Annotated in this window: 47 protein-coding genes, 1 tRNA gene and 6 pseudogenes (2 of these 54 only partly in view); 28 read left to right on the forward strand and 26 right to left on the reverse strand. The window is 68.6% G+C overall.

Annotated features, from left to right (window positions below; translation table 11 throughout):
• On the reverse strand, positions 1–959 hold the 5' portion of the coding sequence (locus RUTHE_RS09040; RefSeq protein WP_021098076.1) for a hydantoinase B/oxoprolinase family protein. The gene continues 670 nt to the left of window position 1, outside the view; the window shows 959 of its 1,629 coding nt (coding positions 1–959); its start codon is at positions 957–959; its stop codon lies off the left edge, out of view.
• A 160-nt stretch (positions 960–1,119) separates the two neighbouring features.
• Positions 1,120–3,190: pseudogene (locus RUTHE_RS09045) on the reverse strand (hydantoinase/oxoprolinase family protein).
• 107 nt (positions 3,191–3,297) lie between these two features.
• Between RUTHE_RS09045 and RUTHE_RS15455 the strand changes: the two are divergent.
• Positions 3,298–3,690, forward strand: coding sequence for a hypothetical protein (locus RUTHE_RS15455; RefSeq protein WP_021098078.1), 393 nt, complete (start codon positions 3,298–3,300; stop codon positions 3,688–3,690).
• A gap of 51 nt (positions 3,691–3,741) precedes the next feature.
• Entirely contained in the window at positions 3,742–5,163 is a 1,422-nt protein-coding gene (locus tag RUTHE_RS09055) for a PepSY-associated TM helix domain-containing protein (RefSeq protein WP_021098079.1), read from the forward strand.
• A 41-nt stretch (positions 5,164–5,204) separates the two neighbouring features.
• Here RUTHE_RS09055 and RUTHE_RS09060 read toward each other — a convergent pair whose 3' ends face one another.
• From RUTHE_RS09060 to RUTHE_RS09080, 5 genes and pseudogenes are all read right to left on the reverse strand, one after another.
• Positions 5,205–6,842 (reverse strand): alpha-amylase family glycosyl hydrolase, encoded by a 1,638-nt coding sequence (locus tag RUTHE_RS09060; RefSeq protein WP_021098080.1) that lies wholly within the window; start codon positions 6,840–6,842, stop codon positions 5,205–5,207.
• A gap of 62 nt (positions 6,843–6,904) precedes the next feature.
• On the reverse strand, positions 6,905–7,312 hold the full coding sequence (locus RUTHE_RS09065) for a hypothetical protein (RefSeq protein ID WP_021098081.1): 408 nt from the start codon (positions 7,310–7,312) through the stop codon (positions 6,905–6,907).
• Positions 7,313–7,320: 8 nt separating this feature from the next.
• The gene (gene hemP / locus RUTHE_RS09070) at positions 7,321–7,515 is read right to left on the reverse strand and encodes a hemin uptake protein HemP (RefSeq protein ID WP_021098082.1); all 195 of its coding nucleotides are present in this window, start codon (positions 7,513–7,515) and stop codon (positions 7,321–7,323) included.
• 100 nt (positions 7,516–7,615) lie between these two features.
• Positions 7,616–8,305 carry a GntR family transcriptional regulator gene (locus RUTHE_RS09075; RefSeq protein WP_051150430.1) on the reverse strand — a complete coding sequence of 230 codons (690 nt, stop codon included), beginning with the start codon at positions 8,303–8,305 and terminating at the stop codon, positions 7,616–7,618.
• Between the two features lie 32 nt (positions 8,306–8,337).
• Positions 8,338–9,043, reverse strand: a pseudogene (locus RUTHE_RS09080) (M48 family metallopeptidase).
• Positions 9,044–9,114: 71 nt separating this feature from the next.
• Between RUTHE_RS09080 and RUTHE_RS09085 the strand changes: the two are divergent.
• From RUTHE_RS09085 to copM, 9 genes are all read left to right on the forward strand, one after another.
• A complete protein-coding gene (locus tag RUTHE_RS09085) occupies positions 9,115–9,432 on the forward strand; it encodes a TIGR02300 family protein (RefSeq protein ID WP_021098086.1) in 318 nt (105 codons plus the stop codon).
• 112 nt (positions 9,433–9,544) lie between these two features.
• A tRNA-Ala gene (locus RUTHE_RS09090) sits at positions 9,545–9,620 on the forward strand.
• 142 nt (positions 9,621–9,762) lie between these two features.
• Positions 9,763–10,314: a LacI family DNA-binding transcriptional regulator gene (locus RUTHE_RS17040; RefSeq protein WP_021098087.1), complete on the forward strand. Its 552-nt coding sequence runs from the start codon at positions 9,763–9,765 to the stop codon at positions 10,312–10,314.
• Positions 10,290–10,766, forward strand: a complete 477-nt coding sequence (locus RUTHE_RS17045) for a substrate-binding domain-containing protein (protein ID WP_211217735.1) — start codon at positions 10,290–10,292, stop codon at positions 10,764–10,766. Before RUTHE_RS17040 ends, RUTHE_RS17045 begins: the two co-directional genes overlap by 25 nt.
• A gap of 73 nt (positions 10,767–10,839) precedes the next feature.
• Complete coding sequence (locus RUTHE_RS09100) at positions 10,840–11,631, forward strand: 3-methyl-2-oxobutanoate hydroxymethyltransferase (RefSeq protein WP_021098089.1); 792 nt, start codon at positions 10,840–10,842, stop codon at positions 11,629–11,631.
• Between the two features lie 24 nt (positions 11,632–11,655).
• Positions 11,656–12,687: a sterol desaturase family protein gene (locus tag RUTHE_RS09105; RefSeq protein WP_021098090.1), complete on the forward strand. Its 1,032-nt coding sequence runs from the start codon at positions 11,656–11,658 to the stop codon at positions 12,685–12,687.
• A 10-nt stretch (positions 12,688–12,697) separates the two neighbouring features.
• Positions 12,698–13,009: a MocE family 2Fe-2S type ferredoxin gene (locus RUTHE_RS09110; RefSeq protein WP_021098091.1), complete on the forward strand. Its 312-nt coding sequence runs from the start codon at positions 12,698–12,700 to the stop codon at positions 13,007–13,009.
• 127 nt (positions 13,010–13,136) lie between these two features.
• The gene (locus RUTHE_RS09115; protein ID WP_021098092.1) at positions 13,137–14,078 is read left to right on the forward strand and encodes a substrate-binding domain-containing protein; all 942 of its coding nucleotides are present in this window, start codon (positions 13,137–13,139) and stop codon (positions 14,076–14,078) included.
• Positions 14,079–14,564: 486 nt separating this feature from the next.
• Positions 14,565–14,939, forward strand: coding sequence for a CopM family metallochaperone (copM, locus tag RUTHE_RS09120; protein WP_021098093.1), 375 nt, complete (start codon positions 14,565–14,567; stop codon positions 14,937–14,939).
• Positions 14,940–14,970: 31 nt separating this feature from the next.
• Here the strand turns inward: copM and RUTHE_RS09125 are convergent, their stop codons facing one another.
• The 6 genes from RUTHE_RS09125 to RUTHE_RS09150 form a co-directional block, all read right to left on the reverse strand.
• Positions 14,971–15,813 (reverse strand): FkbM family methyltransferase, encoded by an 843-nt coding sequence (locus RUTHE_RS09125; RefSeq protein WP_021098094.1) that lies wholly within the window; start codon positions 15,811–15,813, stop codon positions 14,971–14,973.
• Positions 15,813–16,022 (reverse strand): hypothetical protein, encoded by a 210-nt coding sequence (locus RUTHE_RS09130; protein WP_158453425.1) that lies wholly within the window; start codon positions 16,020–16,022, stop codon positions 15,813–15,815. The genes RUTHE_RS09125 and RUTHE_RS09130 overlap by 1 nt, the downstream gene beginning before the upstream one ends.
• Positions 16,023–16,066: 44 nt before the next feature.
• Positions 16,067–17,272 carry an IS256 family transposase gene (locus tag RUTHE_RS09135; RefSeq protein ID WP_013654810.1) on the reverse strand — a complete coding sequence of 402 codons (1,206 nt, stop codon included), beginning with the start codon at positions 17,270–17,272 and terminating at the stop codon, positions 16,067–16,069.
• Positions 17,273–17,369: 97 nt separating this feature from the next.
• Positions 17,370–18,245 carry an alginate O-acetyltransferase AlgX-related protein gene (locus tag RUTHE_RS09140; RefSeq protein WP_040645544.1) on the reverse strand — a complete coding sequence of 292 codons (876 nt, stop codon included), beginning with the start codon at positions 18,243–18,245 and terminating at the stop codon, positions 17,370–17,372.
• Positions 18,246–18,414: 169 nt separating this feature from the next.
• Entirely contained in the window at positions 18,415–21,315 is a 2,901-nt protein-coding gene (locus tag RUTHE_RS09145) for a glycosyltransferase family 4 protein (RefSeq protein WP_021098097.1), read from the reverse strand.
• Positions 21,312–22,175, reverse strand: coding sequence for a hypothetical protein (locus RUTHE_RS09150; RefSeq protein WP_021098098.1), 864 nt, complete (start codon positions 22,173–22,175; stop codon positions 21,312–21,314). The genes RUTHE_RS09145 and RUTHE_RS09150 overlap by 4 nt, the downstream gene beginning before the upstream one ends.
• Before the next feature lie 379 nt (positions 22,176–22,554).
• Between RUTHE_RS09150 and RUTHE_RS09155 the strand changes: the two genes are divergently transcribed.
• From RUTHE_RS09155 to RUTHE_RS09185, 7 genes and pseudogenes are all read left to right on the forward strand, one after another.
• Entirely contained in the window at positions 22,555–23,016 is a 462-nt protein-coding gene (locus RUTHE_RS09155) for a YeeE/YedE family protein (protein ID WP_040645545.1), read from the forward strand.
• A gap of 1 nt (position 23,017) precedes the next feature.
• A complete protein-coding gene (locus RUTHE_RS09160) occupies positions 23,018–23,452 on the forward strand; it encodes a DUF6691 family protein (protein ID WP_021098100.1) in 435 nt (144 codons plus the stop codon).
• Positions 23,453–23,476: 24 nt separating this feature from the next.
• On the forward strand, positions 23,477–24,370 hold the full coding sequence (locus RUTHE_RS09165) for an MBL fold metallo-hydrolase (protein ID WP_021098101.1): 894 nt from the start codon (positions 23,477–23,479) through the stop codon (positions 24,368–24,370).
• Positions 24,371–24,383: 13 nt separating this feature from the next.
• A pseudogene (locus tag RUTHE_RS09170) lies at positions 24,384–26,059 on the forward strand (bifunctional protein tyrosine phosphatase family protein/NAD(P)/FAD-dependent oxidoreductase).
• A gap of 28 nt (positions 26,060–26,087) precedes the next feature.
• Complete coding sequence (locus tag RUTHE_RS09175; protein WP_021098104.1) at positions 26,088–27,854, forward strand: SulP family inorganic anion transporter; 1,767 nt, start codon at positions 26,088–26,090, stop codon at positions 27,852–27,854.
• Positions 27,851–28,201 (forward strand): ArsR/SmtB family transcription factor, encoded by a 351-nt coding sequence (locus tag RUTHE_RS09180; RefSeq protein WP_021098105.1) that lies wholly within the window; start codon positions 27,851–27,853, stop codon positions 28,199–28,201. The genes RUTHE_RS09175 and RUTHE_RS09180 overlap by 4 nt, the downstream gene beginning before the upstream one ends.
• A 51-nt stretch (positions 28,202–28,252) precedes the next feature.
• Positions 28,253–29,371: an endonuclease/exonuclease/phosphatase family protein gene (locus tag RUTHE_RS09185; RefSeq protein WP_021098106.1), complete on the forward strand. Its 1,119-nt coding sequence runs from the start codon at positions 28,253–28,255 to the stop codon at positions 29,369–29,371.
• On the opposite strand, the gene RUTHE_RS09190 is transcribed toward RUTHE_RS09185, so the two are convergent.
• Entirely contained in the window at positions 29,354–30,775 is a 1,422-nt protein-coding gene (locus RUTHE_RS09190) for an XRE family transcriptional regulator (protein ID WP_021098107.1), read from the reverse strand. The genes RUTHE_RS09185 and RUTHE_RS09190 overlap by 18 nt on opposite strands.
• A 150-nt stretch (positions 30,776–30,925) precedes the next feature.
• Here RUTHE_RS09190 and aceA point away from each other — a divergent pair, with 150 nt between their 5' ends.
• Together aceA and RUTHE_RS09200 are read left to right on the forward strand one after the other, a co-directional pair.
• Positions 30,926–32,212 (forward strand): isocitrate lyase, encoded by a 1,287-nt coding sequence (aceA, locus tag RUTHE_RS09195; RefSeq protein WP_021098108.1) that lies wholly within the window; start codon positions 30,926–30,928, stop codon positions 32,210–32,212.
• 23 nt (positions 32,213–32,235) lie between these two features.
• Positions 32,236–32,442, forward strand: a complete 207-nt coding sequence (locus tag RUTHE_RS09200; RefSeq protein WP_021098109.1) for a hypothetical protein — start codon at positions 32,236–32,238, stop codon at positions 32,440–32,442.
• A gap of 429 nt (positions 32,443–32,871) precedes the next feature.
• On the opposite strand, the gene bfr is transcribed toward RUTHE_RS09200, so the two are convergent.
• A complete protein-coding gene (bfr, locus tag RUTHE_RS09205; protein WP_021098110.1) occupies positions 32,872–33,357 on the reverse strand; it encodes a bacterioferritin in 486 nt (161 codons plus the stop codon).
• Positions 33,354–33,626, reverse strand: coding sequence for a (2Fe-2S)-binding protein (locus RUTHE_RS09210; protein ID WP_245542214.1), 273 nt, complete (start codon positions 33,624–33,626; stop codon positions 33,354–33,356). Before RUTHE_RS09210 ends, bfr begins: the two co-directional genes overlap by 4 nt.
• 368 nt (positions 33,627–33,994) lie before the next feature.
• Here RUTHE_RS09210 and RUTHE_RS09215 point away from each other — a divergent pair, with 368 nt between their 5' ends.
• From RUTHE_RS09215 to RUTHE_RS09225, 3 genes are all read left to right on the forward strand, one after another.
• Complete coding sequence (locus RUTHE_RS09215; protein WP_021098112.1) at positions 33,995–35,041, forward strand: Gfo/Idh/MocA family protein; 1,047 nt, start codon at positions 33,995–33,997, stop codon at positions 35,039–35,041.
• Positions 35,042–35,881, forward strand: a complete 840-nt coding sequence (locus RUTHE_RS09220) for a sugar phosphate isomerase/epimerase family protein (protein WP_021098113.1) — start codon at positions 35,042–35,044, stop codon at positions 35,879–35,881. It begins immediately after the preceding gene.
• Between the two features lie 243 nt (positions 35,882–36,124).
• Entirely contained in the window at positions 36,125–36,940 is an 816-nt protein-coding gene (locus tag RUTHE_RS09225; protein ID WP_021098114.1) for a glycoside hydrolase family 25 protein, read from the forward strand.
• Positions 36,941–37,004: 64 nt separating this feature from the next.
• Here the strand turns inward: RUTHE_RS09225 and RUTHE_RS09230 are convergent, their stop codons facing one another.
• From RUTHE_RS09230 to RUTHE_RS09255, 6 genes and pseudogenes are all read right to left on the reverse strand, one after another.
• Positions 37,005–37,223, reverse strand: coding sequence for a formate dehydrogenase subunit delta (locus tag RUTHE_RS09230; RefSeq protein WP_245542215.1), 219 nt, complete (start codon positions 37,221–37,223; stop codon positions 37,005–37,007).
• A gap of 94 nt (positions 37,224–37,317) precedes the next feature.
• A pseudogene (gene fdhD, locus RUTHE_RS09235) lies at positions 37,318–38,102 on the reverse strand (formate dehydrogenase accessory sulfurtransferase FdhD); the annotation flags it as partial.
• 11 nt (positions 38,103–38,113) lie between these two features.
• Positions 38,114–41,019: pseudogene (gene fdhF / locus RUTHE_RS09240) on the reverse strand (formate dehydrogenase subunit alpha).
• Positions 41,020–41,227: 208 nt separating this feature from the next.
• Positions 41,228–42,748 (reverse strand): NADH-ubiquinone oxidoreductase-F iron-sulfur binding region domain-containing protein, encoded by a 1,521-nt coding sequence (locus RUTHE_RS09245; protein ID WP_040645647.1) that lies wholly within the window; start codon positions 42,746–42,748, stop codon positions 41,228–41,230.
• A pseudogene (locus RUTHE_RS09250) lies at positions 42,748–43,216 on the reverse strand (formate dehydrogenase subunit gamma). The gene RUTHE_RS09245 and the pseudogene RUTHE_RS09250 overlap by 1 nt, the downstream one beginning before the upstream one ends.
• Positions 43,217–43,304: 88 nt before the next feature.
• The gene (locus RUTHE_RS09255) at positions 43,305–44,183 is read right to left on the reverse strand and encodes a LysR family transcriptional regulator (RefSeq protein ID WP_040645547.1); all 879 of its coding nucleotides are present in this window, start codon (positions 44,181–44,183) and stop codon (positions 43,305–43,307) included.
• A 258-nt stretch (positions 44,184–44,441) separates the two neighbouring features.
• Here RUTHE_RS09255 and RUTHE_RS09260 point away from each other — a divergent pair, with 258 nt between their 5' ends.
• The 5 genes from RUTHE_RS09260 (at position 44,442) to RUTHE_RS09280 (ending at position 50,073) form a co-directional block, all read left to right on the forward strand.
• The gene (locus RUTHE_RS09260) at positions 44,442–46,070 is read left to right on the forward strand and encodes a peptide ABC transporter substrate-binding protein (protein ID WP_021098124.1); all 1,629 of its coding nucleotides are present in this window, start codon (positions 44,442–44,444) and stop codon (positions 46,068–46,070) included.
• 87 nt (positions 46,071–46,157) lie between these two features.
• Positions 46,158–47,081 carry an oligopeptide ABC transporter permease OppB gene (oppB, locus tag RUTHE_RS09265; protein WP_021098125.1) on the forward strand — a complete coding sequence of 308 codons (924 nt, stop codon included), beginning with the start codon at positions 46,158–46,160 and terminating at the stop codon, positions 47,079–47,081.
• 16 nt (positions 47,082–47,097) lie between these two features.
• Positions 47,098–48,018 carry an ABC transporter permease subunit gene (locus RUTHE_RS09270; protein ID WP_021098126.1) on the forward strand — a complete coding sequence of 307 codons (921 nt, stop codon included), beginning with the start codon at positions 47,098–47,100 and terminating at the stop codon, positions 48,016–48,018.
• Between the two features lies 1 nt (position 48,019).
• On the forward strand, positions 48,020–49,012 hold the full coding sequence (locus tag RUTHE_RS09275) for an oligopeptide/dipeptide ABC transporter ATP-binding protein (RefSeq protein ID WP_021098127.1): 993 nt from the start codon (positions 48,020–48,022) through the stop codon (positions 49,010–49,012).
• Positions 49,009–50,073, forward strand: coding sequence for an ABC transporter ATP-binding protein (locus RUTHE_RS09280; protein WP_021098128.1), 1,065 nt, complete (start codon positions 49,009–49,011; stop codon positions 50,071–50,073). Before RUTHE_RS09275 ends, RUTHE_RS09280 begins: the two co-directional genes overlap by 4 nt.
• 37 nt (positions 50,074–50,110) lie before the next feature.
• Here the strand turns inward: RUTHE_RS09280 and RUTHE_RS09285 are convergent, their stop codons facing one another.
• The 4 genes in view from RUTHE_RS09285 to RUTHE_RS09290 are tightly spaced (each overlapping or abutting the next) and all read right to left on the reverse strand, a layout consistent with a single transcriptional unit that may run on beyond the window.
• Positions 50,111–53,677 (reverse strand): translocation/assembly module TamB domain-containing protein, encoded by a 3,567-nt coding sequence (locus tag RUTHE_RS09285; protein ID WP_021098129.1) that lies wholly within the window; start codon positions 53,675–53,677, stop codon positions 50,111–50,113.
• Entirely contained in the window at positions 53,602–54,015 is a 414-nt protein-coding gene (locus RUTHE_RS15460; protein ID WP_051150431.1) for a hypothetical protein, read from the reverse strand. The genes RUTHE_RS09285 and RUTHE_RS15460 overlap by 76 nt, the downstream gene beginning before the upstream one ends.
• A complete protein-coding gene (locus RUTHE_RS15465; protein WP_021098130.1) occupies positions 53,969–54,448 on the reverse strand; it encodes a hypothetical protein in 480 nt (159 codons plus the stop codon). Before RUTHE_RS15465 ends, RUTHE_RS15460 begins: the two co-directional genes overlap by 47 nt.
• Positions 54,445–56,257, reverse strand: the 3' portion of a protein-coding gene (locus tag RUTHE_RS09290; protein WP_021098131.1) for an autotransporter assembly complex protein TamA. Its footprint extends 2 nt past the window's final position; only the last 1,813 of its 1,815 coding nucleotides appear in the window; only part of the start codon is in view: it crosses the right edge, with 1 base visible at position 56,257; its stop codon occupies positions 54,445–54,447. Before RUTHE_RS09290 ends, RUTHE_RS15465 begins: the two co-directional genes overlap by 4 nt.

Here is a 56,257-nt window from a genome sequence, read left to right on the forward strand (position 1 = left end):
CGCTGGGCGTTCAGGATCGTGTCCGGCGGCGCGGTGATCACGAAAGGCGCCAGCGAGCCGGCATTGTTCGGCACCTCGGGCGCGATGGCGATCTTGAGCGCATAGGCCCCATAGGCCTGAGTATAGATCAGCGGCACATTGATGCCCTTGGGGTCCGGCCCCGAGCTGCCCGCAAAGTCGCAATGCACGCTGCGTTCGCCGATCTCCACGCGACAGGCGAGCCGGATGGGCGTGGCATAGCCGTCCGTGACCATGACATTGGAGGCCGAGGCCCCGCGGGGCAGGGCGGCGATGGCGGCCTCGGTCGCAGCGCGGGAGCTGTCGACGATGAAATCGGCCAGATCCTCGATATCGGCGAGGGCATATTCGTCGAGCATCGCCCGCAGGCGCCGGACTCCGACATCGTTGCAGGCGGCCAGCGCGTAGAGATCCCCCACGACCTGATCGGGTTCGCGCACATTGCGGCGCAGCAGCGCGATCAGCGTGCGGTCCACGCGGCCGCGGTCGGCAAAGCGCATGATGGGAATCTGGAACCCTTCTTCATAGAGCGATTCGCCATCCGCGCCGAAGCCGCGCCCGCCGATGTCCACGATATGCGCCGTGCAGGCGAAGAAGCCGACATGGACCCCGCGATGGAAGACGGGCGTGCAGACGGTGATGTCATGCAGATGGCCCGTGCCCATCCAGGGATCATTGGTGACATAGGTGTCGCCTTCGGCCATCGTCTCCGCCCCGATCTCGCGGATGAAGTGCTTCACCGCCTCTGCCATGGCGTTGACATGCCCCGGCGTGCCGGTGACCGCCTGGGCCAGCATCCGCCCCCGCCGGTCATAGACCCCGGCGGAGAGATCCCCCGCCTCGCGCACGGAGGTGCTGAAGGCCGTGCGCACAAGCGCCTGGGCCTGCTCCTCGACGATCGAGACGAGGCGGTTCCACATGATCTGGCGGGCGACGGTCATGCCGGGCTCCCCTGGTTGCGGATGGGGGCAGGATCGCAGGGCGGGGTTGACGAATCCCTGCCGGACCGCGCGTTGCGCGGCGCTGCAGCGAGAGGGCCAAAACCCTGATCGGGCAGGACAAAAGTGTTAACGCCGGATTCACGAGCGGCGCGAGGGGCAGTCATGCCGGGTCCCTCCGGATGTCGAGCACGCCATCGGCCCGGCCCATGACGGTGAAACCGGCGGGGACGATGACGGTGGTCTCGGCCTCGGTCACGGCGAGGGGGCCGCGGGCAAAGGCCCCGTCCGTCAGCGATTCGCGCGCGATTTCCTGCCCGTCGGTCCAGCGGGCGGCGACGGGATCCCAGAGCCGGCGGGGCTTGCCGCTGATCTCCTCTCGGCGGGGCGGCTCCGGCGTGGGGACAGGGGCGGGCAGCGGGGTTGCGGCATTCACGGCCCAGACGGTGATCTCCACGGGCAGGCCCTCCACGGCGCGGCCGAACAGGGCGGCGTAATCCGCCGTGAAGCGGGCCAGAAGACCTTCGGCAGTGGGCGAACGGGCCAGATCCCCATCGAGCGGGACGGGAATCTCCCATCCCTGACCCTTGTAGCGCATGTAGAGCTTGACATCCGTCACGATGGAGGCCCGGGGATCGCAGGAGCGGACAAAGGCCGAGGCTTCTGTCGTCAGCTCCGCAAGGATCGCCGCCGCGGCCTCCGCATCGAAGGCATCAAGACGCATGTAGACGCTGCGCGTGGCCTCGAAGGCGTAGGGCGCCTTGAGAAAGCCGATGGCCGATCCCACACCCGCCCCCGGCGGCACCAGAAGCCGGTCGATGCCCAGTTTCTCGCACAGGCGGGCCGCATGGAGGGGCGCCGCCCCGCCGAAGGCGATCATCGTGTAGCGGGCCAGATCCTCGCCATTCTCGACGGCATGGACGCGGGCGGCATTCGCCATGTTCTCGTCCACCATCTCGGAGACGCCATAGGCCGCCTGCACGGGATCGAGGCCGAGGCGCTCTCCCACATGGGTCTTCAGGGCCGCGGCGGACCGATCGGGATGCAGAGGGATCGAGCCGCCGGCAAAGTTCGCGGGGTCGAGCCGGCCGAGCAGCAGATCGGCATCCGTCACCGCCGGGCGCGTGCCGCCGCGGCCATAGGCGGCGGGTCCCGGTTCGCTGCCGGCGCTTTCGGGGCCGACCTGGATGCGGCCCAGCCCGTCCACATGCGCCAGGCTGCCGCCGCCCGCCCCGATCTCCACCATGTCGATGACGGGGATCGAGATGGGCATCCCCGAACCCTTCTTGAAGCGCCAGCTGCGGGCCACCTCGAAGACGCGGGCGGTCTTGGGGGCCCCGTCGCGGATCAGACAGATCTTGGCCGTCGTGCCCCCCATGTCGAAGGACAGCACGCGGTCGAGCCCGTGACGGCGCGCCACGTCGGCGGCGAAGATCGCGCCCCCCCGCGGGGCCGGATTCCACGAGACGGACCGGGAAGGTCGCCGCCGTGTCGATCGAGACGATGCCGCCGCCCGAATGCATCAGGAAGATCGGGCAGCGCGCCCCCCTCTCGGCCAGCCTGTCACGCAGGCGGGAGAGATAGCTCTCCATCATCGGGCGGACATAGGCATTGGCGCAGGTGGTGTTGAAGCGTTCGTATTCCCGCATCTGCGGCGAGACCTCGCAGGAGAGCGAGACCGACAGATGCGGCAGACGTTCGGCCAGGACCTCGCGCACGAGATATTCATGATCGGGGCGCAGATAGCTGTGCAGGAACCCCACGGCGACGGACTGGAAGCCCTCCAGACGCGGCACCAGCGCCTCGACCTCGGCCCGGTCGAGCGGGCGCAGCACAGTGCCCCCGGCATCCACCCGCTCCCGCAGGGTGAAGCGGGCATCGCGCGGGATCAGCGGTTCGGGCAGGACGAGATTGAGGTCATACTGCTCGAAGCGGCTTTCGGTCCGCATCTCGATGACGTCGCGGAAGCCTTCCGTGGTGATGAGAGCCGTTCGCGCCCCGCGCCGCTCGATCAGCGCATTGGTGGCCAGTGTCGTGCCATGGATGATCCGGGTGAGGGCCGCAGGCGAAAGGCCCGCCTTGCGGCAGACACGCTCCATCCCCTCGAGGATCGCGTCCTCGGGGGCAGCGTAGGTGGTCAGGACCTTGGTGGAGTGCAGGCGTCCGCCCGCCTCGAGCACCACGTCCGTGAAGGTTCCGCCGATATCGACGCCGAGATTGATGCTGTCCGTCATGGTGAGGCGGACGCTAGCGGGGGGCGTGCAGGAAGGGAAGGGAGCTGCCGCAGGAGCCGCCGCAGAACCGTTGACGCGCGGCCAGGCCGGCGGCACAGGAGGACACAATGGCACGGATCCCGTCTGCATGGTTACGCCTGGTGCTGGCCCTGGCCCTTCTCTGGGCCGGATCGATCGCGCCCGGGGTCATGCCCGGTCGGGGTGCGGATGGATCCCCGGCCTTCGTGCTCTGCACGGAGGACGGGGAGCGGCTGGTCGTTCTCGATGCCGCGGGGCGGCCGGTCCCGGCCGCACCGGATCACGGGCCACAAGACCGCCATGCGCCCGGGATCTGTGCCTTTGCGGCGCTGACGGGACCTGCCCTTCCGGCCGGGGGAGCGCACTGGACCCTGCCGGCGATGCCCCCCGCCATGACGGTCCGGGCCGTTCTGCCGGCACGGCCCGCCTTCTCCGATCCGGCTGGCGATGCCCACCGCCCGCGAGGGCCTCCGACGGTCTGAGCGCTGTTGCGCCCGGATCCTTCATCCTGAACCCAACCAGTCGGAGACATCATGACCTTCCTCGCACCGGGGAATGCGGAGGCGCCTGCGCAGGTCGCCCCCCTTCCCGACACGGGCGCGGCGCGCGCCCTCTATCAGGCTGCCTGGCGGTGGCATTTCTATGCCGGCCTGTTCGTGGCCCCCTTCCTCGTGATGCTGGCGCTGACGGGCCTTCTGATGCTATGGGCCAGTGCCACGACCGATCTGAACGGCGAACGCCTGACCGTGCCGGTCACGGGCGAGCCGGCCCCCGTCTCGGCCCTGATCGCTGCGGCCGAAGGGTCTGTGCCCGGCGGCACAGCCCTGCGTTATGTCGAACCCCGCGGGCCGGGACAGGTGGCGCTGGTGCAGGTAGCGGCCCCGGACGGCAGCGAGATCGCCGTCCTCGTCGATCCCTACCGGGCGGCGGCCATTGACCATTTCGCCTGGGACAGCGGCCTTTATGCCCTGGCTTCCGACATCCATGGCACCCTGCTCATGGGCGACTGGGGCGACCGCCTGATCGAGATCGCCTCGGGCTTCGGCGTCGTGCTGATCGTGACCGGTCTGGTCCTGTGGTGGCCGCGCAGCTGGGGCCGGGGGGCGGTGCTCCTGCCCTCGCTCCGCGCAGGCGGCCGCGCTTTCTGGCTGCGCCTGCATGCCAGCCTCGGCTTCTGGACGCTCGGACTGCTGCTGGTCTTCCTCCTTTCCGGCCTGTCCTGGACCGGCATCTGGGGCGGACGTTTCGTGCAGGCCTGGAACAGCTTTCCGGCCGAGAAATGGGATGCTCCCCTGTCGGAGACGACCCATGCCGCGCTGGACGGCCATGCCGAACATGGCGTGCCCTGGGCGCTGGAGCAGACCGCGCTGCCCGAATCGGGATCGCCGGCCGGTCTGCCGGCGCTGGTGCCGCCCGTCACGATCGATGCCGTTGCCGCCTTTGCCCGCGATCTCGGGCTGCCGGGGCGGTTCCAGATCCATCTGCCGCAAGGCGAGACAGGCGTCTGGACCATCAGCCACGACTCCATGAGCCATGACGGTCCCGACCCGACCGCCGACCGGACCATCCATATCGACCGCTACAGCGGGCACCTTCTCGCGGATGTGCGATTCGCCGACTACTCGCCCTATGCCAAGGCGATGGCGGTGGGCATCGCCTTCCACGAGGGACGCATCGGGGTCTGGAACTTCGTGCTCAACACGGTCTTCTGCCTGGCCGTGATCGGGCTGGCGGTTTCGGGCCTTGTGATGTGGTGGCGGCGGCGGCCGGCGCGGGTCTGGCGGCTGGGCGCACCGCCCATGCCCGAGCGCCTGCCCGGCTGGCGTGTGGCACTGCTGGCCGCGATCCTGCTGGGCCTGGCCTTTCCCCTGACGGGCGCGGCGATGCTGGGTGTCCTGGCGCTCGATGTGCTGGTTCTGCGGCGTCTTGGCACGCTGCGCCAGATGCTGAACTGACGGCGGACGGGGGCGGGTTCCGCCCCCCTCTGCGGGGCTCATCAGGCTCGCGGCTTCGCTATCGCCACGGCGGGCGGGGTATCGGCCTCGAGCCAGGCCCAGCCATGCGCGGGCAGGCGGAGCGTGCCGGCCTCGAGGGTGGCATGATGCGGGCCGGGCATGGCGGCCTCGCCCTCCACCGTCAGGGTCTGCGGCCGTTCCGAGAGGTTGAAGAGCGCCGTCACCGTCGGGCCGCCCGCTCCTTGCGCTGGTGTGCGGACGATGCCGAGGATCGGTTCGGGCAGATCGAGGAAGCGCCAGTCGCCCCCCCGCAGCGCCGGCGTCGCGCGGCGATGGGCAAGGACGGCGCGGTAGGTCTCGAGCACGGAGCCGGGCTTGCCGCGCTGGCGATCCGCCGCATGGGCGAGCTGGGGCGGCTTGACCGGCAGCCAGGGGGTGCCGGTCGTGAAGCCGCCATGGGGCTGATCGTATTCCCACACCATCGGCGTGCGGCAGCCGTCGCGGCCCTTCAGCTCGGGCCAGAAGGCGATGTAGCCCAGATCGCGCAGCTCGTGGAACTCGATGTCGGTCTCGGTCTGGCCCAGCTCCTCGCCCTGATAGATCCCGAGCGTGCCAGGAAAGGAACAGAGCATCGCGATGGACTGGCGCGCCACGGCGGCGGTGTCGCCGCCCGGCGGGGTCCAGCGCGAGACATGGCGCGTGATGTCGTGGTTGGAGAAGGACCAGCAGGGCCAGCTGTCCGGCCCGATGCGGAAGAAATGCTCGATCTGCGAGCGGAAATGCGTGGCGGTGTGCTGCGGCCCCAGGAAGGCAAAGGAATAGGCCATGTGCAGCTTGTCGTTGCCGGCCGTGTATTCGGCCATCACCTCGAGCGGGCGCCAGTGCTCGCCCACCTCGCCGACCATCATGCGGTCGGGATATTCGTCGGTCAGGGCCCGCATCCGGCGCAGCACGGCCAGGTTCTGCGGCCGGGTCTTGGAGAACTGGTGATCCTGCGCCTCATAGGGATTGGCAGGGAATTCCGTCCATTCCGCCGGCGGGTTGTCGCGCAGCTTCCGGTCATGGACGAAGAAGTTCACCGTATCGAGCCGGAACCCGTCCACCCCGCGTTCGAGCCAGAACCGCATGGTGCCGAGGATGGCGTCCACGACCTCCGGATTGTGGAAGTTGAGATCCGGCTGCTCGATCAGGAAGTTGTGCAGGTAATACTGGCGGCGGCGGGCATCGAACTGCCAGGCGGAGCCGCCGAAGACCGACAGCCAGTTGTTGGGCGGCGTGCCGTCGGGCTTCGGATCGGCCCAGACATACCAGTCCGCCTTGGGATTGTCGCGCGAGGCACGGCTTTCGATGAACCAGGGATGCTGGTCCGAGGTGTGCGACAGAACCTGATCGATGATCACCTTGAGACCCAGCCGATGAGCCTCGGCCACCAGCGCGTCGAAATCCTCCATCGTGCCGAAGAGGGGATTGATGGCGGTGTAGTCGGAGACGTCATAGCCCATGTCCTTTTCCGGCGAGGCGAAGAAGGGCGACAGCCAGATCGCGTCCGCGCCCAGATCGGCGACATGGGCCAGACGGCGGGTGATGCCCGGCAGATCGCCCACTCCGTCGCCGTTCGAATCCTGAAAGCTGCGCGGGTAGATCTGATAGATCACCGCATCCCGCCACCATTCGCGCATCGTCATCTCCTTGCTGCATCGCGGCGACTTCTGGCGAGGTTCGCCGCCTTGGCAAGGGGTTGTCAATGAAGACGTGCAGGCGGGACCAGGGCACGGGCCAGCGCGAGGCCGGCCTGTTCGGCCAGCGCCAGCAGGGACAGGGCGGCCTCGGGGCGCACCAGCGCACAGGCAATCCACAAGGCCTCCTCGCGTGCGCCTTCTGCCGCCAGCTCCACGAGGCGGGCAAAGACCGCCTCGTCCGCACCCAGGCAGGGACATCCCGCCCCATGGCGCATCAGCGGGCGGCGGCAGGCCGCCAGACAATGCCGGCAGAGCGCATCGAAGGCGTCCGCCGCCTCTGGCCCGGCCAGATCCCGCGCCAGCGCCGTGGGGCCTTCGTCGCACCAGCGGCGCAGGGCCCGCACCGCCAGACCGGGCAGCGGCGGCAGGGCGTCAAGGCGGCCGACGGGACGGCCGCCGGGGGATGGCATCCCCGCCTTCACTTGGTGAGGATGAGCTTGCCCGCGCGGGTGATGCGCAGGGTGTAGCAGGCCTCGCCCAGGCGGATGCGGGCCAGACCGCCGGGGCCGGTGAGGGCTTCGGCCCGCCAGACGGGCACCGATTCCTCGGAGTGGGACGGGGACGCGGCAGCGGAGAGCGAGGGGGAAGGGACGGTGTGGGCAGCATCGAGCATGGGCGAGCCCTTTCACGGATGGCAGGGGATCCGGGCTTCCCGATCGGGCCGGGTGGCTGGAACGGCTGTATAGTTGAGTGAAACTGTCGGGTCTGTCAAGTCAGCCCTTGAGCATCCGCAGCCCCTGCGTCACGTCGCTGCGCACGGCCAGCCGCAGGCCCGGTTCGTCGCCTGCCCGCAGGGCGGCGATGATCAGCCGGTGATGGCGGGGCGGTTCGCTGCGGCCGAGCCGTGCATAGAGGGCGCGCATCGTGGGCCCGAGCTGGAGCCAGACCGTCTCGGCCAGCTGGAGGATCGCAGGGGACTGCGCGCGCAGATAGAGGGTGCGGTGAAAATCGAGATTGGTGCGGATATAGCCTACCGCATCACCGCGTGCGGCCATCGCCGCGACGGTCTGGTTGATGGTCTCGAGCCGCTCGATGAGGGCCCAGTGGGCGCGGGGCAGGGCCCGGGCGGCCAGCTCCGGCTCGAGCAGGGCGCGCAGGGTTGCGAGTTCCTCGATGCGGTCATTGGTCAGGGCCGGTGCGGACAGCCGCCCCGAGGCCGAAAGGGTGAGCGCGCCCTCGGCGGCGAGGCGGCGCGCCGCCTCGCGCGCGGGGGTCATGGAGACGCCGAAGCCCTGGGCGATGCCGCGGAGGGTGAGCGGCGCGCCGGGGGCGAATTCTCCATGCATGATGCGGGTGCGCAGGGCGCGGTAGACGCGGTCATGGCTGCGGGCCCCGCCCTCGGCCGGGCGGTCGGCAGGACGGGGGCGGGCGGGGGCGGACGATGAGGGAGGCGGCACATCCATGCCCTTCATCTGTGGCCCCCCCGGGCACGGCGTCAACCGAGCCGGAGGCGATGCAGGCCTGCCCCTTCGGCCCTGAGCCAGGCACGGGCAGCGGCATGACCCGGGCAGAGACGGGCCAGGATGGCCCAGAAGGCCGGGGAATGATCCATCCGCGCCAGATGCGCCACCTCATGCGCGGCGACATAGTCGAGCACCTCGGGTGGGGCGAGGACGAGCCGCCAGGAAAACATCAGATCCCCTGCGGCCGAGCAGGACCCCCAGCGCGAGCGGGGATCGCGCAGCACCAAGCTGCGGTAGGGCCGCCCGAGCGTCCGGGGCATGCCGGTCGCAGGCGGCGGCAAGGCGGTCGCGTGCCGCCGCCCGGAGAAAGGCCCCGAGCCGGGCCGGCAGGCGTTCCGGATCGGGCGGGAGCCAGAGCGTGCCTCCCTCGTGCCGCAGGACCGGGCCGGGCCGCAGCAGGAGGGGGCTGCCCTCGAAGGGGATGGTGCTGCCGAAGGCGGGCCAGAGCGGGGCAGGGGCGGCGGCGGCGTGGCGGCGCAACCAGTCCTCGCGCCTGTGCAGGAAGGCCAGCGCTTCGGTCAGCGATGCGCGGGCCGGCAGGGTCAGCGTCGCGCGACCGTCCAGCGCCGAGACGCGGAGCGACAGCCGCCGTGCCCTTGCCGAACGGCGCAGCGCCACGGCCAGGGGCGGATCGCCGGGAAGGTGGTGTTCGGCAGGAAGGGATGCGACCTTTGACACGGCCGGCGCGTTATGGCAGGGGAGCCCATTCCCCCGCAAGCCTCCTGCCGGAACTTCAGAAGGAAAGACAGATGCCCAAGGAAGAATGGGGCAAGAAGCGCGTCTGCCCGACCACGGGCAAGCGGTTCTATGATCTCAACCGCACCCCGATCGTGAGCCCCTATACGGGCCAGATCGTCAATATCGACACCGGCCGCGGCCGCACCCTGGTGGCCGATGCCCAGGATCCGGACATCAAGCGGCTCCATGTCGGGGATGAGGACGATCTGCTGCTCGATGACGATGTGGCCGCCGACGATGCCGATCTCGGCGACGAGGTGCTCGAGGACGACGAGGACGAGGAGGTCTCCTTCGAGGATCTGGGCGACGTGGCCGGCGACGAGGAGTGAGCCGCGGCGGCGTCGCGCAGCGGGGAGTGCAGATCCAGGCAGAAGCCCCCTTGCGCTCCCCCTTCGCCCCCACTAGAGAGCGATCCGCGGGGTCGATCCCAAACCCGCCGATGGGGCCATAGCTCAGTTGGGAGAGCGCTTGCATGGCATGCAAGAGGTCAGGGGTTCGACTCCCCTTGGCTCCACCACTTCCCTTCTTCTGTCGGATATGCGGTCCTCGCCTGTCCGGGCGACCGGATCCGTCAGGCGATTCCGGCCATGGCGGCACCATCGCCCTGCAGCAGCCGCGAATCGGATGAGACGCCTGCAAGCCTGCGCGGGAGCAGCGGCATGGCCAAACCGACGATCCGCGACATCGCCCGTCTTGCCGGCGTGGGAACCGCCACCGTGGAACGGGTGCTCAATGCCCGTGGCGGCGTGCGGCCCGAGACGGTCGAACGCGTGCTGGCCGCGGCGCGGGCGCTCGATGTCCCGCGGCGGCTGCCCGAGGCGCATCGCGGCATCGTGCGGATCGACCTCTTGCTGGTGCGGCCCGATTCGCCGTTCTTCTCGCGGCTGGCACAGGCCTTCGAACGCATCGTCGCGGTGCTCGATCCGGCGATCTCGGTCCATCGCTCCTTCCTGCCCGAAGGCAATCCGGCCCTCATCGCCCGACGCATCCTGGAGCCGCCGCATCGCCGGTCGGGGCTGATCCTGGCCGTTCCCGATCCGCCGCCAGTGCGCGAGGCGCTGTCCCGCGTCCTGGCAGAGGGGCTGCCGGTCGTGCAGGTCGTCTCTCAGGCCCCGGTGCAGGGCGCGGCCTATGTCGGCATCGACAATCAGGCCGCAGGGCGACGGCGGCCCTGTTCCTGGCCCGCATGCAGGCAAGGTCGGGGCCGGTGATCGCCTTCTGCCATTCCGGGGTCTATGCCGTCCACCGCGACCGGATCCGCGGCTTCTCGGAGGAGATGGCGCGGCGGGCCCCCCATCTGCCCCTGGCCCGCGTGCTGTTCCATGGCGACGACGGCGACGAGGCTCGCGTCCTGCTGCGCGAGGCCCTGCGGATCTGGCCGGATCTGGCAGGGTTCTACAATGCCGGCGGGGCGAACGGCGCCCTGGCCGAGGAACTGGCCCGCCATCCCGCGGGGCATGAGATCTTCTTCGTCGGTCATGAGCTGACCGACCGCAGCGGCCGCGCCCTGCGCGAGGGGATCATGGATGTCGTTCTCGACCAGATGCCCGAGGCGCAGGCGCGGCGTGCCGTCGATCTCATGCTGCACCGGCTGGGCTTCCTCAAGGAACCGGTCGGGAACCCCCCCATCCGCTTCGTCACCCTGACTGCGGCGAATGTCTGATCAATTCTGATCAGCGCAATCCGTGCGGGCTGTCCCGGGGCGGTTTACGCCCCTGTCCGGGAGGATCCGGACGATGACCGCACGCCCGAGGCTGCATGACCTGCTGAGGCAGAAGGGGAGCCGCAAATGGCTCCAGCTGCATGTGGACAATGGCGAGGAGGCCGCCGCTGCGGTCGAGGCCGGGATCGTCATCCTGTCCTGCGAGGCCGACGGGACGCTCGAGGCCGTCCGCGCCGCCGCCCCTTCGGCCTTCGTCTCGGTGGGGATGGTCCATGGCTCGGTCGCCTCGCCCGACGAGGCCGTGCGCGCGGGTTTCGATCTGCTCCGGCGAGGTGCGGATGCGGTCTACTGTTCGCATTCCCCCCGCTTCATCGAGGCGATGGCGCGCGAAGGCATCCCGGTCACGGGCCATGTCGGCCTGGTGCCGAACCGCGCCGCCTGGACGGGCTTTCGCGCCGTGGGCCGCACGCCCCAGGAGGCCGCGCGCGTCCTGCGCGCGGTGAAGGATCTGGAGAATGCCGGGGCCGCCTGTCTCGAAGTCGAGGTCGTGCCGGTGCAGCTTGCCGCCCATATCACCGCGACGACGCCGATGCTGACGATGGGCATGGGCTGCGGCGATGCCTGCGACACGCAGTATCTGTTCTCCTGCGACGTGCTGGGAAGCCATGCGGGGCATTATCCGCGCCATGCCCGCCGCTATGACGACTTCGTCGCCCTGATGGCCGAGGTGCAGGCGCGTCGCGTCGCGGCCTTCCGCGCCTGGGCGGCAGAGGTGGATTCGGGCGCCTATCCCGCCGCGCGCCACCGCATCGAGATGTCCGCGGAGGATCTTGCCCGCGCCATCGAGCTCTCCCGCCTCGCCTGAGATCCCGACACAGGAGGGACATCCATGGACGATCTGAAGTTCGGAACCCGCAACAAGCGCGGCGACTGGACGCCGAACGAACCGGCGAAGACGGCCCCCCTTTTCGTCTTTCCGCCCCGCCCGCTGGCGGTGCTGAAATGGCTGCCGCACTATTTCTTTCCCTACAATGCGCTTTTCTTCCTCTCCGCCTGGGCGTGGTGGCTCTGGGTGGTGCCCGACACGGAAACGATGCGCAGGCTCGCCTGGGGCTGGGTGCTGTGGCTTCTGGCCGTGAACGCGGTGGCCGTGTTCCTGTGGTACTTCGCCTTCGAGCTGCGCCTCTACATCCGGCGGGCCCAGGGCACCCGCTTCAAGTACAACGCCAGGTTTCCCGCCGACACGCCCTCCGACGTGTTCTGGTTCCGCTCCCAGAACCTCGACAACATGCTGCGCGCCCTGCTGTCGGGCGTGCCGATCTGGACGGGGCTGCAGGTCCTGGTCCTGTGGGCCTATGCCAACAGCATCGGCAACTGGCTGAGCTGGGCCGATCATCCCCTCTGGCTCGCGGTGCTGTGCCTTCTCGTGCCGATCATCCACGAGACGCACTTCTTCCTCATCCACCGCCTGATTCACACGCCGCTTCTCTACAAGTGGGTGCATTCCGTCCACCACAACTCGGTCAACCCCTCGCCCTGGTCGTCGCTGTCGATGCACCCGGTCGAACATCTGCTCTACTTCGCCCCCATCCTCTATCACCTCGTGATTCCCTCGAACCCGGTGGCAGCGCTGTTCCAGCTCCATCTGGCGGGTTTCGGGGCGGTGCCGGGGCATGTGGGCTTCGACCGGATCGAGCTGGGCGAGGACATCGCGATCGAGAGCCACGCCTATATCCACTACCTCCACCACAAGTATTTCGAGGTGAACTACGGCGACGGGCTGATCCCCTTCGACCGCTGGCTGGGCACCTTTCATGACGGATCGAAGGAGGCCGAGGCGCGCATGCAGGAGCGCTACCGGCGCAAGGTCGCCCGCCTGAACGCCCGCCGCGCCGCCACGGCCCCCGACACGGCCTCCTGAGGAACCTGCCATGCCGACCTGGATCCCCGCCTGCCGCCTGGACGACATCGAGCCCGAGGGCGTCATCCGATTCGACCATGCCGGGCGGACCTTCGCCATCTACCGCTCGCCCGAGGACGAGCTGTTCTGCACCGACGGGTTGTGCACCCATGAGGCGGTCCACCTGGCCGAGGGGCTTGTCATGGGGCACGAGATCGAATGCCCCAAGCATTCGGGCGTCTTCGACTACCGCACGGGCGAGGCGCTGCGTCCGCCTGCCTGCATCAATCTCCGGACCTATCCGGTCGAGGTCGTGGACGGGATCGTGCGCATCGCCGCGTGATCCCCTCCGCCCGGCGTCGCGGCCGGCTCCCAGCGGTCGCGGCGCCCCCCCCCACCCCAAACTCTCCGCGCCAGCGGGGACCGGCGCATGAAGACGGGCGGGCCGGCGCCCTTCAGGGAGGAAGACCATGACGAACCGACTGCTCCTTGCCGCGATTGCCGCGGTTCTCGCCCCGGCCGCATCGGCCCAGTCGATCGGCGTCAGCATCGTCAATTTCGACAACAACTTCCAGACGCTGCTGCGCAACGGCATGGCGGAGCATGCCGAAGCCCTGGGCATCGACATTCAGATCGAGGATGCCCAGAACGACATGGCGCGCCAGCTCGATCAGGTGCAGAACTTCATCGCCCAGGGTGTGGATGCGATCGTCGTCACGCTGGTGGACAGCGCCGCCGGCCCTGCTGTCTCGCAGGCGGCCGAGGCTGCGGGCGTGCCGCTGGTCTTCGTCAATCTCGAGCCCTCCAACCTCGCCGAGCTGCCCGCAAACCAGGCCTATGTCGGTTCCAACGAGGTCGAGTCCGGCACGCTCGGCGCCTTCGAGGCCTGCCGTCTGCTGCGCGCGGCGGGCAAGGGGAACGGGGCGAGCGGCTATCTCCTGATGGGGGATCTGGCCCATCAGGCTGCGGTCCAGCGCACGCGCGACGTGCATGAGGTCGTCGGCCTCTCGATGTGCAGCTTCCTCACCATCACGGACGAGCAGGTGGGCGGCTGGTCGCGCGAGGGCGGACAGAACCTGATGACCAACTGGCTGTCCTCCGGCGATGTGCCCGATGTGGTCTTCGCCAATAATGACGAGATGGCGATCGGCGCGATCCAGGCGATGAAGGCCGCCGGCGTGCCCATGGAGGATGTGATCGTGGTGGGGGTCGATGCCACCGCCGACGCGCTGACCGCCATGGCGGCGGGCGAGCTCGACGTGACCGTGTTCCAGAACGCGATGGCCCAGGGTGCCGGCGGCCTCGATGCCGCGCTGGCCCTCGCCCGCGGAGAAACCGTGAACAGCCCCGTCTATGTGCCCTTCGAGTTGGTCACGCCCGCCAACATGGCGGACTATGTCGGCGCCAACTGAGAGGCGAGGCCGCGCCCTGGCGGAGGCACGCCCGGCACCGGGCCTCGCCGGATCGGCGGGACCGCCCTGATGGGCATGGCCGCCAGGCGTGATGGCCCCCTGCATGCTGGCCGGAGGCCATCTTGATGCTCGGGGCGGCCATGGTCGAGGTGTTCTCATGCTGCGGCCGCAGGCAGGGAAGACAGCCTCATGACCAGGCCGCTCCGCTCCGGGCCGTGCGGATCGCCCGGGATGCGCGATCCCGGCACGCGGAACCGGGTTCATCAGTCCCCTGGTCCTGCGATCCCCCCCCCGGAGGGGGACGGATCACGCGGGGTCGGCGCGCAGATGCGTCCCTCGGTCATCCGGAGAACCCCCGGCAGGCGCGGCATGGGAGACCCCGCGGGCTGTGCCTCCTGCCGGGCGGGCGTGCTGGCCTGATCCAGACTTGCGACAGAGCCATTCCCGTGAATGATGGACATGCCGAAACGCAAAGGGGGGAGGGCGATGATCCGGATCGCCGCCATGATGGCTGTGCTGGGGTTCGGGGCGGAGGCCATGGCACAGGAGGCGGGAGGGATGCATCACGCCCATGGGGACATGCCACCGCATCTGCAGGCCATGATGGGCGCGATGGATGCCATGATGGCGCAGATGGCCATCCGCTCGACGGGCGATGTCGATGCCGATTTCCTGCTGCTGATGATCCCTCACCACCAGAGCGCGGTGGACATGGCCCGCATCGTTCTCGAGCAGGGCGACGATCCGGAAGTCCGTGCCCTGGCCGAGGCGATCATCGCCGCGCAGGAGCAGGAGATCGCCGAGATGCGTGCCATGCTCGGGCGGATGGGGGTGGAGTTGCCCTCGGGGGGGCATGAGTGAGGACCCGGCTGCGGCCCGTTGTCGCGCAGCTTTAGTCCCGCCGGCGGGCAAAGACAACATAGGATCGCCGCTTGGCGAGATGGCGGGCAAAGCGCAGCCGCGGCTGCGCTTCGTCCCAGAGGCTTCGGGCGACGGCCCAGGCAAAGCCCTGTGTATCCAGGATCGGCAGGATGCCCGAGAGCGTGTTGCCTCCCCGGCCATCGGCATGTGTCTCGCAGATCAGGTTGCGGCAGGCCCGCAGGCGGTCCCCTGCTGCGGCCAGGATGGGCAGCTCCATCCCCTCCACATCGAGTTTCAGCAGATCGACGGGTTCGTCCAGAAGGGAGCGGATATCGCACAGCGGAACCGGCATGCGGACACTGTCCGCGGGCGCACGCTCCGGGCAGAAGGTGGAAGCCGGATCCTCCGCTTCCGAAGCGAAGAAGTCCGCCGTCCCGTCCCGATCTGCGAGGCCGGCCTGATGGAGATGGACCCCGTCATAGCCCTGCTGGGTCAGGTTCTGTGCCAGGATCGCCGCCACATGGGGGCTGGGTTCAAAGGCCTCGATCCGGCAATCCGGCCAGACCCGGCGGAAGTAGTAGATGGCCAGCCCGACATTCGCCCCCGCATCGATGATCCGCGGATCGGGTCGGTCGCATTCGAAGAAATACTCCTGGTGGCAAAGGATCTCCTCGAGGAGCACGGGCAGTAGCCTGGACGAGGCGACGCGCCAGCGGCGCGTCAGGCGCAGATGGCCGTCCACAAGGATCCGGTCCATGATGCGCGGCCAGAGCTGACTTGCCGGTTCCTGTCCGTGTCCTTCCAGGATCGCGTCGAAGTCCGCATGGACATCGGGATGGAGGAACGGGCGCAGATTGACGATGGCCCCGGCCATCAGGATGGGGAACCCGGTTCGGGCGGGTGAACCGGTCCTTCGGCCGCCGGCGCGGGAACGGCAATCCGCAGCGAGGCCGGGTCGAAGACGCGGCCCGAGGACAGCGCGCGGGTGAAGGCAAGGGCTGTCTCCAGATCCATCTTCTGGCTGCGGCCGAGAAGCCAGGGAATCAGCCAGAAGGGCGGGGCAGAGAGATCGGAAACGGTCACGTCCGTCAAGCTGGTGTAAATTCCTGGATGGCCTGAGGGCATGATCAGGCGGCTTTCGTGGTTATGCTGAGAATGGGGTCGATCTCCTCCTTGTCGATCTCGGCGAAGGCCTCGACCATCATGTAGCGGCTCGAGGTCTGCCATTCGTCGTTGGCTTCGAAGAGCACGGCGCCGATCAGGCGCATGATTGAGGCCTCGTTGGGGAAGATCCCGACGACATCGGAGCGCCGCTTTACCTCCTTGTTCAGGCGCTCGATCGGGTTGGTGCTGTGCAGCTTGGTCCTGTGCTGGCGCGGGAAGGACATGTAGGCCAGCACGTCATGCTCGCTGGCGTCCATGAGATCGGCCAGCTTGGGCCAGCGCGGGCGCAGTTGTTCGGCAACCTTGCGCCAGGTTTCGCCCGCATGGGCGCGGTCGGGCTGGTCGAAAGCCTGGCGGATCGCGGCGGCGACAACGGTGTGTTGGCCGCGCGAGACGTGGGCGAGAGCATTCCTGATCCAGTGAACGCGGCATCGCTGCCAGGTCGCTTCGAACACCCGGGCAATGGCTGCCTTGAGGCCGGTGTGGGCATCGCTGATCACCAGCTTGACCCCACTCAGCCCCCGGGCGCGGAGGGAACGCAGAAACTCGGTCCAGAAGGTCTCGGCCTCTGAGGGCCCAATGCCCAAGCCGATGATTTCCCTTCGGCCCTCGGTGTTGGCCGCCACCGCAATTATGGCCGCGACCGGCACGATGCGCCCGCCTTGGCGGACCTTGAGATAGGTGGCGTCGAGCCAGACATAGGGCCAGTCGCCGGTGAGCGGCCGGTTCAGGAACTCCCCGACCCTGTCATCGATATCCTTGCAGAGCTTCGAGACCGTGCTCTTCGATATCCCGCTGAGCCCCATGGCCTGCACCAGCTCGTCGACGCGGCGGGTGGAGACGCCGCCGATCCAAGCCTCCTGGATCACCGCCACCAGCGCCTGCTCGGAGGTCTTGCGGGCCTCGAGGAAGCCCGGGAAATAGCTGCCCTGCCGCAGCTTCGGCACCCGCAGGTTCAGCGTGCCCAAACGGGTATCGAGAGCGCGCTCTCGATACCCGTTGCGCCAGGTCGTGCGTTCACCGCTGCGTTCATGCCGGCCGGCGCCGATGATGCCTTCCACATCGGTCTCCATGATCAGTTGCAGCACGGCTTCGGCAATGCCGCGCAAGAAGTCGCCCTGATCGTGCTTGGCCAGAAGCTCGGACAGGTCCATGTTCGTCTTGGTCATCGGGGTCTCCGTAGGGGCCGTGGTTGAAGTCGCCAAACTCCACCTCGAACATACACCTCGATGGCCACCTGGGATCACACCGCCGACGGCGATGAAATTACACCAGCTCCTCGGACGCTAACTCGGAAACGACGCTGGCCATGTAGCGCTCGGCCATCTGCGAGACGACCAGATGGGGGCGGGCGGCCTCGACCATCTCCTCGTGGAAGAAGCGTGTCCGGGTGAACAGGATGCGCCGGAAGAAGCGGCTGAGGATGTCGAGGCCGTGGAACAGATAGCTGTCGCCGAAGATCAGCAGAATCCGGTCGGAGATGGCCCGGGGACTTTCGACAAGGATCAGCCGGCCATCATTGACCGGATGGGTGAAGTCATGACCGATCCCGTTCTCATGGACGACAATCCCGGGATGGCGGGGAAGGACCTTTTTCGGCTCGCTCCGGGGGGGAGACAGCTTCCGTCCGAGATCACCGATGAAATTTCCCTCGACGGTCAGGCGCGCAACAAGATCGGAGGCCACGGCCTCGATGGTGGCGGAGGGAATACCGGCTTCCTGCGCGATCCGCTCTGCCATCGCAACAAGCCCCATGGGCGTCCAATGCGTATCGGTTTGCCAGTAGCTTCGCCCCTGACGCGGCCGGCGCAACAGATCCACCGGATAGAGAATGTCGTCATGGCCGGCCTCGAGATAGGCCTGAGCCATGAAGCCCGGATCGGGAATGGGAAAGTTTTCCGGATAAACGACATATTTCTCGGGCGCGACGATCTGGAGGAAGCGCGCATTGTGCCGTGCCGCCATCACCTGCCGGCGGACGATATTGTCGTGCAGGGTTTGGACGGCCCTTGGCGACAGACGGGCGCCGCGCATGAAGCGGAGGACCTCGTGCCGGCCACCGGCCAGGAAGAGATCGCCCTCATGCCCGATGAGGACGCCATTTTCGATGATCGGTTCCGGATCGGGTGCGCCCGTCATCATCAATAGAACAATCGGGATTCGAGGAAGTTGAAGAGACCGGCGTGCACCCTGGCGGGATGCAGCCGTTCCGTGGCAAAGCGATGCGCGGCCCGTTCGAGGGCATGCCGGGCCGCCGGATCGCGAAGCAGGGCGATGACGGCCTCGCCGAAGGCCTCCGGATCGGCCAGCCTTACGGCCTCTGCATCGGCGGCCTCCTCGTAGCGCGCAGGCCCGCAGGCGTGGTCACGACCGCACGTCCGAAGGCCATCGCCTCGACAAGCTTGACGCTGGCCCCCGTCCCGAAGCGGACCGGATTGAGGACCAAGGCGGCCTGCCGGTAGCAGGACTCCAGATCCTCCACCGGGCCCAGCAGCGCCACGCCTGGCAGGCGAGAGAACCGCTTCAGGGCCTCGCAGACGCGGCCTGCGATCCGGAGTCGGGCTTGCGGGATGGCGGCGATCACTTCGGGCCAGGCCCGATCCAGGAACAGGCTGATCCCGTCCACATTCGGTTCGTAGATGTTCCCGACGAAGAGGATCTCGGCGCTGTCGTCCGGCGCGGGAGGTAGCGGCTCGCCGGAGCGCGCCGTAAGCCCCGCCAGCACGAGGCGCGCGGGTGCGATCCGTTCGGCCAGGAAATCCTGCTCGACCGAGGAGATGGTCAGGAGGGCCTTGGCCTTGGACAGAAGGCGAAGCTCTTCTTCCTCGTCTATATCGTATTTGGCCGGGTCAGGAACGACATCTGCCCCCAGCCGGTTGTGGGCGTCATGGAAGATGCGGGCGCGAAGGCTTTGGACATCGACCGTATCGATCAGACCGAAAGTTGTGGGAAGGAGCAGATCATGCAGAGGGGCGCTCCAGACATGGCTGCTGATGACCACTTCGGCATCAAGGAGATTGGTGATCGTGGCGGCAATGGCCAGAAACTGGGGATCGATCCGTGCAGCCAGCGCGGCAGAGCTGCTGCGGCTGGAGGGATCGCTTTTCATGAGAGAGTCTGCCAGATGCTCTGCCATCGGTTTGCCGAGCGGAGCGAAGCCCTTGGGCAGCCGGTCCGGCTCGGCCTTGAGGGCGGCAGAAAGCTCCTTGATGATCAGCGGCTTGTAGGCTTGCAGGATAGGCAGATGCACATCGCAATAGGCTCGCATGGCTCGATAGGTGTCGGGCCACATACTGAGCGACCAGGGTTCGCTGCGGTCGATCAGGACAGTGCGATAACCCGCCGCATGGGCGCTCTGCATCAGATCGAGAAGCCGCTGGATGCCGCCGCCGGCCGCAAAGGTGACACTACCCTGATAAATGAAGCAGATGGTGGGGGTCTTTGCCCGCGGAACGGCGAGATATCTCTTTACCAGATGGGCGGCGAGCTGCTCGGACGACAGACCATCCACGCCTCCTTGGCGTGAGACGGACAGAAGCGGCGTGTCGCCCGCGGCGAGATCGCCCAGAACCTGCCCCCGGTCATCCACGAAGCGCAGCTTCACCTGCGAACCGGGCGGCATGGCGTGGTTGATGATCCGGGTGAAGGAGAAGTGCCCGATTCCCTCGTGCATGGAAAGCGAGAAGGGCAAGGGCTCGTCGACCGGACGGTCGTTGATCAGCAGTTGTGCCCGGGCGGGAATCCGGGGCATGGCCAGATACCCTTCGGCATGGAACAGGTTCTTGCGCCGGTCGAAGACCAGCCCGGTCATCGCGCCGATGCGGGCCTTGACGGCCACGGGCAACGCAGGATTGTCCAGCAGGATCTGCCGCTTCCGGCGCAGGGCCAGCCTGGCCGGGACAGCGGGGGCGAACAGCGCCTCGGGATGATCGACCGCCGTATCGAGGGGGCCCGAGACCGTGAAGCCCTGCGCCATCGGACCGCGGAATCCGAACTGCTTCTGAACCTGTTCGTTCGCCGTGCAGAGAGGGATGCCGAAGACCCGCTCCTCCCCCAGATGGATCTCGACGTCCGTCACCGGCTCGAAGCTGCGATACCATCCCTTGACGGACAGGCTGGACGTCACCCAGTCGATGGTGATCTCGTCAATCGCCGCTTCGGGTTCGTCGAAGGCGAGGGCCGTGATGGGCACGCGCCACCGGCGCTGTCCCCCGTCGGCATAGAACAGCTCCAGATGGAGATTGCGGCTGTCGCCTTCGCCGACATGAGGGATCCGGTCCTCGAAACCGGAATAGAGGGTCCGGCCCCTCGGATCGAAGCGCACATCCTGCGGCCGCGGCAGGAAGAGCCGGGTGATGGCATGGCTGCGGCCGGACTGGAACTGGACGGCCAGCGCCCGGATCTGACGATCCGAAAAGAGGGCACCCTTCACGCGAAGCTGGCGGCTCTCCGTATCGTAGATGGCCCGGAAATCATGCAGGCGGAATTCGTAGGACAGCGGGCGGGAGGCTTCTCCCAGCAGGCGCCCGTTCCGGTCATGGAAGACGGCGACGACAGGCGTGCCCGGCATGATCCCGGGCCTGTGACCCTGAAAGACGAAGGCGTTGTTGCCGGGGTGCTCGCTGTCCCCTGCGGATGTCCTGTCGGACAGGTCGGTCCGGTGGGCGTTCAGCGTGCAGAAACCGACCAGGTCGCCTTCGATCATGAAGCGGATCTGCGCCACGCCGAGATGCGGGCTGGCCCAGCCGCGCAACAGGAAATCTCCCTCCAGACCGACCAGCACGGCCTCGCTGAGGGAGAGGCTGTTCTTCAGCACCCCCCCATCCGTCACGGAAGCCCTGACGACCCCTTCGGTCAGCTGGACCTCGCTGACATGGATCGTCTGACCTTCGAAGTCGAGGAACCGGGCCGTCAGCGTCTCGCCGGGTATCAGATCCGTCGGTTGCACCAGGTTGAAACCGAAGGACTCGGCACCCGGCAGGTCCAGTCGGGCCGAGACGTCCGGTCTGCGCTCCGTCAGATCGGAGGAAAACAGCACTGTCCCGTCTGCCTTTGCGAATTCGACACGCTCGGGTCTGGCCGCCGACAGGATCCAGCCGCGCAGATGGATCAGGCTGCGCCGGGCGTCAACCGTGCGCACGGACCAGCCCGAGCGGATCTCCGGTTGTTCCGGGCGTATCAGGAGGTTCAGCCCCTCATCCTGATGTTTCATGCCTGACACCTCTGAACAGCGGCTGCGACCGGTTCCGGCACGATCAGATCTTCCAGCCGGGCACGCCGGATGGACGGGGAGACCAGCGAACCGGAGGAGACCACGATCAGCTCCACCCCCTGCTCCTGCAGGTAGCGATGCCAGCCCTCGCTTGCGGCGATGCAGGCATCGACCTCGTCGGCGATGATCCGCGGCTTGTTGTAGAGGACGCCTGCGTCATGGCGGAAGCGGTTGCGCTCATGAAGGCTGCGGATGGCCATGGAGCGATGAAGAAGGGCGGTCTTGCGCGGATTGGGCCGATCATAGAAATGGGGCATGATCGAGGAGGCGCGGACCCCCACATCCCATCCCAGGGTGATGATACGCCCCGCGCCCAGATGCAGGGCCAGATAGAACCCGATCTCATAGAGCACCCCGGGGCCCCAGGGGCGATCGATCTGCCGGTCGAAGGTATAGTCGGCGAAATTCTGCCGGATCGCCAGCTGCTCGGACAAGGCGCTGGGACGCGCAACCGTCAGCTCCAGATCGGCCTCTCCGAAGACCGGCGGATCGCCGATCGCGGTCTCGCGGATGATGAACGGCCGGCGACGGCTGTAATCGTAGCGCTGGCTGTTCCAGGTGTTGAGAATCTGGAAATCGACAAGCTCGGGGACGACGTCGAAGGCCTGCTTGACCGCCATCACGCAGCGCCCGGCGAGCAGGCGTTCGAGTTCGTCCGGCGCATAGTCGGACAGGGACGGACCGCAGGCGAGGATCACGACATCCCCGCCCTTCAGACGGCCCGCGAGACGATCGAGCTGCTGATAGGGATTGCTCAGCGCGACAAGGGATTGGATCTCGTGCTGCTCAAGACAGGCCATGCGTGCCCCTCATGCAGATCTGGTCCGGCCGGGGCCGGGAGCCGGGCCCGACCGAGATGAGCCGGCCGCCGCCACGACGGCCGGAGAAGACGCGACAGGACGGACAGGCATCGCGCGGAAGAGATTTCCGGCGCATCAGAACCGGGGACCAGTGCCGCTGAGGATGACACTGCACGCACAGCTTCCCGACATGGCGCCCCCATTCCGTTCCGGCCCGTCAGGGCAATCGCCCCCGGCCCCCCGTCGGACCTGCCCCTGATGGGCGACGGGCCTGTTGCAGGTTGTTCGGGACTGATCATGCCGTCAAGCCATGAGTGGCACATCGGCGGGGCGGCAGGGACGATTCTTATCTATTGACATATTGATATATGAATATCATATGGAGGCATCCGAAGAGGAGGAAGAATTGTCTGTCACCGCATTCACGCCCTGGGCCTCCCTGGCGGGGGGGCTGATGATCGGGGCCGCGGCCGTGCTGCTGATGGCGCTGCACGGGCGGATCCTCGGCGCCACCGGCATTCTGGGTGGTGTGCTGCGCTTCGACGATGCGGCTGCCTGGCGGCTGCGAGCCGCGCTGCTGGCCGGCATGATCGCAGCCCCCTCGCTCCTGTGGCTTCTCACCGGCCGCGGTCCCGAGATCGAGGTGCCGGTCAGTGCCGCCGCCCTTGTGGCGGGCGGTCTGCTCGTCGGCATCGGCACCGCCTATGGAAGCGGCTGCACCTCAGGCCATGGAGTCTGCGGCCTCGCACGGCTCTCGCGTCGTTCCATTCTGGCCACGCTGTCCTTCATGGCCGGGGCCTTCGTCACCGTCTTCGTCACCCGTCACCTGATCGGAGTCTGACATGCGCATCCTGTCCGCCTTCGGCATCGGTCTGCTGTTCGGGTTCGGAATCCTGATCTCCGGCATGGCAAACCCGGCCAAGGTCCTGAACTTCTTCGACCTGTTCGGGACCTGGGATCCCTCGCTCGCCTTCGTCATGGGGGGTGCCCTGATGGTGGCGGGCCCGGGCTATGCGATCCTGTTCCGGCGCCGCGCGCGTCCGGTGATGGCGCCCCGTTTCGATCTGCCCGACACCCGGCGCATCGATGCCCCGCTGATCCTCGGCTCGCTGGGCTTCGGCGCCGGCTGGGGAATCGCCGGTTTCTGCCCCGGCGGCGCCCTGCCCGCGCTGGGGACCGCACGCTGGGAGGTGGTCCTTTTCGTCGCGGCCATGGCAGCGGGTCTGCTTCTGGTCCGTGCCCTGCGTGCCACCCAGGCTCGTCGCGCCGTAGCCTGATCCTGCCCGGATGGAGAACTCGTCATGATCGCACCGCTGCCCTTCACCCCCGACCTGTCCGTCAAGCCCGAAGTCGAGGGCTTCTTCGACGAGGCCACCAACACCATCAGCTACATCGTCAAGGATCCGAATTCCGACGCCTGCGCGATCATCGATTCGGTCATGGATATCGACTATGCCGCCGGCCGGATCGCCTATGTCCACGCCGACCGGATGATCGCTCGTGTGCGCGAGCGGGGTCTGAAGCTCGAATGGCTGATCGAGACCCATGTTCATGCCGATCACCTCTCTGCCGCGCCCTACATCCAGCAGCATCTGGGTGGAAAGATCGGCATCGGCGCCAAGATCACCGTCGTGCAGGAGACCTTCGGCAAGATCTTCAACGAAGGCACCGAATTCCAGCGTGACGGCAGCCAGTTCGACCGCCTCTTCGAGGATGGCGACAGCTACCGGATCGGCACGATGACGGCCTATGCCTTGGCCACACCGGGCCATACGCCGGCCTGCATGACGCATGTGATCGGCGATGCGGCCTTTGTCGGCGATACGCTGTTCATGCCCGATGGCGGATCGGCCCGGGCCGACTTCCCCGGCGGGGATGCGGGCACGCTCTATGATTCGATCCAGCGCATCTTCCTGCTGCCCGACGAGACGCGGCTGTTCATGTGCCACGACTATGGCCCCAACGGGCGGGAGATCCGCTGGGAGACCACGGTGGGCGAGGAGAAGGCCCACAACATCCATGTCGGCCAGGGCCGCACGCGCGAGGAGTTCATCAAGTTCCGCACCGAGCGTGACGCCACGCTCTCCATGCCGAAGCTCATCATCCCCTCGCTGCAGGTGAACATGCGCGCAGGCGAGATTCCGAAGGATCCGACGGGCAGGCCGATGCTCAAGGTTCCGGTCAACGGCCTCTGAAAGGGCGGCAGTCATGCAGATCACGCCCATCGATGCGACATTGTCGGTCGGCCCGCAGATCGAACCGTCCGACATGGCCGAGCTGGCGGCACGTGGCTTCCGCTCGGTCATCTGCAACCGGCCGGATGGCGAGGGGCCGGATCAGCCCTCATTCGCCGAGATCGAGGCGGCGGCCCGTGCCGCCGGCCTCGAGGCACGCCATATCCCGGTGGCGGGGCCGGCATCGTCCGAACAGGCCGAAGCCTTTGCGGCCGCGCTGCGCGAGATGCCGGGACCGGTCTTCGCCTTTTGCCGTTCCGGGATGCGCGTGACCACGCTCTGGGCCCTGTCCGCGGCCGGGTCGCGTCCCGTGTCGGCCATCCTGGCGACAGCGAAGGCCGCCGGCTACGATCTGTCCGGCTTGGCCCGCCGCCTGGCCAATGGCGGTCGCATCCCCGCCGACGGGGCCGATGCGTCCCATGATGTCGTCATCGTGGGCGGCGGGGCCGCCGGCATTGCGGTCGCGGCCTCGCTGAAGGCCCGGTCCTCCGATCTTGATGTGGCGATCATCGATCCGGCGGATGTCCATTACTACCAGCCCGGCTGGACGCTGGTCGGGCCGGGGTCTTTGATGCGGCATCGACCGTCCAGACCATGGCCGCGGTCATTCCGAAGGGGGTGCGGTGGATCAAGGCCGCCGTTGCGGCCTTCGAGCCGGACAGGGATGCCGTGATTCTCGAAGGCTGCCGGGTGGTGAAATACCGTCGGCTGATCGTTGCTGCGGGCCTCAAGCTCGACTGGAACGGTATCGAAGGCCTGGTCGAGACGCTGGGCCGCAACGGGGTGACGTCCAACTACCGCTACGACCTCGCCCCCTATACCTGGCATCTCGTTCAGGAGATGGGCAGGGGGCGCGCGCTCTTCACCCAGCCGCCGATGCCCATCAAATGCGCCGGGGCCCCGCAGAAGGCCATGTATCTGTCCGCTGACGAATGGCGCCGCCGCGGGGTTCTCGGGAACATCGAGATCAGCTTCTGCAACGCAGGGGGCGTTCTCTTCGGGGTGCCAGCCTATGTGCCGGCGCTCGAACGCTATGTGCAGCAATACGGCATCCGCACGCAGTTCCACCATCGGCTTGTTGCCGTGGATGGGCCGGCGCGCCGGGCCCGCTTCGAGGTGGCCCGTCCCGGCATGCCGGTCGAGACGGTCGAGATGCCCTTCGACATGATTCATGTGGTGCCGCCCCAGACGGCCCCGGATTTCGTGCGCGCCTCGCCCCTGGCCGATGCCAGCGGCTGGGTGGATGTGGATCGGCACAGTCTGCGCCATGTCCGGTTCCGCAATGTCTGGGCGCTGGGCGATGTCGCGAACACCCCCAATGCCAAGACAGCGGCCGCCGCCCGCAAGCAGGCCCCCGTGGTGGCCGCAAACGTGATCGCCGATATCGCCGGCCGGCCGGATGTCGCCGCCTATGACGGCTATGGCTCCTGCCCGCTGACCGTCGAGAAGGGGCGCATCGTGCTTGCCGAGTTCGGCTATGACGGAAAGCTCCTGCCGACCTTTCCGTCCTGGCTGATCGATGGCACGAGGCCGAGCCGGGCAGCCTGGTTCCTGAAGGAACGCCTGTTGCCGCCGATCTACTGGCGGGGCATGCTGAAGGGCCGGGAATGGGCGGCAAGGCCTGCTTCCCTTCCGCAGGCCGCTGGCTGACCTTGTGGAATCCCGCAATCATCCCGCCATGCCCGGTGTCAAGATGTCCTCGATCCTGAGCGGGGCTGCCCGCTACTTCCCGGTGCTCGACTGGGGCCGCCGCTATGACCGGCAGGCGCTCTCGGCCGACCTTCTCGCGGCCGTGATCGTCACGATCATGCTGATCCCCCAGTCGCTTGCCTATGCGATGCTGGCCGGTCTGCCGCCTGTCACGGGGCTCTATGCCTCGATCCTGCCGCTGATCCTCTATGCGCTCTTCGGCACCTCGCGGGCGCTGGCTGTCGGGCCGGTGGCGGTGATCGCGCTGATGACCGCCGCCGCCGCCGGGCCCGTTGCCGCGCGGACCGGCCTGCCGCCTGCTGCGGTCGCTCTGACCCTGGCCCTTCTCTCGGGCCTGATGCTCGTGGCCATGGGCTTGCTGCGGCTGGGCTTTCTTGCCAGCTTCCTGTCGCATCCGGTGATTGGCGGCTTCATCACCGCCTCGGGTATCCTGATCGCCACGAGTCAGCTCCGCCATCTGCTCGGGATCGAGGCCGGGGGCGACACGCTGCCCGAGATGATCGCGACCCTGGCTGCGCATCTGGGCGCCATTCATTGGCCGACGGTCGCGGTCGGGCTTGGGGCCCTTGCCTTCCTTGTCTGGTCACGGCGCAGCCTGCGGCCCCTGCTGATCCGTTTCGGCCTGGGCTCGGGTGCCGCAGGGATGATGGCCCGCACCGGCCCCGTCCTTGCGGTGGCGGCGACCACGACAGCCGCTTGGGGCCTCGATCTGGCCTCGCATGGGGTGCGCCTCGTGGGCGAGGTGCCGCAGGGCCTGCCGCCGCTGACGATGCCGCCGCTGTCCCTCGAGTTGCTGGGAGCGCTGGCCGTTCCCGCGCTTTTGATCTCCATCATCGGCTTCGTGGAGTCGGTCTCGGTCGCCCAGACCCTGGCCGCGAAGAAGCGCCAGCGCATCCGCCCCGATCAGGAACTGGTGGCGCTCGGGGCGGCCAATCTGGGCGCGGCCTTCACCGGAGGGATGCCGGTCACGGGGGGATTTGCCCGCTCGGTCGTCAATTTCGATGCCGGGGCCGAGACACCGGCAGCCGGTGCCTTCACGGCGCTGGGTCTGGCCGTCGCCTCGCTGACCCTGACGCCGCTCATCGCCTGGCTGCCGCAGGCGACACTGGCCGCCACGATCATCGTCGCGGTGCTCTCGCTTGTCGATTTCGGTCTGCTGCGGCGTGCCTGGACCTATTCCAAGGCCGATTTCGCGGCCGTCGCGGCAACCATCGTCGCAACCCTGGGCTTCGGGGTCGAGACCGGGGTGACGGCAGGGGTGATCCTGTCGCTCGTCCTGCATCTGTTCAAGACGGCGCGGCCGCATATCGCCGAGGTGGGCTTGGTGCCCGGCACCCAGCATTTCCGCAACATCCGCCGTCACGCGGTTCTGACCGATCCGGCGGTGCTGCAGGTCCGCATCGACCAGAGCCTGACCTTCTTCAATGCGCGCGCCCTGGAGGATTGGATCCTCAACCGTATCGCCGGATCGCCCGTGCGGCATGTCGTGCTGATGGCTTCGGCCATCAACGAGATCGACTTCAGCGCGCTCGAGACGCTCGAATCGCTCGACCACCGGCTGCGCGAGGCCGGGATCGCCCTTCATCTGGCCGAGGTGAAGGGGCCGGTCATGGATCGCCTGGCCGGCACACCCTTTCTGCGCGATCTGTCCGGTCGGGTCTTCCTGAGCCAGTACGAGGCCCTGCAGACCCTGTCACCCGCCACCACGGCGGCACGGGTGGAGGCTGCCGAATGACCAGACCCCTTCCCGAAGGGCCGGCCTCTGCTGCGTCCCCGCCTCTCGAGGCCGACCGCATGGCCGAGGCGGCGGGGCGCGCGGCGGACTATCTGAAATCCCTTGCCCATGAACAGCGCCTGATGATCCTGTGCCATCTCGCCGGGGGGGAGAAGACGGTCGGCGAACTCGAAGGGCGCCTCGGTGCGCGGCAGGCCGCGGTGTCCCAGCAGCTCGCGCGGTTGCGCTTCGAGGGGCTGGTCGCGGCGCGCCGCGACGGCAAGACGGTGCTCTACAGCCTGGCCGACGACCGTGTGGAGCGTCTTATCGCCCTGCTCTACGATCTTTTCTGCCCCCGGGAACCCTGAGGGCAGGCAGGCCGTTTCCCGCCGGCTTGCCGTCCTGCTGGCGGAGGGGAGATGAACTGGCTCCTGGCATTCCTGGCGGTGGTCCTCCTTGTCCTGACGCTTCTGCCCCTTTCAGGCAGCCATGCCTGGTGGGTGCGGATGTGGGACTTTCCCCGTCTCCAGCTTGCCGCAGGCCTGGGGTTTGTCCTGGTGATGGGCCTTCTGTGGCTGGAGGGGCCCCTGCGCTGGACCCTGGCAGGGATGAGCGGCGCCGGTCTTCTCTACCATCTCCACCGCATCCGTCCCTATACGCCTCTGGCCCGGCGGGAGATGCGCTTCGCCCCCCGGCGCGGCGACCCGAACGAGGTGGCGCTGCTCGCCATCAACGTGCTGATGGAGAACCGCCAGCACGACCGCGTGGCCGCCCTGATCGCGCGCGAGGATCCGGATGTCCTGTTCCTCATGGAGACGGACGGGACCTGGGTGACGGCTCTGGGGGAGACGCTGGCCCGCTATCCCACGGTCCTGTCCGAGCCGCGCCCGGACTGTTACGGTCTGGTCTTCGCCACGCGCCTGCCGGTGGAGGAGGCGCGGATCGTGCATCTGACGCCCGATACCACCCCCGCCGTCTTCGCCTCGCTGCGCACGAAGGGGGGACGGCTGTTTCACTTCCTGGGCCTGCACCCCCAGCCCCCCGTCCCCGGCGTGGATACCGACGAACGCGACGCGCAGATCCTCTATGCCGCCCGCTTTGCGCGCCGGACGGATGTGCCCGTCGTCGTCATGGGGGATTTCAACGATGCCGCCTGGTCGCATACCTCGCGGCTCTACAAGACCTTTGGACGCTATCTCGATCCGCGGGTGGGGCGCGGCCTCTATGCCAGTTTCCATGCCGGCAATCCCCTGATCCGCTGCGCTCTCGACCAGCTCTTCGTCAGCGAGGAGATGGCGATGATCGACTTCCGGCTGGGGCCGAATGTGGGATCGGACCATTTCCCCGTCATCGCCCGGCTGCGGGTGGATCCGGAGGAGGCGGCCCGGCTCAACCGCCGTCCCGAACCGCTCGGCCAGGCGGAGCGGGAGGAGATCGAACAGCGCATGGCCGATTACCGGCGCAAGCTGGAGGAAGGCCATGAGCCTGCCATTCCGGACGTGCCCGCCCGCGCCCTCCGCTCAGAGGCCGAAGGGTGAGAGGCCCCGCGTGGCTTCGGTCATGTCCGGTGGCCGGGTCAGGGGCGGGGCGGCGCGCGAGGGACAATGGGGCCGCTCGCAGAGCCGGCAGTTGGGGCCGATGGCGACCGGGGGCATCTCCCGGACGGAGCGCCCATAGACCAGGGCGCCGGCATGCTTGATCTCGCAACCCAGGCCGACGGCGAACATCGGTTCGATCTCGCCCCAGGGCATCGCGATGCGCCGCACGGCGCGGGCCACCGAGAACCAGCGCGCCCCGTCCGGCAGCTCGATCACCTGCGTCAGGGTCTGGCCGGGACGGGCCAGGGCCTCGTGCAGGTTCCAGCGCGGGCAGGTGCCGCCCATCCGGGCAAAGGGAAAGGCACCCGAGGCGAAGCGCTTGGAGACATTGCCGGCCGCGTCCACGCGGATCATGAAGAAGGGAATGCCGCGGGCCGATGGCCGGGCCAGCGTCGTCAGCCGATGCGCGACCTGTTCCCAGCTGGCGCCGAAGCGAGCGGCCAGCACGTCCACGTCATAGCCCGTCTCCTGCGCAGCGGCGAGGAAAGGCGCATAGGGCATCAGGATCGCCGCTGCCACGTAATTCAGCAGTGCCACCCGCCCGAGCCGCCGCGCCGCCCCTTCGGGTAGGGCGGCCGCATCGAGCCTCTCCTCGACCGGTCCGGCCGCCTCCATCAGACCCAGCTGGAAGGCGGCCTGGAAGGTCCGGCCCGGAGGCTCCACGAGCTCCGAGATCATCAGGACACGGCGGTGGCGGTCGTAATGGCGCAAGGTGACGCCCATCTCGCGATACGGCAGGATCCGCAGGCGGATTCCGTGCCGCTCGCGCAGACGGGCGGTCAGGGCTGCGAGGCGGTCGCCCTCCGGCAGCTCGGTCGCGATCCGCTCGGCTGCGTCCTCGAGCGCGGGGAAGTGATTCTGTGCCTCCTGAAGCAGGTTGCGCACCCGCTCCACTGGGTCTTGTGGCAGGATGGCGGGCTCTCCCCGCTCGGAGGCGGGGGCGGCCTGGGCGAGACCGCCCTGCAGCTCGGCCAAGGCGGCATAGGCGGCATGAAGGCTGCGCAGGGCCGCCACCACGCCGGGCGCCTGGTCGAGGGCGGCGCGGATCTCGGCGCGCGGCACCGGCTGGCCCCGCAGCACCGGGTCGGCCAGGATCTCCTCCAGTTCGGTCTGGATCCGCGCCTCCTCACTGCTGGCGAAATCGCGGGCATCGATGGCATAGGTCTCGCTCAGACGGATCAGGAGCTGGGCGGTCAGCGGGCGCTGATTGCGCTCGACCAGGTTGAGATAGCTCACCGAGATGCCGAGTTCGGCAGCCATGGCGCTCTGGCTGAGCCCCAGGCTGTGGCGGAGGCGGCGGATCTGGGGCCCGGCCATGACCTTGCGCCGTGCATCGGCAGCCATGTGCGACCTCATACAATAAGTGTTATTTTTACTGATTCACAAATGTAGAATTTTTTCAACCCTGCCTTCCGGTTCCCCTGTCCGACTTGCCGCAGCGCGGCATGGGCGCATCATCCCCCCTGTCACCGGATCAGATGGGAGCGTCCGACCATGACCCAGCTCGGTTTCGAGGATCTTGTCCCCCATGCGCCGCCGGGCCGCTTCGACGGGATCAGACGGCCCTATGCCCCGCAGGATGTGATCCGCCTGCGCGGATCCCTCACCATCCAGCACACGCTGGCCGAACGCGGCGCCAACCGGCTCTGGAAGAGCCTGCAGGACGAACCCTTCATCAACGCTCTGGGCGCTGTCACCGGCAACCAGGCGATGCAGCAGGTCCGCGCGGGGCTCAAGGCGATCTATCTCTCCGGCTGGCAGGTGGCGGCCGATGCCAACACGGCCGGCGCAATGTATCCCGATCAGTCGCTCTATCCGGCCAATGCCGGGCCTGAGCTCTGCCGCCGCATCAACCGCACCTTGCGCCGCGCCGACGAGATCGAAGCCAGCGAAGGCCGCGTCACGCGGGACTGGTATGTGCCCATCGTCGCCGATGCCGAGGCGGGCTTCGGCGGCCCCCTGAACAGCTTCGAGATCATGAAGGCCTATATCGAGGCAGGGGCTGCCGGCGTCCATTTCGAGGACCAGCTCGCCTCCGAGAAGAAATGCGGTCATCTGGGCGGCAAGGTCCTGATCCCCACGGCTGCGCATGAGCGCAATCTTGTCGCGGCCCGCCTGGCTGCCGATGTCATGGGCGTCCCCACGATCATTATCGCCCGGACCGATGCCGAAAGTGCCCAGCTCATCACCTCGGACATCGACGAACGCGACCATCCCTTCATCGACCGCGAGGCCCGCACCCCCGAAGGGTTCTATCGCCTGAAGCCCGGCACCGGCCTCGATCACTGCATCGCCCGCGGCCTTGCCTATGCCGAGATTGCGGATCTGCTGTGGTGGGAGACCTCGCATCCCGATCTGGAAGAGGCGCGCCGCTTTGCCGAGGCCGTGCATGCGAAATATCCCGGCAAGCTCCTGGCCTACAACTGCTCGCCCTCCTTCAACTGGAAGGCCCGGCTCGACGATGCCACCATCGCCAGGTTCCAGCGCGAGCTGGGCGCCATGGGATACCGGTTCCAGTTCGTCACGCTGGCCGGCTTCCACAGCCTCAACCTCTCGATGTTCGACCTTGCGGACGGCTATCGCGACCGCGGCATGGCGGCCTATGCCGAGCTCCAGCAGAAGGAATTCGCCGCCACGGAACGCGGCTTCACCGCAGTGCGCCACCAGCGCGAGGTGGGCACCGGGTATTTCGACCTCGTCTCCCTGACGATCACGCAGGGCCGGTCCTCGACCACAGCGCTGAAGGATTCAACCGAGACCGCCCAGTTCCAGCCTGCCTGACCCCCTTCACCGGAGGATAAGCCATGTTCGACATGATTCCCGAGGCGACCCTCACCGAAGCCCAGAAGACCCGCATGGCGATCGTGCTGCGCGAGGCCGAGGCCCTGAATCGCGCGATCCGCGAGGCTGTGGCCGAGGGGCTGGCTATCGAGATGATCCGCGCAGCCCGCCATCACTGCGGGACCGGCTGCTGGGGCGACCAGCTGCGGCCCGCGGTCGTCAAGTGCTGATGCCCGGCCCGCGCCGGATGGAGCGCGGGCCGGATCCGCCCCGGAGCCCTCGGACAGAACCCGACCGGCAGGCGCGGCGCGGCGCGAACAGTGGTCTTTGCGAATCCGGGTTTGCGGGTGGCGCGCGCCGGGACCGCCCGCGCCCGTCTCCTTCGTGACGCAGGGTCACGCGGAGATGACCGAAGCCGGTCAGGCTTCTGCGGCAGGTGGAGGAGCCGCCCCGCCAGGTGACCCAAGGCGCCTCCATCGCGGACGCCGCAGCCTCGGGTCCAGCAGGAGAAGCTGACCGCTCCGGCTGGTCGGCAGGGCGCCGCAGGCCCCTGCCTTCGGAAACCCTATCCCCTTTCGACCGCATCCTTCCGCCCCTGATGGAAGGACGGCGCGATGGAAGAAGGGCGCGCGCGGGTGTCCGGTCCTGCCGTCTTCGCCCTAATCGGCCTTGTCCATCGGATCGGCGTTCAGATGCTCGTACTGCGTCTGGCCGACCCGGTCGAGAAGTTCGAGCTGCGTCTCGAGGAAATCGAGATGCCCTTCCTCGTCCTGCAGCAGCTCCTCGAAGAGCTTCTTGCTGACATAGTCGCCCACCTTGTCGCAATAGGCATAGGCCTCGCGGTAGAGGGCGATGGCATCCTTCTCGGCGGCCATGTCGGCCTCGAGCGTCTCGCGCGCATTCTGGCCGATGCGCAGGGGATCCAGCTTCTGGAGATTGGGATGCCCCTCGAGAAAGATGATGCGGGCGATCAGCTTGTCGGCGTGGTGCATCTCTTCGATGCTTTCCTCGCGCGACTTGCGGGCCATGTGGCCAAGACCCCAGTCCTCCTGGAGACGGTAATGGAGCCAGTACTGGCTCACGGCGGTCAGTTCGCTGCGGAGTGCTCGGTTGAGATAGTCGATGACCTGAGGGTCGCCTTTCATCCTGCCTTGTCCTTCCGTCTGGCACGCAGGACCGGGATGCCCTGCGGAACCTTCAGGTTAGCATTGGCCTGCATCGTGGCAAGGAAGAGCGGCAGACAGCCCCCGCAATCGGCCCGCTTGCCCAGCGCGCGATAGACCTTGCCCGGCGTAATGAGCGTCGTGGGATCGGCGGCACGCATCCAGTCGATGGCCGCATGGATCTCCGAATCGGTGATGCCGGTGCAGTGGCAGACGATCATCGCGCTCATCCCGGAAAGGGGCCCGCTCATCGGCAGGATGCAGAGCGGACCCTGCACGCCGGAAAGCCCGACGTCAATCCTGAGTGTAATGATCGACAACACATCCGCGCGAGACATCCACACGAGACATCCACACGAGACATCCACACGAGACATCCGCACGGGACGGATCGCAGCCGCTCCGGCAGGGGCTCCATGGGGGCTGCAGGCCGCCCGATCGCGGCGGTCGTGCCTCCGGGGAAGCGCCCCATGGGCTGCGAGCCGACCCCATCCGGAGGACCCGTCGCCCGGCGCCAGGCTGAGGTCCGGAGGCCAGTCAACCGAAAGCGGTCTGACCACTTGACCGCAAGACCCTCTCCGCCGCAATCTGCCGCCACATGACAAGGGAGGAGACTGCCATGACGGCCCGGATCGGAGTCGTGGGCATCGGCTGGTGGGCGGTGACGATGCACATCCCCACACTCCAGTCCTGTGAAGGGGTGGACGTGGCCGCGATCTGCGATCTGGATGCAGAGCGGCTCCGCGTCGCGGGTGATCGCTTCGGCATCGCCGCGCGCCATGACGACTCGACCGGATGCTGGCGACCGAACAGCTCGATGGCCTGGTGGTCGCCACGCCCCATGTCGCCCATGCCGGACCCGCGATCGCCGGACTCGAGGGGGTGCCATGTCCTCGTCGAGAAGCCCATGGCCACATCCGCACGGGATGCCCGCGCCATCGCCGAAGCCGCCGCACGCAGCGGGCGGCAGGTCATGGTGCCTACGGGCCTGAACTTCACGCGCTTTTCCGCCCGCGCTGCGCAATGGGTCCGCTCGGGGCGCATCGGAACGCTGCGCCATGTCGTGTGCCAGATGGGATCGCCCCTCGACGACCTCTTCGCCGGCAGGCCCATGGCGGAAACCGCCGATCACCTCTTCCGTCCACCCCCCTCCACCTGGTCCGACCCGGCACGCGCCGGCGGCTATGGCTGGGGACAGCTCTCCCATGCGCTGGCCTGGGTCGCCTATGTCACAGACATGGGGCTCGACTGCATCGGATGCCTCGATGTGAAGTCGCCCACCGGCGTGGACTATTACGATGCCGCCATGGGACGATTCGCGAACGGGGCGACCTTCGCGCTGTCGGGGGCGTCCACGGTGCCCAAGCATGTGGGCATGCACACCGATGTGCGCCTCTATGGGACCGAGGGCATGATCCATTTCTCCAACCTGCCGGCCCGGCTCGAACTGCGGCGCCATGACGGTCAAGACGAGGCCCTGCCCCTCACCGATCTCGAAGGGCTCTATGACGGATCGCTGCCCGTGAAGGCCTTCGCACGGCTCTGCCGCGGCGAGGCGGTGGAAAACGCATCGGACGCCCTGAACGGCTGGCGCGTCACGGCCGCCCTCGATGCGCTGTATCGTGCCGCCGCATCGGGACGCATCGAAAAGGTGGAGGGACGCTAGATGCGCCTCTCGGTCACGAGCTGGTCCTTCCCGCAGCTCACGCTGACCGAAGTCGCCGGCCTGGCCCGGACGCTGGGGATCGGGGCGGTGGATGTGGGCTATTTCTACCGCTCGGCCCTGTCGCGGGACGCCATCCTGCAGGATCCCGAAGGCGAGGCCCGACGCCTGCACGCCACCTTGGGCGGCATCAGGCCCGCCAATCTCTACCACCTCTTCGGCAGGACTCTTGCCGAGCGGAACCTGGCACAGCCCGGCACGCTGAAGGCGAACCTGCATGACCTGCACAGCGTGCTGCTCTTTGCCGAGGCCGCCGACATCCCCACCGTCTTCATCCTGCCCGGAATCGTCAATCCGGGGCAATCGCGTCGGGATGCGGCGCAGATCGCAACCGAAGCGCTGCAGGCGATGCTCGAACTGCCCGGCGCGCGCCAGCGGCTCTGCCTGGAGCCGCATGTCCATTCCTGGCTCGAGAGCCCCGATCTCGTCCACCGGCTGATCGAGACGACAGGCATGCGCATCGTCCTCGACCCCGCGCATTTCCTGTGCCTCGGATACCCGCAGGCCGAGATCGACAACCTCGCCCCCCATGCCGCCCATGTGCATCTGCGGCAGGCACGGCCCGGCGCGCTCCAGGCGAAATTCGCCGAAGGCACGATCAACTTTCCCGCCCTGTTCGGCACGCTGCGCGAGGCCGGCTATGACGGCTACCTCGCCCTCGAGGCGGTGCATCAGGACTACATGGGCACGCTGCATGAGGACGTGCTGACCGAGACGGTGCGGATGCGCGACGCCTTCCGGAGCTGGAGCGCGCAGGACGGCGCCGGCGCCGAGGGCGCCTGAGCGGATCCTGCATGCAGATGGCCGGCCGGTTTGCATCACTTTTGCCTCACTCCTCCTGTCCCGGGGGGCGAATCGGACGGTCAGTCGCCCCGATCCCGCTTGTCGCAGAAAAAGGTTAAGATTCGGTTGACGACGCCGGGCGCAGGCCACCGCCCCGGCACCATGCCGCCGATGGGCCGAGGCCCGGCTTGCCCGGCCGGCCCTCGGCGTCCAGACTGACCCGGCAGGGGACAGGAGTGCCTCATGAGGATCGGAATGCGGGCCTGCGCTGTGGCGGCCATGCTGGCGGGTCTGGCCGCCTGTGGCAGCCTGGCACCGCCCCCCCCGACACAGGGAGCGGCCGTGCCGATGTCCCCGGCGCCTGTCGCCGCGCCACGCTTCGGCGATGCCCGCCCCGTCCTCTGGCGCGGACCGGGGCCGGCGGCCCATCCGGTCCATGGGATCGACATCTCGCGCTATCAGACCGCCATCCACTGGCCCACGGCGCGGGATGCGGGCGTGAGTTTCGCCTTCATCAAGGCCACCGAAGGAGCAGACCGCCTCGATCCGGCCTTCGCACGCCACTGGGCCGAGGCCCGCGCGGCGGGCATCCCGCGAGGGGCCTATCATTTCTACTATTTCTGCCGCAGCGCCGAGGATCAGGCGCGCTGGTTCATCACCCATGTGCCCAAGGAGCGCGGCGCGCTGGCCCCTGTGGTGGATCTCGAATGGAACCCCCATTCGCCGACCTGCACCTGGCGCCCGGACCCGGCCCATGTCAGGGCCGAGGTGCTGCGCTTTCTGGATCTGCTCGAAGCGCATTACGGCCAGCGCCCCCTGATCTATACCGAGCCGGGCTTCTGGCAGGACAACGGGCTGGAGCAGCTCCGGGGAGAGGAGCTGTGGCTGCGTTCGGTCGCCGCCCATCCGGAAGAGGTCTATGGCCGGCGCGGATGGACCTTCTGGCAGTATTCGGGAACCGGCCTGGTGCCGGGTGTGCAGGGCCAGGTGGATCTCAATGCCTTTGGCGGCACCATCGCCCAGTGGCGGCGCTGGCTGGCGGCGCGGTCGCTGCGCTGAAGAAGGAGCGCGCGCCCTCGGGATGGGAACGGCGCAGGATCCCCAAGGGTGCAGGCCCCTTCTCTCAGGCGCTGCGGGCCGGTTCGGGCAGGCGTGCAACAGCCTCGCGCGCGAGGGGGGAGAGGCCTTCGCCCCCCGCGTCCAGATGGGCGCGGATCGCCGCGCGCATGCGCGGATCCCAGTAGGCGCGCAGATGGGCCGCCACCTCGGCCGCGGGATCGGCATGGCGCTGGGTCGCGAAGAAGGCGGCGATCTGGTTCGCCATGGCCACGAGTTTGGGCATGTTTCCGGCAGGCATGGGAGGAGTCAGACGGTTCCTGAAGGGGCGCGATGCGCATCACGGTCCTGCGTCGGGCGGTGGGCCACGATGCGCGGGGATGGGTGAAGACCTGCACGGCGCCGCGCGACAGCGAAGCCAGCGTGAGATTTGCCGCATCGGCCAGGCGCACGGCGCGCGCGGTGGGGGCCGAGACGGCCAGCAGGATCGGGCAACCCGCCATGACCGCCTTCTGCACCATCTCTACCGACAGGCGCGAGGTGAGGGCGATGGCCCCCTGAGTGCAGTCGATGCCGGCGCGGTGAAGCGCCCCGATCAGCTTGTCGAGCGCATTGTGGCGGCCCACATCCTCGCGCGCCATCAGGATCCCTTCGCCCGGGCGCCAGAAGCCCGCGGCGTGGACGGCGCGCGTCTCGTCATGCAGGGGCTGCCAGTCGCGCAGCTCGCCCAGGGCAAAGCGGACATCGGTGACGGTCAGGGTGACAGGGGCCTCGGGCAGGGGGGGAGGGGACGCAGCGCCTGTCCGATCGAGTCGATCCCGCACAGGCCGCAGCCGACAGGGCCGACGGTGGCCCGGCGACGGGCACGGAGAGTGGTCTCCAGATCCGGGGGCAGCCACATCCGTGCCTCGATGGCCGGACCGCTGTCCGTGTCATGAGCCACCACCTCCACGGGGGGGAGCGCCTCGCGCGGGGCGATGCCTTCGGTCAGGGTGAAGCCGGTGGCGAAATCCTCGATATCCGCGGGGGTGGCCATCATCACGGCCTGGGTGCCGCCGTTGTAGACAAGGGCAACCGGCGTCTCCTCCGGCAGGGTGCGGGCTGCCTCCCCGCCGCCGGGGATCTGCACGCGCAGGCGCGCGGTGGGGGCCGGCGCGGGGACCATGCCGGCGACGGTCATTCCGCCGCAGGCAGGATCCGCCGCGACCGTTCCGTCAGGGCTGCATAGTCGCGCTGCCAGTCCGACGGCCCGTTCGAGAGCGAGACCTGCACGGCGGTCACCTTGTATTCGGGGCAGTTGGTCGCCCAGTCGGAGTGGTCGGTCGTGACCACATTGGCCTGCGTCAGCGGATGGTGGAAGGTCGTGTAGACCACCCCCGGTGCGACGCGGTCGGTGATCGTGGCGCGCAGAGAGGTCTCGCCCGAACGCGAGGCGAGGCGGACCCAGTCCCCCTCCTTGATGCCCCGCATCTCGGCATCGTGAGGATGGATCTCGAGGCGGTCCTCCTCGTGCCAGATGGTGTTGGCGGTGCGTCGCGTCTGGGCGCCGACATTGTACTGTGACAGGATCCGCCCGGTGGTCAGCAGCAGCGGGAAGCGCGGCCCGGTGCGTTCCTCGGTCGGGATGTACTCGGTCAGGATGAAGCGCCCCTTGCCGCGCACGAAACCGTCCACATGCATGACGGGCGTGCCTTCCGGGGCCTTCTCGTTGCAGGGCCACTGGACCGAACCCAGACGGTCGAGCAGCGCGAAGGAAACCCCGGCGAAGCTGGGCGTGGTGGCGGCGATCTCGTCCATGATCTGGGAGGGATGGGTATAGGTCCAGCCCGCCCCCATCGCATTGGCGAGAAGCTGGGTCACCTCCCAGTCGGCGTAGCCGTTCTTCGGCTGCATCACCTTGCGCACGCGGTTGATGCGGCGTTCGGCATTGGTGAAGGTCCCGTCCTTCTCGAGGAAGGTGCAGCCCGGCAGGAAGACATGGGCGTAGTTCGCCGTCTCGTTCAGGAAGAGATCCTGGACGATCACGCAGTCCATCGCCGCAAGACCGGCCGCGACATGGCGGGTGTCCGGGTCGGACTGGAGGATGTCCTCGCCCTGGATGTAGATGCCCTTGAACGTCCCCTCGATCGCGGCATCGAGCATGTTGGGGATGCGCAGGCCCGGCTCGCGGTCGATCACCGTGCCCCAGATGCTCTCGAACACGGCGCGGGTGGCGTCGTCGCTGACATGGCGGTAGCCCGGCAGCTCGTGCGGGAAGCTGCCCATGTCACAGCTGCCCTGCACGTTGTTCTGCCCGCGCAGCGGATTCACCCCCACCCCGGGCGCCGATATTGCCCGTCAGCATGGCCAGATTGGCGATGGCCATGACGGTGGTCGATCCCTGGGAATGTTCGGTCACGCCGAGGCCGTAATAGATCGCCCCCGTTGCCGCCCGTGGCATAGAGCCGCGCCGCGGCGCGCAGATCGGCCGCCGGCACGCCGGTCAGCGCCTCGGTCGCCTCCGGGCTGTGGCGCGGGTCGGAGACGAATTCGGCATAATGCTGGAACTCCTCCCAGTCGCAGCGCTCGCGGATGAAGCGCTCGTCATGCAGGCCCTCGGTCACGATGACATGGGCCATCGCCGTCAGCACCGCGACATTCGTCCCCGGCCGCAGCGCGAGATGATACGCCGCCTCCACATGCGGAGAGCGCACCAGATCGATGCGGCGGGGATCGATGACGATGAGCCGGGCCCCTTGGCGCAGGCGCCGCTTGAGCCGCGAGGCAAAGACGGGATGCCCGTCCGTCGGATTGGCGCCGATGATCACCGCCACATCCGTGTGTTCGACCGAATCGAAATCCTGCGTGCCGGCCGAGGTGCCGAAGGTCTGGCGCAACCCGTAGCCCGTGGGCGAATGGCAGACGCGGGCGCAGGTATCGGTGTTGTTGTTGCCGAACACGCTGCGGATCAGCTTCTGGACCAGATAGGTCTCCTCGTTGGTGCAGCGCGAGGAAGTGATGCCGCCGATGCTGTGCCGCCCGTGCCGGGCCTGGATGGCCCGCAGGCGGGTGGCGGCGAAGGTGATGGCCTCGTCCCAGCCGACCACGCGCCAGGGCTCGTCGATGCTCTCGCGGATCATCGGTTCGAGGATGCGGTCGCGATGGGTGGCATAGCCCCAGGCAAAGCGGCCCTTGACGCAGGAATGGCCGCGATTGGCCTTGCCATGCTTCCACGGCACCATCCGCACCACGGTATCGCCCTGGGCCTCGGCCTCGAACTGGCAGCCGACGCCGCAATAGGCGCAGGTCGTCACCACGCTGCGCGTGGGCAGGCCGAGCTCGATGACCGATTTCTCCATCAGCGAGCCGGTGGGACAGACCTGCACGCAGGCCCCGCAGGACACGCAGTCCGAGGAGAGATAGTCCTCCCCCGCCATGCCGGGGCGCATGCGGCTCTCGAAGCCGCGGCCTTCGATGGTCAGGGCGAAGGTGCCCTGGATCTCGTCGCAGGCCCGCACGCAGAGATTGCAGACGATGCACTGGGCCGGGTCATAGGCGAAATAGGGGTTGGAGGCATCCACGGGGCGGAAGCGGGGATTGTCCGCCGGTTCCGCATGGCTGGCCATCCGGCCGCCTTCGGGGGCCTTGTAGCGCACGGCATTCAGTCCCACCACCGCCGCCATGCGCTGCAGCGGGGTGCCGCGGTTCATCGGGCCCGCCAGCCCCTGCTGCGGCTGATCCGAGGCATAGAGCTCCATCACGCCGCGGCGCAGGCGGCGGAGCGTGTCGGTCTGGGTGTGCACGACCATGCCTTCGGCGACTGGCGTCGTGCAGGAGGCAGGCGTGCCGCGCCGCCCCTCGATCTCCACCAGGCAGAGCCGGCAGGACCCCCAGGCCTCGAGCGAATCGGTGGCGCAGAGCTTGGGGATCTCGATCCCCGCGAGGGCGGCGGCGCGCATGACCGAGGTTCCCTCCGGCACGGTCACGGCAAAGCCGTCGATGGTCAGCGTCACGGTCCGGTTCGACCGCCGGGCAGGGGTGCCGAGATCGCGGTCGTCGAAGGCCGGGGCACCGTCATGGCCGGGAATGACGAAGTCCTTCATGGGCAGGCCCTCCGGGCGGTGACCCCGCGAAGGCGGGACGCGGGGCGATGAGGCATGGGGCGATTCCCTCCGTCAGCATGGGGTGGACGGCAGGCGAATCGCAGGAAAGACTCAAGATCCGGTTCACGGACCGCGCGCCGCAGGCGCAATCCGCGCAACACCCCGTCGGGGCGGCGGGCGGCAGGGCGGGGCAGGGGGGCAGACGGTCTCATGCCGCGGCCCTCCGGGTGCGGGCGAAGTCCTCGGGCCAATGCGTCAGGGCCGACAGCACCGGGTAGGGGGTGAAGCCGCCCAGCGCGCAGAGGGAGCCGAGCTTCATCGTCTCGCACAGATCGGTCAGCAGGGGGAGCGCCTCCGGATCGCCCTGGGCGATGCGGTCGATCGTCTCCATCCCGCGTACGGCACCGATGCGGCAGGGGGTGCATTTGCCGCAGGATTCGACGGCGCAGAACTCCATCGCGAAGCGCGCCTGTTCCAGCATGTCCACGCTGTCGTCGAACACGACGATTCCGGCATGGCCGATCAGGCCGCCGGCGCCGTCGAACTCCTCGTAGCCGAAGGGTGTGTCGAAGAGCGAGGGGGGGAAATAGGCGCCGAGCGGCCCACCCACCTGCACCGCCTTGACCGGGCGGCCCGAGGCCGTGCCCCCGGCGATGTCATGGACGATCTCGCCCAGGCTGAGGCCGAAGGCGACCTCGCACAGACCGCCGCGCTTCACATTGCCCGCGATCTGGAGCGGGATCGTTCCCCGCGACCGGCCCAGACCGTAATCCCGGTAGGCCGCCGCCCCATGAGCCATGATCCAGGGCACGGCCGCGAGGCTCAGCACATTGTTGACCACCGTGGGCCGGCCGAACAGCCCTTCGAGCGCGGGCAGCGGGGGCTTGGCCCGCACCACGCCGCGCCGGCCTTCGAGGCTGTTGAGCAGGGAGGTTTCCTCTCCGCAGACATAGGCGCCGGCGCCGACGCGCACCTCCATGTCGAAGGCGGGACCCTGACCCAGCAGCGCCGGCCCGAGCAGACCCGCCGCGCGGGCGATGCGGATCGCCTCTTCCATGACGGCGATGGCATCGGGATATTCGGAGCGGATGTAGACATAGCCCTTCGTCGCCCCCACCGACAGGCCGCAGATGGCCATCCCCTCGATGAGGCAGAAGGGATCCCCTTCCATCAGCATACGATCGGCGAAGGTGCCCGAATCCCCCTCGTCGGCATTGCAGACGACATATTTCTGCGGCGCCGGGGCCTGGGCGACGGTGGCCCATTTGATCCCCGTGGGAAAGCCCGCCCCGCCGCGCCCGCGCAGGCCGGAATCCCTGACCGTCGCGATCCTCTCCTCCGGAGTCATGGCCAGGGCGGCGCGCAGACCGGCAAGCCCGCCATGGGCTTCATACTCTGCCAGCGAGAGCGGATCGGTCAGGCCCACCCGGGCAAAGGTCAGGCGCGTCTGCCGGGCGAAGAAGGGGATCGCCTCGACCGGCCCGAGGGCCTTGTCGCTCTGCCCGTCGAGGATCGCGGGGATGTCGGCCGGCGCGCAGGGGCCGAAGGCAGTCCGGCCCTGCGGCGTCTCGATCTCCACCAGCGGTTCCAGCCACACCATGCCGCGGCTGCCGTTGCGGACCAGGGTCGCGTCGAGGCCGCGGGCGGCGATCTCCCGCAGGACGGCCGCAGCCACGGCATCGGCGCCCAGCGCGCGCGCGGCGGCATCGCGGGGGACGAAGATCCGCATCATCCCACAGCCTCCGCGATCGTCTCGGCCGTGGCGCGGCCGATCGGACGGCCGTCCACCTGCGCCGCCGGTCCGCAGGCGCACAGGCCGAGGCAATAGACCGGCTCCAGCGTCACACGCCCGTCCGGCGTGGTCTCATGCATGCCGATCCCCAGCCTCTCCGACACCGCCGCGGCCAGCGCCCGCCCCCCCCTGCGCCTGACAGGATTCGGCCGCACAGAGCCGCACGATGTGGCGCCCCGCAGGCTCGCTGCGGAAATCGTGATAGAAGCTGACCACACCATGCACCTCGGCCCGGCTCAGATTCAGGGCCCGCGCGATCACCGGGATCGCGGATCGGGGCACATATCCCCATTCGGCCTGCACGGCATGGAGGATGGGCAGCAGAGGCCCTTCCCGGTCGCGGTGGGTGGCGATGATCTCCGCAAGACGGGAGGCGAGATCGGGCAGGGCGGTATCGTCGAGCATGGGGCCTCGGGCTGCACGCGTCCAGTCGGCAATGCCTCTGATCGAAAGACAATTCAAGATCGAAGACGCGTCACTTGATAGAAAACTCCTATCGATGAAGGGCCCGCGCCTCGGCCATCAGGGCAGCGAGAAGCGGCGGCTGGGGCTCGCGCATCGGGGCGATGAGGCCGACGCGGTGATGGGCATCCGGATCCGTCAGGGGCACGGCGGCCAGACCCTGCGCGAGGAAGGGTTCGGCCGCGCCAAAGGGCAGGATCGTGACCCAGGGACCGGCCAGCACATGGGCGATCAGGACGATGGTGGAGTTCGTCTCCACCCGTGGGGCGACGGGCACCCCCGCCCCCCCCAGCAGCCCGCCGATGATGCGGCGGTTCTGCATGTCTGTCGTGAGCAGGCAGAGCGGAAGCTCTGCCAGTTCGGCCCAGCGGACGGACGGCCGGGCGGCCAGCGCGTGGCGAGCAGGCAGGAGCAGGGCATAGCGCTCCTCGAAGAGCGGGAGCGTCGCCTTCTCTCCCAGCGGTTCATTGTCCAGATAGCCGATGCCCGCATCGAGGGAGAGGGCATCCAGACCTTCGAGGATCGCGGTCGAATTCATCGACAGGAGCGTCACGCGCACGGCCGGATGGGCCGCCGCGAAGGCGGCCGTCAGGCGGGAGGCCGCCGCAAGCGCGGTCGGGATCACGCCGAGCCGCAGCATGCCGGTCAGATCGCGACGCGCGGCGCGCAGCTCCTCGCGCATGGTGCGGGCATCGGCGACGATGCGGCGGGCCCAGACCAGGGCGCGTTCGCCCTCCTCGGTCAGTCCGATGAACCGCGACCCGCGCCGCACGAGCAGCACGCCGAGCTGCCCCTCGAGCTGGCGGATGGCGGCGGAGAGGGTGGGCTGGCTCACGCCCACGGCCTCGGCGGCACGGCCGAAATGCCGCGCCTGGGCAAGGGCCAGGAACATCTCGAGCTTGTCGATCATCGCCCGCTGATTGGGGGGGCGAAGCGGTCCCCTCTGCAAGCCCCCACCTCGCCCCCCCCGGCGCCCGTCCGTTCGGCGGCAGGGCGCCGTGCCGCGATGTCACGCCGCGTCCGGCACGCTTTCCGCTGGACAACAGCAGGCACGGCGCCAAAGTGTCCCGCAGGTCCGGCCCCCGACGGAACGGGGTCCGGCAGGACAACCGCGCGGGGCCCGGGGTCCCGCCAACAGCACAACAAGAACACGAAGGGAGAGTCTTCCATGACCACAAGGTTCACCCTGGCGGCCTCGCTCGCCGCACTGGTCGCCACGGGCGCGCTCGCGCAGGGGGCAATGCCGGCCGAGGGCGAGACGTTGTCGGACAACCAGACCTTTACCTATCGGGTGCTCGACGAGTTCCCCTCGATCGATCCCGGCATGGTCGAAGATGTCGAAGGCTCTCATGTCGCCCGCCAGCTCTTCGAGGGGCTGCTGAACCAGGATGCCGAGGGGAATGTCATACCGGGCGTGGCCACCGAATGGGAGGTGAGCGAGGACGGGCTGACCTATACCTTCCATCTGCGCCCCGAGGCGCGCTGGTCGAATGGCGAACCGGTCACGGCGCATGACTTCGTCTATGCCTGGCAGCGCGCCGCGAGCCCCGAGCTCGCCTCGCCCTATTCGTGGTATCTGGAGCTGATGCAGATCGAGAATGTCTCGGAGGTCATCGCCGGCGAGCGGCCCGTCGAGGATCTGGGCGTGCGCGCGATCGACGACCGCACGCTCGAGGTCCGCATCACCACGCCGCTGCCCTACTTCCTCCAGATGCTGACCCATACCACGACCTTCCCCGTGCCGCGCGCGGTGGTCGAGGAGCATGGCGCGGCCTGGACGCAGCCGGGCAACATGGTCGGCAACGGCGCCTATGTCCTGAGCGAGCGCGTCCCGCAGGAACGCCTCGTGATGACGAAGAACCCCGAATACTGGGATGCGGAGAACGTCATCCTCGAGGAGATCACGGCTCTCATCATCAATGACGAGAACCAGGCGCTGACGCGCTATCTCGCCGGGGAGCTGGACCAGACAGACATCCCCATCGGGCAGTATCCGCGCCTGCTGGCGGAGCGGCCGGACGAGGCCCATGCCCTGCCCAATCTCTGCGTCTATTACTACAACCTCAATCTGAGCGAGTCCGGGCCCGAGGCCCTCAAGGATCAGCGCGTGCGCCAGGCCCTCTCGCTGGCCATCGACCGCGACCTGCTGGTGGAGAACGTGCTGGCCGGCGGGCAGGTGCCGGCCTACGGGCTCGGCCACTGGGCGGTGGCCGGCTACGAGGTGCCCGATGACCTCTTCGGCATGACCATGACCCAGGAGGAGCGCAACGCCGAAGCCCAGCGCCTGATGCAGGAGGCCGGCTATGGCACGGGCGGAGAGCCGCTGACGCTCGAGATCCTCTACAACACCTCGGACGCGCATCAGCAGCTGGCGGTGGCGATCGGCCAGATGTGGAAGCAGACGCTGGGCGTGGACACGACTCTGGCCAACATGGAGTGGCAGACCTTCCTCGATGCCCGTGGCAGCCAGCAATACGAGGTGGCCCGTGCCGGATGGTGTGCCGACTACAACGAGGCATCCTCCTTCCTCGACATCGTGACCACGAGCTCGGGCTACAACGATTCGGCCTTTTCCAACCCCGAACTCGATGCCCTGATGCTGGAGGCCCGCACGGCCGAGGACACGCTGCCTCTCTATCAGCAGGTGGACCGGATCATCGCCGAACAGGTGCCGGTGATCCCGATCTACTTCTACTCCAGCAACATCCTGATGGATCCGTCGATCCGCGGCTATCCCTTCGAGAACGCGCAGGAAAACTGGTACGGCCGGACGATGTACCGGGTCGCGGAGCAGTGAGCCGGGTCTGAAGGCCTTGGGCCCGTCCCCGGGCAGGGGGCGGGCTCGCCAGCCGCCGTCCTGCGCGCAAGCCCAGGGATCCCGTCCATGCTGAGTTTCATCCTCCGCCGCCTTCTGGTGGCGATTCCGACGATCCTGATCCTGATCGTCATTTCCTTCGTGCTGATGTTCGCCGCGCCGGGCGGGCCCTTCAACAGCGAACGCCCCCTGCCTCCGGCGGTGATGGCCAATATCGAGGCCCGCTACGGGCTCGATCAGCCCTATGTCGTGCAGATGTTCAACTATGTGAAGAACATCGTGCTGCATTTCGACTTCGGCCCCTCCTTCCGGCTGCGCGACTACACGGTCTCGGACCTGATCGCGCAGGGGTTCCCGGTCACGCTGACCTACGGGTTCTGGGCCTTCGTCGTCGCTGTCACCTTCGGCGTGGCGCTGGGGGTCGTGGCGGCGATCCGCCATAACACCTGGCTGGACTATCTGGCCACCGGATCGGCCATCGGCGCGAGCGTGCTGCCCAATTTCGTGCTGGCCCCGATCCTCGTGATCGTCTTCACGCTCTGGCTCGGCTGGCTGCCGGGCGGAGGCTGGCGCGGCGGCCAGTGGCAATATGTCGTGCTGCCCGTCGTCGCCCTCTCGACCTCCTACCTTGCCGCGATTGCGCGGATCATGCGGTCCTCGATGCTCGAGGTGCTCAATTCCGGCTTCATCCGCACCGCCCGCGCCAAGGGCCTGCCGATGCGGCGCATCGTGTGGAAGCACGCGCTCAAGCCCGCGCTGCTGCCGGTGCTGAGCTATCTCGGCCCCGCCTTCGTGGCGATGATCACCGGATCGGTGGTGATCGATGTCTATTTCTCCACCGGCGGGATCGGGCAGTATTTCGTCAACTCGGCGCTGAACCGGGACTATTCCGTCATCATGGGGGTCACGATCCTCGTGGGGGCGCTTACCATCCTGTTCAACCTCGTGGTCGATATCCTCTACGCATGGATCGACCCCAAGATCCGTCTCTGACAGGAAGGGGACGCGCATGGCGCTGACCACCGACCCCCTCGATCCGCTTCCCGCCGCCGCCGACCTCCCGCAGGGCCGGTCGCTCTGGGCCGATGCCCGGCGGCGTTTCTTCCGCAACCGCGCGGCGACGGTCTCGCTCGTGGTGCTGGGGCTGATCGCCATCTTTGCCTTCGGCGGCGAGCTGGTCGCGCAATACGAACGCGACACGATCGACTTCACCCTGATCGGCATCAACGCCACGAAGGGGGTGCCGTCCTTCGCGACAGGCCATTACTTCGGCACCGATCAGGAAGGACGCGACCTGTTCGCCCGCACCGTGCAGGGCACGCGGCTGTCGCTGCTCATCGGCATCGTCGGCAGCCTGGTCGCCGTCGTGGTGGGCACGCTCTACGGGGCCATCGCCGGCTATGTCGGCGGCCGCGTGGACAGCATCATGATGCGGATCGTGGACATCCTGCTGTCGATCCCCTTCATGTTCGTCCTCATCCTGCTTCTGGTGATGTTCGGCCGCTCGCTCCTGATGCTGTTCATCGGCATCGGACTGGTGTCCTGGCTGTCGATGGCGCGGATCGCGCGGGGCCAGACGCTGTCCATCAAGAACAAGGAGTTCGTCGAGGCCGCCATCGCCACGGGCGTGCGCCCCCTCACGATCATCCTGCGCCACATCGTCCCCAACCTGGCGGGCGTCGTCGTGGTCTATGCGACGCTGCTGATCCCGGAGATGATCATCTACGAAAGCTTCATCAGCTTCCTCGGCCTCGGTGTGCAGGAGCCCAACACCTCGCTTGGGTCGCTGATCTCGCGCGGGGCGGCGCAGATCGGCAATGGCGTGCCCTGGCAGCTCGGCTTTCCGCTGTTCTTCTTCGTCGCCATGCTCTTCGCCTTCTACTTCGTCGGCGACGGGCTCCGCGATGCCCTCGATCCCAAGGACCGCTGAGATGGCCGCGCTTCTGGAGATCGAGGATCTGCACGTCACCTTCGCCACCGGCGACGGGACGGTGAACGCGGTCAACGGGGTGAGCTTTGCGCTGGAGGAGGGCGAGACGCTCGCCATCGTGGGCGAGAGCGGATCGGGCAAGTCGCAGACCGCCTATGCCGCCATGGGCCTGCTGGCGGCGAACGGACGGGCGAGGGGGCGCGTGCGCTATGGCGGGCGCGATCTGCTCGGCCTGCCCCAGCGCGAGCTCAACCGCATCCGGGCGAAGGAGATCGCGATGATCTTCCAGGACCCGATGACCTCGCTCAACCCCTACATGCGCGTGTCCGAGCAGATGGCCGAGGTGCTGACGCTCCACAAGGGGATGAGCCGGCGCGAGGCCGTGGCCGAATCGGTGCGGATGCTCGATCTCGTGCGCATCCCCGATGCGAAGGCGCGGGTGCATGATTACCCGCATCAGTTCTCGGGCGGTATGCGCCAGCGGATCATGATCGCGATGGCGCTGCTCTGCCGGCCGAAACTGCTGATCGCCGACGAGCCGACGACGGCGCTCGACGTCACGGTGCAGGCGCAGATCATGAAGCTGCTCGGCGACATCCGGGCCGAGCTGGGCACGGCCGTCATCCTCATCACCCATGATCTGGGCGTGGTGGCGGGTTTCTGCGACCGCACCCTGGTCATGTATGGCGGGCAGATCATGGAGGAGGGGCCGACAACCCTTCTCTTCGAAAGGCCCACGCATCCCTACACGCTGGGCCTTCTGTCGGCCGTGCCGCGCATCGACCGGGAGGACGAGATGCTCCTGACCATCGCGGGGGATCCGCCGGACATGAGCCGCCTGCCGCCGGGCTGTCCGTTCTTTCCACGCTGCGCCTATGCCGTCCCCGGAAACGAGACGCGCCGCCCCCCCCTGGTGACGCTGCCCGACGGGCGCCGGCGCGCCTGCAACCTCTCCGTCGAGGAGATCCTGGCCCGAAGGGAGGCCATGCCATGACCGTCCCCGCGAAGGCATCCGCAACCGCCCCGGCCGGGCCGGACCGACCCATCCTCGAGGTGCGCGACCTGCGCGTGACCTTTGCCATCCGCCCGCGCGGCGCCTGGCCCTGGACACCCTGGCGCAGCCTGCGCGCGGTGGGCGGCGTGAGCTTCGACCTTCACGCGGGCGAGGCGCTGGGAATCGTCGGCGAATCGGGTTCGGGCAAGTCCACCCTGGCCCGCGCGATCATCGGCACGGTGCCGTCCGAAGGGCGCATCCTCTTCGAGGGCGAGGACCTGTCGCGCCTTCCTCCCGAGGCGCGGCGGATGCGGCGGCGCGACATCCAGATGATCTTCCAGGACCCGCTGGCGGCGCTCAATCCGCGCATGACGGTGGGCGACATCGTCGCCGAGCCCCTGACGACGCATTTCCCGAAAACCCCGCGGGCCGAAGTCCGCAGACGGGTGGCCGAGGCGCTCGAGCGGGTGGGCCTGCTGCCCACGATGATCAACCGCTATCCGCATGAATTCTCCGGCGGGCAGTGCCAGCGCATCGGCATCGCCCGCGCGCTGATCCTGCGGCCGAAGCTGCTGCTCTGCGACGAGCCGGTCTCGGCCCTCGATGTGTCGGTGCAGGCGCAGGTGGTCAACCTCCTGCGGGAGCTGCGCCGGGATCTGGGCATCGCGATGCTGTTCATCGCCCATGACCTGTCCGTGGTCCGCCATGTGAGCGACCGCATCCTTGTGATGTATCTGGGCCGCCTCATGGAAATCGCCCCCTCGCGCGAGATGGTGGCGCATCCCCGCCATCCCTACACGCAGGCGCTGATCGCCTCTGTGCCGATCCCGGATCCCCGGCGCGAGAAGGCGCGGCCCCGCCCGGTGCTCGAGGGCGAGCTGCCCTCGCCCCTTGCCCCCCCTTCGGGCTGCGTCTTCCGCACCCGCTGCCCCAAGGCGCGCCCCGACTGTGCGGCCGAGGTGCCCCCGGCCTTTCCCGTCGGCCCCGATCATCGCGCCGCCTGTCTCTACTGGGACGAACCCACGCCGCTCTTTGCCGAGACCCCGGCTGGGGCGGCCTGAGGCGCCGCCCCCCCGGCGCTGGCTGTCCGCCCCCCCCTCAGTAATCGCGTTCGTAATAGAGACCGAGCGCGGTTTCGCCCGCGCTCGAGACGCCGGCGCGGACGGTGAGATCGGGGGTGAGGTCGAGATTGATCGTCGCCACCGACTCCTCGGCCCCCACAAGGACATCCGTATAGATGTTCTCGGTCATGTAGCGGCCGAGGCGCAGCGCGGTATTGCCGTCGGCATCGGTGGTGATGTCGAGATCGGCAAAGCCTGCCCCGGCACGCAGCTCCTCCACGAGGCCGCCGCCGCGCCCCGCAAGTTCGGCGACCGCCGCGGCGAGCTGGACCGCCTGGAAGGGCGTGATGGAGGACAGGTCGCGGCCGAAGATGAGCTGGGCCAGCACCTCGTCCTCGGGCAGTTCGGGCGAGGATTCGAGACGCAGATCGAGATCGTCGGCCGGGCCTTCGAGGATCACGCGGATGGTCGTGCCGGTGCGTGCCCGGGTCTGGGCCGCCAGGCGGAGGACAGGCGTGAAATCGCCCTCCAAGGTGGCCGAGCCTTCGGTCAGGTCGAAGCGCTGACCGAGAATCGACAGGCGCCCGCGCAACAGCGAGAACTCGCCCGCGGGGATGATGCGGCGCGTGGTTCCGGACAGGCGCAGCTCTCCGCCGAGCTCGGCATCGAGGCCGCGGCCGCGGACGAAGATGCGCGCAGGGGCCGAGACGAGAACATCGAGGGCGAGGCCCCCTTGGCCTTCCGCATCCGCCGTCTGCCGATCGCGGCCGGTGAGGGAGAGATCGGCATGCCCCAGCGTCTGGCGCACGGGGAGCGGGGGGTCCACATGCAGCACGGGAAGGAGGTCGCCCAGAGCGCCCACCGCCGATGAGGGGACGCGGATCTCGGCATTCGCCACATCGATGCGGCCTGCCACCCTGCCCCCCCCTGCGAGGGGGCCCGACAGGCCCAGCCGGGCGGACAGCAGGGCCTCATAGAGCGAGGGATCGCGGATCACGAGGCCGTCGCCGGCGATGGCCAGATCGGCCCTGAAGGGGGCCGTCAGGCCGACCGGCCCCGAGACCGAGATCCGTCCGCCATCGGCCAGACTGCCGCCCAGGGCAAGCTGGGCGGTCCCGCGCGAGAGGGTGACGCTGCCGGCAATGCCCTCGAGAGCGGCGCGCAGCGCGGGATCGGCCAGCCTTGCCCCTTCGGTGCGGATCGTCCCCGACAGGGAGTCAAGGGCCAGGGGACCGGCAAGCCGCAGGTCGAGGGTGGCAAGACCCTCGATGCGGCGGGGCTCGATGACGGTGTTGAGCAAACCGAGCGGCACCCGTCCCGTGGCCGCGAGATCCGCCCGGTCGCCCGCGATGCCGCCCGTGACGCGGCCCTCGATATTGCCGGGACCAGTCAGCACGAGATCGAGACGGGCGCCGCCGTCCCCTGTCGCGATCGTGCCGCGGGCCGTGGCCGTGCCGGGAAAATCCGGCGCGAAGAGGGCCACATCCGTCAGGCGGGCGTTCAGGGCGATGGTGGCGCGACCGCCTTCCTCGCCCTCGCCCGAGGCCTCGAGCGCAAGATTGGGAAAGCGTGCCGCAAGGCGTTCGATGCGGATCGGGCCGTCGTCCCTGCGCGACAGGGCGGCCGAGACGGTTCCGGATCCTGCCAGGAGGCGGGCCGCGGCGGGGCTGCCGGGATCGAGGTCGCGCGTTGCGGCATCGAGGCTCAGCGCCAGCGAGGACAGGTCCGGCCGGAGCGTTCCGGTGACAGAGCCCCGCACCGCGCCGGCGATGTCGCGCCCGATCAGCGCCCCGTAGGGCGAGAGATCCGGCAGGTCCAGGAGCAGTTGCCCCGAGAAGGCATTCCCGTCCTGCGGCGCAAGGCTGCCGTCGATCCGCACCTCGCCCCGGGGCAGATCGGCCAGCGCCTCGAGGGCCACCGTCCCGTCGGCGGCCGGTGCGGCGCTGCCCTGGAGGCGCAGCGGCCCGGTGAGGCCCGGAAGCAGGACAGAGGCTTCGTCGAGCTGCGCATCGAAGCTCGCGCTGCCGGTCCCCCCTGCGAAGGCGGCCTGCGCGGTCACGGCAAGACGATCCGTGACCAGGCGGAAGCGGTCCAGCGTGACGCTGTCGGCCCCGGTGCGGATCAGCCGGGCGAAGAGGTCCCCTTGGCCGGCCAGCAGCGGATCGAGCCGCGCCAGACCTGTCGCGAAATCCCGGCTGGCCGCGGACAGGGCGATGTCGAAGGTCGCCAGATCCGACGCCATGCGGCCGGCGGCATCGACGCTCAGCCCCCCCCGGGGCGCGAAGGCGGCGGGCACGGGCAGGGCGCCCAGCAGCGGCGCATAGGGCGCCGCATCCGCCACACGGGCCGAGAGCGCGAAATCGACCGGGCCGGCGATATCAGGCGCCGGGCCTGCCGTCCGGGCGGCGCGCAGGCCGAGGGACAGTCCGGGGGCGCTGGCCTGCGTCTCCAGCACGATCTGGCCCAGGCTGTCGCGCGTGGCCGTTCCGGCGATGCGGCCGGGGCCCGACAGGTCGGGGAGCGGTGCCTCGATCAGGCCGGGCAGCAGAAGGCCGATATCGGACAGGGCCAGGTCGAAGGCGGCGTCGCTCCGGCTGCTGGCAAGGCCGGCGCGGGCCGAGAGGGACAGCGCCGGCGTGTCGATCGCCAGCCGGTTGATGCGCGTTCCCCGCTCGTCGCGCGCGGCGGCCAGGGAGAGCCCCCCCTCGCCGGCGAGCAGCGGATCGAGCGCAGCGATCCCCAGGCGCAGGTCGCGCGTGCGACCCGAGAGCGCGACATCGAAGATGCCGTCGAGCGGGCGGATGGCCGAGACGATCGTGAGATCCCCCCCGCCGCCCAGATCGCGACCCGCAAGCCCGGCAAAGCGGGACAGATCCGCGGCCTCGAGCAGCAGCGAGCTCTGGACCAGCCAGCCTTCGGTCGGGCCGGCAACCGTCCCCTCGAGAGAGGCCTCGACCCCGGGGCCGGCAAGCGTCAGGCGACGGATGCGCAGCGGCCCGCCGTCCTCTCCCCGGACGAGATCGAGGCTGCCGGCGACCGTGGAGCCGATCGCCCGGGCCAGATCCGCATCATCGAAGGCCAGCCCCGTGGCGGCATAGTCGAGCCGGGCGGTGAAGAGGCCGGGTGTGCTGTCGGTCGCGGGGCGGATGGTGCCGCCGCCGGACAGGGTCAGATCGGGGATGCCGAGGCCGGGAGCCAGCAGATTGCGGATGGCGAAGCGGGCCGTCCAGCCTTCGTCCCTTGTGCGGTCATAGGCGATGTCGAGCGTGACGCGCTCGACCGTCGTGCCGGGCGCACCGGGCAGGGCGACGGGTGTGCCGCCTTCCCCGCCGCCGATGGTTCCCTGCAGTTCGAGACGGGCCGGCCAGCCCTGCGGCGTCAACTCGGCCCGGCCCGACAGCGCGGCCGCCTGCGCCGACAGGCCGAGCGAGGTCAACACGAGCGAACCGTCGGCGCGGCGGATCCCCTTGACGCGCAGACCGGCATCGGGGCCGAAGAAGGACCCCGCCTCGTCCGGCAGCAGCGCCGTCAGATCGCCCCGCAGGTCCAGGCCGAAGGCGCGCGAGAGCACCTCGCCTGCGGCATCGCGATCGGTCGAGCGCAAGGCAAAGGCACCCGAGACGCGGGGCTGTCCGTCGGTGGCCAGACTGATGGCGGCTTCGTAGTCGTCGATGGGGGCGTGCCGGCGATGCGCAGATCCACCGAAGGCAGCCCCGGCAGGCCGAGAGTCCGCGCGGCCAGCCCGCCCGGCGCCTCGCTCAGGTCGAGATCGAGCGCGAGGATGCGCGTGCTGTTGGAATAGGAGCCCGCGAATTCGAGCGCGCCTTCGCCCCCCTCGACCAGCCGGGCGGTGATCCGCGCCTCTCCCTCTCCGCCGGCGAGAGCGAGCGAGCCGTCAAGATCCAGGGCGATCCGCTGACCCAGCAGGGCCTCGCCCAGCACGATGCGGTCGCTGCGGATCCGGCCGATCCCGATGGAGACCGGCAGTTCGGGAAGGCTGAAGGGGGTCGCCTCGGGGGCGGGGCAGGGCCGGATCGGGCAGGGGGGGACGGATGATCTCGATGCGACCCGCCGACAGCTCCTGCACCTCGATGCGGCCGCGCAGCAATGCGGATCGGTTCCAGTCGAGCACGAGATCCTCGGCCCGGAACCAGACCCCTTCGCGGTCGGCGATGATCAGCGATTCCACGCTCGCGCGCGAGGACAGGGCCCCCTCGAAGCCCTCGATGACGACGCTGCGCGCACTGGAGGAGAGGGCATCCTCGATGAGCCCCGTCAGGAAGCCGCGGTCGCGGTCCTGCTCAGCGGGGGTCTGTGCCGCAAGGGGCGCGGCCAGAAGCAACAGAAGGGGGAGGGCGGGGAGAAACCGTCTCAAAACGCCTGACCTATACCGATATAGAGGAAGACCCGGGAAAAGGCGTCGTCGCCGGTCGCCGGCGTGGCCAGATCGACGCGGATCGGCCCCACGGGGCTGAGATAGCGCGCGCCGATGCCGAGCCCTGCATGCCAGTCGCCCTCATCCGAGGGGACGGGATCGGGGCCGACAAAGCCGAAATCGGCAAAGGCCGCCGCCTGGATGTTGCGGCGCAGATCGATGCGCCCTTCGCCCTGAAAGCCGAGGAAGGACGCCCCGCCGGTGCGCAGATCGGTGCTTCCGACGGTCGTCGTGACGCCGAGCGCCTGATAGGGCTGGCCGCGCACGGTGCCGCCGCCCCCCGAGAAGAACAGGAAGTCGGCCGGCGCATCGACCGGGTCCGGACCGATCACGCTGCCGGCCTGCACGCGGCCTGCGAGGGTCACGGCTTCGCCGAGGCTGCGATAGGCCCGCGCATCCCCCATCAGCCGCAGGCCGGAGCCGCTGTCGCCGGCGACCGTCAGGAAGGGCATGGCCTCGAGATCGAGATAGAACCCCCCGCGCGGGTCGCGCGGATCGTCGCGCCGGTCCCGTTCGGCGCCCAGGGGCAGCGTCAGCAGCGTATAGCGGCGCGAGCCGGCGGCCCGTTCCTCGCGCGCGACGAGAAGGCCCGCCGCGGCGGTGAGGGTGAGGGTCTCGCTGGCATGACGGGTCAGCCCGACATCGAAGCTCAGCCGGTCGAGCCTGTAATCCTGTTCATCCTGATGGGCGAGGCGGGTCGACAGGATGAGATCCGTATCCGGGTCGAGTGTCGCCGGGCGCGCGAAGCTGGCGCCCAGCGCATAGTCCGCGCCCCCGCCCGACAGGCCCAGGGCCCCGCCCTCGATATTGGCGATCTCGCCCTCGATGCGCAGCCGTTCGGCCCCGCCGAGAAGATTGCGATGGAGCCAGAAGGCATTGGCCGACAGGCCGTCAGCCGAGCTGATCTCGGCGCCGAAGCCGAAGCGGCGGGGCAGGGCCTCGGTCGTCTGGATGGCGATGGGCAGTGTCAGCTCCGGGGTCCAGGTCTCGGATTCCACCAGCGCCACGGCATTGAAGGCCCCCGATCGGCGCAGGCGGGCGGCGGCGCGGTCAAGCTCGTCCGGGTCGAAGCGGGCACCCGTCGGAATCCCCGCGATGGCGAGGATGCGATCCGTGCGGACGCGCGCATTGCCGGAGACGGAGACAGGGCCGAAGGTGAGGGCCGGACCGGGGTCGATGGCCAGCCGCGCGTCGAGCCGCCCCTGGGGATGGCGGGCGACGATCTCCTGCCCGCCGATTCCTGCCTTGGCATGGCCTGCCTGCCGCCAGGCGGCAATCGCCTCGCGCGAGGCGGCGCGGAGGGTTTCGCTGCGCGCGATTGCGCCGGCGGCGAAGTCCTCCGGAAGGGTGGTGCCGGGCGCGAGCGGACCGATGACGGTCTCGCCGAAGGTGAAGACAGGACCGGGATCGACCGCGAGCACGACACGCTCCACCGTCCGGGGCGCGGCGAGAGGCAGGATGGCCGAGGCCTCGCGGCCGTCGATGGTGATGGAGACGGTGCCGCCGTAATGCCCTTCGGCATAGAGGGCGGTCAGCAAGCGGCGATAGTCGGCCCGTGCCGCGGCGACGATGTCCTGCGGTGCGGCCGCGTCCTCTTCGGACAGCGCCAGCGTCAGCGAGGCGCCTTCGAGCGCACGGCGCAGCTCCTGCCCCGTGCCCTCGGGCACCATGAGCGCGAAATCCTGTGCCCGGACAGCCGTTCCGACCACCGCGGCAAGGAGGGCAAGCGCGAGAAGGGCATGACGGGGC

The organism is Rubellimicrobium thermophilum DSM 16684 (assembly GCF_000442315.1).
GTDB classification, from domain to species: domain Bacteria; phylum Pseudomonadota; class Alphaproteobacteria; order Rhodobacterales; family Rhodobacteraceae; genus Rubellimicrobium; species Rubellimicrobium thermophilum.

Excerpts from the sequence above, each read along its gene's own strand:
- RUTHE_RS15455 (WP_021098078.1), top strand. The coding sequence starts at position 3,298 with ATGGCACGGATCCCGTCTGCATGGTTACGCCTGGTGCTGGCCCTGGCC.
- RUTHE_RS09055 (WP_021098079.1), top strand. The coding sequence starts at position 3,742 with ATGACCTTCCTCGCACCGGGGAATGCGGAGGCGCCTGCGCAGGTCGCC.
- RUTHE_RS09060 (WP_021098080.1), bottom strand. The coding sequence starts at position 6,842 with ATGCGCGAATGGTGGCGGGATGCGGTGATCTATCAGATCTACCCGCGC.
- RUTHE_RS09065 (WP_021098081.1), bottom strand. The coding sequence starts at position 7,312 with ATGCCATCCCCCGGCGGCCGTCCCGTCGGCCGCCTTGACGCCCTGCCG.
- hemP (WP_021098082.1), bottom strand. The coding sequence starts at position 7,515 with ATGCTCGATGCTGCCCACACCGTCCCTTCCCCCTCGCTCTCCGCTGCC.
- RUTHE_RS09075 (WP_051150430.1), bottom strand. The coding sequence starts at position 8,305 with ATGGATGTGCCGCCTCCCTCATCGTCCGCCCCCGCCCGCCCCCGTCCT.
- RUTHE_RS09085 (WP_021098086.1), top strand. The coding sequence starts at position 9,115 with ATGCCCAAGGAAGAATGGGGCAAGAAGCGCGTCTGCCCGACCACGGGC.
- RUTHE_RS17040 (WP_021098087.1), top strand. The coding sequence starts at position 9,763 with ATGGCCAAACCGACGATCCGCGACATCGCCCGTCTTGCCGGCGTGGGA.
- RUTHE_RS17045 (WP_211217735.1), top strand. The coding sequence starts at position 10,290 with ATGCAGGCAAGGTCGGGGCCGGTGATCGCCTTCTGCCATTCCGGGGTC.
- RUTHE_RS09100 (WP_021098089.1), top strand. The coding sequence starts at position 10,840 with ATGACCGCACGCCCGAGGCTGCATGACCTGCTGAGGCAGAAGGGGAGC.
- RUTHE_RS09105 (WP_021098090.1), top strand. The coding sequence starts at position 11,656 with ATGGACGATCTGAAGTTCGGAACCCGCAACAAGCGCGGCGACTGGACG.
- RUTHE_RS09110 (WP_021098091.1), top strand. The coding sequence starts at position 12,698 with ATGCCGACCTGGATCCCCGCCTGCCGCCTGGACGACATCGAGCCCGAG.
- RUTHE_RS09115 (WP_021098092.1), top strand. The coding sequence starts at position 13,137 with ATGACGAACCGACTGCTCCTTGCCGCGATTGCCGCGGTTCTCGCCCCG.
- copM (WP_021098093.1), top strand. The coding sequence starts at position 14,565 with ATGATCCGGATCGCCGCCATGATGGCTGTGCTGGGGTTCGGGGCGGAG.
- RUTHE_RS09125 (WP_021098094.1), bottom strand. The coding sequence starts at position 15,813 with ATGGCCGGGGCCATCGTCAATCTGCGCCCGTTCCTCCATCCCGATGTC.
- RUTHE_RS09135 (WP_013654810.1), bottom strand. The coding sequence starts at position 17,272 with ATGACCAAGACGAACATGGACCTGTCCGAGCTTCTGGCCAAGCACGAT.
- RUTHE_RS09140 (WP_040645544.1), bottom strand. The coding sequence starts at position 18,245 with ATGATGACGGGCGCACCCGATCCGGAACCGATCATCGAAAATGGCGTC.
- RUTHE_RS09145 (WP_021098097.1), bottom strand. The coding sequence starts at position 21,315 with ATGAAACATCAGGATGAGGGGCTGAACCTCCTGATACGCCCGGAACAA.
- RUTHE_RS09150 (WP_021098098.1), bottom strand. The coding sequence starts at position 22,175 with ATGGCCTGTCTTGAGCAGCACGAGATCCAATCCCTTGTCGCGCTGAGC.
- RUTHE_RS09155 (WP_040645545.1), top strand. The coding sequence starts at position 22,555 with ATGGAGGCATCCGAAGAGGAGGAAGAATTGTCTGTCACCGCATTCACG.
- RUTHE_RS09160 (WP_021098100.1), top strand. The coding sequence starts at position 23,018 with ATGCGCATCCTGTCCGCCTTCGGCATCGGTCTGCTGTTCGGGTTCGGA.
- RUTHE_RS09165 (WP_021098101.1), top strand. The coding sequence starts at position 23,477 with ATGATCGCACCGCTGCCCTTCACCCCCGACCTGTCCGTCAAGCCCGAA.
- RUTHE_RS09175 (WP_021098104.1), top strand. The coding sequence starts at position 26,088 with ATGCCCGGTGTCAAGATGTCCTCGATCCTGAGCGGGGCTGCCCGCTAC.
- RUTHE_RS09180 (WP_021098105.1), top strand. The coding sequence starts at position 27,851 with ATGACCAGACCCCTTCCCGAAGGGCCGGCCTCTGCTGCGTCCCCGCCT.
- RUTHE_RS09185 (WP_021098106.1), top strand. The coding sequence starts at position 28,253 with ATGAACTGGCTCCTGGCATTCCTGGCGGTGGTCCTCCTTGTCCTGACG.
- RUTHE_RS09190 (WP_021098107.1), bottom strand. The coding sequence starts at position 30,775 with ATGGCTGCCGATGCACGGCGCAAGGTCATGGCCGGGCCCCAGATCCGC.
- aceA (WP_021098108.1), top strand. The coding sequence starts at position 30,926 with ATGACCCAGCTCGGTTTCGAGGATCTTGTCCCCCATGCGCCGCCGGGC.
- RUTHE_RS09200 (WP_021098109.1), top strand. The coding sequence starts at position 32,236 with ATGTTCGACATGATTCCCGAGGCGACCCTCACCGAAGCCCAGAAGACC.
- bfr (WP_021098110.1), bottom strand. The coding sequence starts at position 33,357 with ATGAAAGGCGACCCTCAGGTCATCGACTATCTCAACCGAGCACTCCGC.
- RUTHE_RS09210 (WP_245542214.1), bottom strand. The coding sequence starts at position 33,626 with ATGAGCGGGCCCCTTTCCGGGATGAGCGCGATGATCGTCTGCCACTGC.
- RUTHE_RS09215 (WP_021098112.1), top strand. The coding sequence starts at position 33,995 with ATGACGGCCCGGATCGGAGTCGTGGGCATCGGCTGGTGGGCGGTGACG.
- RUTHE_RS09220 (WP_021098113.1), top strand. The coding sequence starts at position 35,042 with ATGCGCCTCTCGGTCACGAGCTGGTCCTTCCCGCAGCTCACGCTGACC.
- RUTHE_RS09225 (WP_021098114.1), top strand. The coding sequence starts at position 36,125 with ATGAGGATCGGAATGCGGGCCTGCGCTGTGGCGGCCATGCTGGCGGGT.
- RUTHE_RS09230 (WP_245542215.1), bottom strand. The coding sequence starts at position 37,223 with ATGCCCAAACTCGTGGCCATGGCGAACCAGATCGCCGCCTTCTTCGCG.
- RUTHE_RS09245 (WP_040645647.1), bottom strand. The coding sequence starts at position 42,748 with ATGCGGATCTTCGTCCCCCGCGATGCCGCCGCGCGCGCGCTGGGCGCC.
- RUTHE_RS09255 (WP_040645547.1), bottom strand. The coding sequence starts at position 44,183 with ATGATCGACAAGCTCGAGATGTTCCTGGCCCTTGCCCAGGCGCGGCAT.
- RUTHE_RS09260 (WP_021098124.1), top strand. The coding sequence starts at position 44,442 with ATGACCACAAGGTTCACCCTGGCGGCCTCGCTCGCCGCACTGGTCGCC.
- oppB (WP_021098125.1), top strand. The coding sequence starts at position 46,158 with ATGCTGAGTTTCATCCTCCGCCGCCTTCTGGTGGCGATTCCGACGATC.
- RUTHE_RS09270 (WP_021098126.1), top strand. The coding sequence starts at position 47,098 with ATGGCGCTGACCACCGACCCCCTCGATCCGCTTCCCGCCGCCGCCGAC.
- RUTHE_RS09275 (WP_021098127.1), top strand. The coding sequence starts at position 48,020 with ATGGCCGCGCTTCTGGAGATCGAGGATCTGCACGTCACCTTCGCCACC.
- RUTHE_RS09280 (WP_021098128.1), top strand. The coding sequence starts at position 49,009 with ATGACCGTCCCCGCGAAGGCATCCGCAACCGCCCCGGCCGGGCCGGAC.